Genomic DNA, 50,405 nt, shown 5'->3' on the forward strand with positions numbered 1-50,405 from the left:
CAGCCGGACGAGCACGGGCATACGGCACTGGAAAACTTCGAGCATTTTTGCTCTTACTCAGGCTGTCATCCGCAAAGCATCGGTGAGGAAGCGTTCGCGTGGGCGAAGCTGGCTTACGTAAGGGCGCAACTGCCGCCTGCGTCCGCAGTTCCGGAGGCGTTGGACGAGACGGCGGCAGACAAGCTGGATTTGATCCGTCGCAATGCGACAACGGTCCGCTGCTGACGCCGCAATTTTTGCTGACTGACGAGCGACATAGATGCACTTATTGCCGTACTTGCTCTAATATCCGTAAAAAGGACAGATAACTGAGAGCAGGGCGGTAATGGAAGCTGAGTACGAGATTCTCTATAGGGGCTGCACGCTGTCGCCCACCGCTGTCGACGATGGCGAGGTTCACACCGCAATGGTTGTAGTGACGAAGCCCAACGGCGAAAAGCATGCAAGCGGTGCGCTCGGCCAGTTCCCCTCAGCCTTATCGGCGAGGCAATTTGCAGTTGCCTATGGGATGGCGATCGTGGATGGCAGGGAGCTGCCCGTGCCTGACTGGCCGACCTCCATCAAGCAGCCAGGTCTTACCCGGCGGGGCCGGAATTAGTGCCTGAATCGCTGCAAGGCCGAAGGTGTTCTTCGAAGCAGGCGTGCGCCCGGAAACGTCCGCAGCATCGACCACGCGGTTACGGCCGCGCGTCTTGGCGCCGTACAGTGCGGGGTCGTCGAGGCTTAAGGCGGTCGCCGACCTTAGCTGATTGCCGACTACGAGACTTAGATCGTTACTGCATACGCGAATGACGACCACGCCGACGCCGCGCCACATGCCACCGCCCAACGACGAATTGTCGAGAAAGATCGCGCACCGCGAATGGACCATTGACTCGCGCCCGCAACGAACTGGCCACCATTGGCACTCGCGGTGCGAGGTCGAGCGCAAACCCACCGAGGAGTCTTCGTGACGATTGTGGCTCAGAAGCAAGAAGCGCTGGAACTCGCCGCACAGCTTTATCCTCGAGCGCGTCTTCGAGTGGTCGATGCCCCTTTCGCTTAGCACATGAAAAAGCGCGCTTCCAGCGGTGGCGGTCGATCCGCTTGCGCACTCCTGCCGGAGTCGATCGCGCCGCAATTGGCCACGCTCGCGAGCCGCCCGCCGGCGACCGGCAACTGGCTCTACGAGATCAAGTTCGACGGCTATCGCTTGATGTGTCGCGTCGACGCGGGCCGAGCTACGCTCATCACGCGCGGCGGCCACGACTGGACGGACAGGATGACGGCGCTTGCCAGCGCCATCGAGAGCTTGCCCGTCGACAATGCGTGGCTGGACGGCGAAGTGGTGGTGCTGACCGAAAGCGGGTTGCCGGACTTCAACGCGCTGCAGAATGCATTTGATCGGCGCAGCACCACACAACTGACGTTCTACGCGTTCGACATTCTTTTCCTAAATGGGCGCGACTTGCGCGAAGTGCCGCTCGCGCAGCGACGGGAGCTGCTTGGCGAGTTAATCGCCCAAACGCCGAGCGAGCGCATTCGGTTCAGCGAGTCGTTCACCGACGATCCGCAGTCGTTGCTCGTTTCGGCGTGCAAGATGCGGCTCGAGGGGATCATCGGCAAGCGGGCGGACGCGCCGTATCGTTCCGGACGCTCAACCGACTGGATCAAGCTCAAGTGCCTCATGCGGCAAGAGTTCGTTGTGGGCGGTTATACGCGGCTTGCGGGCGCCAAGTCGGGCATGCGGTCGTTAATGCTCGGCGTACACGAGCGTGACGGGAGCCTGCGCTTTGCCGGTACCGTCGAAGCCGAACTCAAGCCGCGCCCATTGGCCGACCTGGAGAAAAGGGCGAGGGCGCTCATTCGCGCCGAGGCCCCTTTCTACAATCCACCGCCGCGCGAGAAAGATCGCGACTTCGTCTGGCTGGAGCCAGAGCTCATCGTTGAAGCATCCTTTTTGGAATGGACACCCGCGGGCGAAGTGCGTCACTCCGTGTTCCAAGGCATGCGCGAGGACAAGCCCGCAGCAGCAGTAACCGAAGAGACGGTCGTTGACGTCGAGGAGCCGGAAAGCCTGCCGCAGAGCGAAGGCACGACGCGCGCAACGCCCGCGCGCGCGGGTACGCTCGTCATTGCGGGCGTCAAAGTCTCGAATGCCGAGCGCATCATCGACGACGTGACGCGCCTGCGCAAAATCGACCTCGTGCGCTACTACGACGAGATAGCCGAGTTTGCGCTGCCGTACCTGAAGGATCGCCCCGTTTCGCTAGTCCGGGCCCCGGAAGGCATCCAAGGCGAGCTTTTCTTCCAGAAGCATGAGGAGCGCTCGAAAATCCCTGGCATCACGCGGCTGCCGGTCGAACTGCACCCGGGGCACCCGCCGTTGCTTGTGGTGGACCGTCATGAGGCGCTAATCGGCCTCGCTCAGATGAACGTGGTCGAACTGCATAGCTGGAACGCCGTGCAGCCGGACCTCGATCACCCGGACCGATTCATCCTCGATCTTGACCCGGACCCTGAACTGTCGTGGCAGATGATGGCCGACGCGGCGACGCTATCAAAGGTGTTGCTTGACGAGCTCGGGCTCAAGAGCTTCATCAAGACGAGCGGCGGCAAGGGATTTCACATCGTTGTGCCGCTCACACGCCGGCAGCAGTGGGACGAGGTAAAACACTTCTCACAGGCGGTCGCGCGACATATGGCGCGGCTCATGCCCGAGCGATTCTCAGCCGTGCTCGGGCCGAAGAACCGCGTGAAGAAGATATTTATCGACTACCTTCGCAACAGTAAAGGAGCGAGCACCGTCGCGGTGTTCTCCGCGCGTGCGCGGTCCGGCATGGGCGTGTCGATGCCCATCTCTTGGGACGAGCTAAACGAAATCGGCCGGGCGGATCAGTGGACCGTCACAACCGGCGCGCAGCGTATGCATTTGCTAAAGGTCGATCCGTGGGAGGGATTCCATCGCACGCGGCAGGGCATCACGGCGGCGATGCGTCGAGCGGTTGGAATGCGCTGAACCCATGAACGTGGTCCAAGTGCATCAACGCGTTGACTGAGCCGCCGTCTATTGAGGATAAACCGGTCTTCGTCGCGGCGCGCTAGGCGATTTGCTGGCCGTCCGCCAAATCCTCGATCAGTTGTTGGCCGGCTGAGTGACCGCTCATAAGGGCGTCGGCCTCTGAAGCGAATGGGTGTTCGCCGACAGCGGAAAGCCGCAACGGTGCTGTAAGCGGAGCGCCCTCTGCGGTTGTGATGTGAACGAGTGCGACGAAGCCGTCGGGCGAACTCAAGTTTGCCGTCCCGGACCGAGGGACGACACAGTCCGTCTCCACGACGATCGTGAACTTCCTGTAAGGATAGCTCCGCTTCTCTTGCACCCCCCACCAAGGTCGCTTCCGCCAAGCAAGCTTGAAAGAAGCCGCCCGTCTTGTATTTGAGCTGATGTAAGAGCCCACTGCGTAACTGTAAATAAGCGTTTACGCACTGTATAGACCAAGCGTTGACGAGTACTATCCTCGCTCAGCAGCGCAGAGGCCACAGGATCAGAAGAGCAGGACCGCACTGCTCACAGTGCGACGCCCGCCTCTACTTGCCCGCAGCGAAAAAGCATCGATGAATGCTAGCCAAAAATTGATAACTGAGAGAACACCGATGATCGTCTATCTCGGCGGGACGGCGTTTGAGCCGATGGTCACGCGTAACGGCAATACCTTCGTATCGTCCGCGTCTATTCTTGAAGACGGCCATTCGACCTCGCTTGGCAAGTGGGGCTTTTTCGCCAATGAAGATTGCGCGATCGACTTCGCGATTCGGTCTGCGACGGCGTTCATCGAAGGTAATGAACTGCCCGTCCCGCCGGTTCGTTTGTCGGCGTAGAGAAGCTTGACCACCGCCGCGGCACCGATCGATTACTTGGTGTCTAGTAGCCCGCCGAGCGCTTAACCAGCCTTGCACGGCCAACGGCGCGGCTCGGCGGACGCAGCCACGGGATTAAGTGGCCTCGTGATGCTTGTGGTGGTGATGCTTGTGGTGGTGATGCTTCAACTGGAGCGTCGAATGTTTGCCATTCGGGCCCGCCGGCGCTCCCGTTTCGCCATTGCCGTTGGGTGTGCCAATACCGACGCCGCCGCGACCAGCGCCATTCCCGCCGGGAGCGCCTCCGGCATTGCCCTGGGCGAAGGCGGCGGTCGTTAAGCCCCATACAAGGGCGGTCGTCACGAGGCACTTCGTTGAAATGTTCATTGTTGTTCTCCTCTTTGGATTGAATGTCCGATGGCGCACCGGCTCAAAAGCGCCTGGTGTCGGCAGCAGTAGTACCGCAATCGACGGTCCTATTCTCAATCATTAGTCTTCGCGAATGCGCGCGCTATTGGAGCCGATAAACATGACGGCTTTGGGTAGGGCTCGAGCCCTGTCTGGGAGTGCCGCTTCTATCGGCAGCTTGGGCACTTTCAGCCGCCCGAAAAGACCGCAGTTTCACCGCTTTTTCAGTGGATCACTCATGCCGCGACGCGCATACACTTCTTCTCATGGCGAGCAAACGAGCGCCATAAGCAGCCAAGCGATAGTCACCGAGCATACCGGCCTACCTAACCCTTTCCGGAAGCAGCGGTTGTCGCAGTTGCGGTTGTGTAGCAGTTGCAGGACGGCTGTTCGTCTCAAGCAGGTTAAGTTCGTTGCAAGTTCAGCGCGAGGTAGCATTCGAGGGACCGTAATCGCCTGAGAGCATTGTTGTTGCTGTCCAGTACGTGTTGGAAGAGAAGCCCCGGCCATTGCATCATTGGTCGGGGCTTCGCTATTGCGGGACCGTCTGAGCAAGCGCCGGTGCGCCACTATCGACCTTACTGCGCCGGTTTCAGCTTGCGAGGCTTGGCGGGTGTCTTTACCTTGTTGTACTCGAATTCCGGCGTATTCTTCAGCGCGTCTTTCGTCGCGCCGGGCAGATAGAAGTTGCCGTCGCGCACCTCAAGCGACGCGATCGGCACTGCGACGTCGTGCGTGGCCACGCCAAGGAAGCCACCGGTCGAGATGATGGCTGCCGAGACGGTGGCGTCAGGCGAGATCACCAAGTCCTTGATTGAGCCGATCTTCGCGTTCTGGTCGTTGTAGACCGCCTTGCCAAGAATGCTCTTTTTCGTGCTCCAGCCCTGTAGCAGCGCTTGAGACTGCTCGACGGTGACACTTAAAGGCTGCGTCCCGGCGACCTGGGCATGAGCGCCAAGGCTGACAGCGCCGATAGCGGTAGCGAGTGCGAGGCTTCGCAGCAATTTCATATAGATTTTCTCCGTGTTGGTTGGCTGGACCGTCTTGCAAAGAACAGGCCCAGTCTTTACTTCCGCGAACCCTTGGCGTTCCTCAGCCAAACCAGTGGCGCGCGACTTGCGCATAGCATGCGCAGTTCAATGCAACCGTGGCGGTCAGCCGCGTTCTCAATGAGCGAAGGGGATGACATGAGCGAGATCGAACGAGACAACGATGAAGGGCAGAAACATGCCCCGCAAGACGCAGTCGAGCGACGCGCGCTGTTGCTGCATCTTGGCGATGTGGTGGAATCAATCGGGTGCGTTTTGAAATGCGCTGATCGTCACAAGACCATCGGTGAAGCTGCCGCATCTGACGACTCCCTCGCGGGCTTCCCGCTACTGAACCTGATCGCGCCGGATCTCACGCCTCACGACTTCGCTGCGCGCGCCGCGACCGCGTACTTCCTTTGGACCAAGGAGTTGCTTGAGGCCACGCTTAACCGCAAGCTTCTCGCATACACGGCTCAGCATGACCTTTTCGCCGGCAATCAGGCCGGGTGGGACGCCTACGTCGAAATGATGCGGGTTGAAGTGCCGTGGTTCGGCGAAGGTCTCGGGCCGGTAAGCGAGGTGCAAGTCGAGCGCGAGGCGACCGCGACTCGGAGCGGCCGCGTTTCCGACACGTCCGATTAGTCCCCGGTGCCCAATTCGCTATGCTTGTGCGAGTGCGTGGCCGCGTGGACCAGTTCGTAGTGCGCGCCCTTGCCGCTGCGCGTCGGCGGGAAATGTTCGCCTTCAACGCAGGTCACTTCAAAACCGGAACCGCCATCGCCTTCTTTCACGACCTTGTAGATGCCCGACGTCTGGACCTTCTCACCGGGCTTGTGCTGGTCTGCCATTGTCGCCTCCTCGTTGTTGTGCCAATCGGCGTAAAGCAAAAGCTATTCCGCAGCGCCTATGAGTTGCGTTGTAGCAGGCGGTAAGCGTTGAAGTGGCGAATGGCTTTGGTCGCCTCGCCCAGTTCTTCATGGATGCGCGCGGCGTTGAAATGGGCGTCCGCGAAGTCGGGCGCGTGTTCAATGCAGCGCTCGTAGGAAAGCAGTGCCTCGCGGAAGCGGCCCGAATCTTCAAGCGCGACGCCAATGTTGAACAGCAGCACCGGGTCGTTTGCGCGGTATCGCAGCGCTTCTTGATACACCGCTATGGCCTCGTCGAACCGCCCGCTGTCCATCAGGATGCCGCCAAGATTCAGCGACGCGTCGGTATAGTCAGGTACGCGTTCGAGCGCTTTTCGATAAGCCACCTCAGCGGCGTCGAGGTCATCGTCTTCCAGGCCGCGCGCCTGGCGGAATAGTTCGGCGGCTTCTTCTCGCGCGCGCTGCTCGCGCGGCGCCTGCATGGAAGCGACATTTCCGGACGCCTGCGCCTCCTCAAAATCCAGTAGCTGTTGGCCGGTTTCAGCATCCCATTGGCGGCTACTCTCGTCGCGGACAGCGACGCGATCGCCGAAGGCCGCGATGCGAACGCCAGTAAGCGAGCCTTCGCGTCCCCAGCTTTTCCGAAGGTGATCTAGCGCGCGGACGATCTTCATCGGCGAGACGCCCGCAACGCGAAGCGCGTGGGCAGTCCGGAGCATGACGACGTCTTGGAAGGTGAAGCGCCGCTCGCGTCGCTCGCCACTCGCCGGTGATATAAAGCCCGCCGCGATTAAACGCTCAACGACGGTGCGCGACACACCAAGCATGCGCTGCACATCGCGAAGGCTGTAACCGTCGTCTTGCATATCACCGTTTCGTGCCGGTTTTCCGCGCCGGTGCCGGTTGGTCCTCCGTGGCCGCGCGGCGCACCGCGCGGCGCTTGGGCGCCGGTGCAGCTTGAGCAGTTTCAGCCGCTTCTTCCACTGGCGCGGCGGTGCGTGCGTTCTTGCGTGCCGCGCGCGGCGCCGCTGGCTGTTCGGCCGAGGGCTTCTTTCTTAGGCTCGCCCGTAGTGCTTCCACAAGGTCGATAACCTGCGCGCCGGGCTGCTCGACGGCGGGCGCGGCGGTGATCTTGTTGCCCGCGATCTTGTTGTCGATCTCGGCGAGGATGCGCTCCTTCTCCTCGTCCTTGTAAGCGGCCGCGTCGTAGCTGTCGACGCGGTACTGCTCGATCAGTTGCTCGGCGAGCTGTAATTCCGTCGACTGGATCTCGGTTTCCTCGATGCCGATATCGGCTTGCGAGCGAACCTCATCGGCGTAGAGCAAAGTTTGGAGAATTAGCCCGTCGTTACCGGCGCGCACCTGCACCATATGCTGCTTGCCCTTCCACGTCCAATGGGCTAGCGCGCACGTGCCGCTGTCTTTCATCGCCTCCTGTAGCAGGCGGTATGGCTTGCCGCCGCGCTTGTCTGGCGCGAGGTAGTAGGGCTTGTCGAGGTAGATGGGATCGATCGCGTCGGTCGGCATGAACGACACGATGTCGATCGTGTGGCTGGCGCTCGCTTCAAGCGCCTCAAGCTCGGACTTCTCGAAAATGACGTATTTCTCTTTCTCGAACTCGTAGCCTTTGACCATATCGGCGCGCTCGACGACTTTGCCGTCGTGCGGGCAGACGTACTGCTGCTTCAGGCGCGTGCCGCACTCTTTGTGCATCAGGTTGAAGCCAACGCCTGACTTGCTTTCCGTCGCCGTATAGACCTTCACCGGCACGGAGACGAGTCCAAAGCTGAGAGTCATTGACGCGATCGAGCGAGCAGCCACAGTGGCCTCCCATTGAAGGTGATGGCCCTCTAGCGGTTACGCGCCTATGGTGCTTTGGCGACCTGGGCCTCGTCTGCGCGCACCTGCCGGTCTAGCCCGGCCGTGACACGCCACTCTTCCAGTACACGTTCCAGCAAATCGTAGGTGACCGGTTTGCTCATATAGCCGTCGAACGACGGGAAGTCATTGTCGCCCAGATCGTGCCTGCCGGTAATTGCCACCATGTAGGCCGTCTGCGATGCGCCGTCCCGCCTCAAACTCTCGCACGTGTGGCGGCCATCGCCGTCAGGGAGGTCTACGTCAGCCAGAATCACATCGAACAACTGCTGGCTCGCCAGTTGGCGTGCCGACTCACACTCATGCGCTACCGTGACTCCGTGCCCCATTTGCTCAATTAGAGCCGCAAGACCCGCAGTAAAGTCGCGGTCGTCGTCAAGCACAAGAATCTTCATTTCTGCCTCCCCCCACAGCGAGCGCTGCAACGATTGCCCGCATCCGCCTTTCCTAAACGCAATAAAAGTGCCATCGGAGGAGTGCGTCCGGGTCTGGCCGATCTGAAACCACCGGCGTTCCGTCGGAGCGTCTGCCTGTATGCTTCCCCGGAAAGGAGGACGCTAAATGTGTACGAGCTACGAATCGAATCCGAAGGACCGCTTCGACGTTTTCAGCCTGTTTCCGGTGCCCAACTTCGACTACAAGCCGGAAATCTACAAGGATTACCCGGCGCCCATCTTCCGCCGCATAGACGGTGAGTATTTGACTGACGCCGCCACCTTTGGGATGGTCCCGCGCAGGTTCATCCCGCAAGGTGTGAAGGCGTTCGATACGATGAACGCGCGCTCCGAATCCATCGGACAAAAGACGAGCTTTCGCTCAGCGTGGAACAAACTGCAGCTCGCCTTGATACCCTGCTACCGGTTCTACGAGCCGGACTACGAAACAGGGAAAGCCGTGCGCTGGCGCGTCGGAATGGCCGATGGCTCGCCGTTGGCGATCGCAGGGCTTTGGCGATCGTGGAGAGATCCGGCGGACGGATCGACCAGCATGAGCATGACGATGTTGACCGTGAACGCTGAAGAGCACCCACTGATGAAGCGGTTTCACCGGCCGGGGGCGGAGAAGCGGTCGGTGGTGATTGTCCCGCCGACCGAGTACGAAGACTGGCTGTCTTGCAAGACCACGGACGAAGCGCGGTCGTTCCTGCGGCTCTATCCGGTTGAAGCGATGCACGCCGAGCCGTTTCCGCTGCCGCCTCGCGCGCCGAAGGCCAACGCCTTGCCAAAGGCCGACCTGGCGCAGGCATCGCTTCTCGCTGATGATGGTGGTTGAAAGCAGCGCGTGAGCGCAGGCTTCGGTGCCACAAGCTCCTAACGTTTCGCGATCATTCCCAGCTAGCCGCTTCTACCATCGCTTCGTAGTCAAAGTCCGGATCCACGATGTAGCAACCAGCACCGCCGGCGACGGCGACTGGCCGCTTGCGAAGCGCGTATGCAAATGTCCGCCACGTAATTCTTCGCTGCAGCAGAAGTCGCTCAACGTTACATGCGTAGCGGGTCATCGGGCCCATTTCCATGAGGGCCGACGCGCAAGCTACGCCTCGCGTCGGCGAACAAGTACCAATTTTTAGGCGCGGCTTGCGAGCGCCCGCTCGATCTTGCGGTCGGTCTTGTACTGGCCGAGCGCAAACACCGACCAGATGGCGGCGGGAATCCAGCCGATCAGCGTGAACTGCAGCAGCAGACAGATGATCCCGGCGATCGGACGGCCGATCGTGAAGAACTGGAGCCAAGGGATGATGATGGCGAGAAAGAGGCGCATGTGTGCTTCCTTTGAGGGTTCGTTGAGACTGCTATAACGGCGGCTTAAACAGGTCCTTAATAGGGCGGAGGCTTCGGCGTTCCGCCCTTCGGGCGATCAGTTCACGACGAGAGCGCCGCCGTTGCCAAGGCCGCCCTTGACGTTCTGCGCACGGTACTGGCGAACCGAGCCAACGAGATTGTTGAGCGAATCGGTGAATGCCGCGACGACGACCTTGCCCTGCGCGGTCCGTGCGTAGGCACCGCCGCCCGCAGCGCCAGCGCCGCCGAAGCCGCCAGCGAAAACGCCCGAGAGCATGCCGAAGTCGACGTTACGCGCCGATCCCTCGGCGGCCGCCAACTGGACGCTCGACCGGTTGTCGACGAGCGTCAGCATGGTCGAGGCTTCCTGCGCCTTCATCGTTCCAGCAGCACCGGCGAGCACACCGCCAACGACGGGCACGAATGCGAGCAGACCGGCTGCGCCGCCGCCCGCGTCGCGATTGCTGAATGTCACGGTCGGGCTGATCGTGTAGTCGGCTGCGACCATCTGGCCTTTGTGCATCTTGGAGGTCTTGCGCAGTTCGCCCGATGCGTTCAGCGAGCGCTCGCCCATAGCCGTGCCGAGCGCGCGGCCGCGATCGACGATCACAAAGCAGTTGCTTTGCTGGACGAGCAGCTTCAGCACTGGCACCGTCGAACCGAGCTGGTACTGACCCGTGAGAAGGCCGTACCAGGGTGCTTCCGTATCTTCGACGATGGCGACGGTGCCGAGCGGCGCCGTGCAGTGCTGAAGGCCTGCGTTGGCGTTCTGCGACGCTTCGCCAGCAGCGGAACCGGTCGCCGCCGTCTTGGCGGACGGTGCGCCCATCTGCATTTCGGAGCAGGCGGAGAGTGCGAAAACGGACAGGGCGGCCACGCCGATCATTTTGAGCTTCATGTTTCCTCGTTGTTGTGTCGTGTGGTCCTTTGTCTTGGCTTCAATGCCAAACGGACCTTTAATCAGAATCACTTTCGTGCCTCGCAACATCGGCTCAGCGTGTCTGGCGTCGCGAGTCAGCCAGGGCAGCGGCGGAGTGCGAAGCCCGGTCGAATTCGGTACTACACCGGCTCGCTCCAGCGAACCGGGTCCTGCGCGCGTTTAGGGAGGTGTCGCCCGCCGTCTGGAGCCGGGAGTCAAGGGGCAGGGTTGCTACGTGCCGGGGAGGTCATTGGCGACGCGACGTCAACGATCCCGGGGCGATAACAAGGCTACCGGCCAAGAAACGACGGCAGGACCGAAAAGAGGCGTCTTCTTGATACTCTTTCATCGCTGACTGCCTAACGCCATCGGCGCTCAGGCGGGGTCACGCGCCACCACACTCCGTCGAGGCTTGATGCCTGCGCACGGATGCGACGCATCGCCCCCCGTTTCACCATCAGCCCGCCGTCCTTCACGAACCCCATGCCTTGCAGCGCTTCAGTGGTGTAGCGCTTTCTCAGCGTCGCGTAGATGCGCGTCATGACGACTTTCCGATCGGAGGGGCGGCCACCTTCGGAGGGCAGTCGAAGCCGGTCCGCTCCCGGCGGATCACTTCAACATCCGCGCGGTTCGCCCGCACGAGAACGTCTCGCGACCCGTTTGTTTCGTCAAAGAGCCGAACGTAGGAACTGCCGCCCACGCCATGCCACACGGCGCGGGCATCGCGCGTCCCCCACTTATCAGTGGTCGGAAGCTTGCAGAACTGCACCTTCACTCCGCTCGCCGTCGCGATCGCAGCCAACTGCGTGTGTTCAGCGTCGGAGAAGACTACGACTTGACCCGGCGCCGAGCGCACGCCGAGATTGACCATTGCCAGATTTAACAAAGCGGGGCGGGTTGCTACGAGCAAACCGAAGACCGTCATCGAGAGAAAACTCACGGTCAGGCGAATGCTGGGTCGCTGTGCCGTGGTCGTGGGGACGATGAGCAGGAGGATCCCGCCGATTAGGCCAGCAGCCGCGAAAAACAACAACGTCGCGTGCATGCGCGCATCGGGCGATTGGTCTTTCAGAAGAACCAACGTGGAGCCAAACGCGAGCGTAGCAATCAACGACATGAAGACTGTTGCCCCGTTATCGACTGCGCGATGAAGCAAAGCTGCCGGCGGCTTCCCGCGCCGCTTGAGGCGGAAGTTGTTTGCGACGACGAAAAGCTTAAGCGCCCACAATGCCGCGAAGACACCGAAGCCGATTCCAATCAGCGCAATGCAGGTGAATGAGAACGCGGCGGAGGCGAGAAAGAAGGCATCGCCGAGCGACAAGCCCTCGGGCACGATGCTTTCGAAATAGCAGTAGGCGATCAACACAGCACCGCCGAGGAGGAGGACCGCTTTCCACGCGGTCGCGAAGGATGCTTGAATGACGTCGATGAGCGACTTGATCAGTTTCATCGCGTCGACGGGCTCTTTCTTGTTGGGCTCCATGGGACCTCGCTTTGGTGACGATAGCGACGCGAGTTCGTTCGCGTCATAAACCAGCCTATCGACACCATCGCGAAGTCAAGGAACCTGCCGCCGCTTCACATCCGAGAGAAGAGAGAGGAAGCTTCCGTCGCTTGGACGCGCGTCTCCGAGGGGAATAACGCGGACCGGATACCGCTCTCGTCCGGCTTCGCCTTGGACTGGAAGCGGATTGTCCGGATGCCCGCGCTCGCGAGATGCGCGTCGCGCACGGCGTCACGCGCGGCGTCGTGCGTCCGGTCATCGAGCTCGACAACGGCGACGAGCGCAAGCTGTCTGTCGTAGACCGCGTAGTCCACCCGCTTTTGCGAGATCCGTCGAAAGTCGATGGTGCGCTGCTTTCCGTTGGAGATCGGCTGGATGAGCGCTGACATCGCGACTTGCGGGAAGATCAACGCCTCGGGAAGCGCGCGACGAAGCCGCTCGAAGAACTCCTTCTCGTTGGCGGTCAGCAGGGGAACAGCCCTATATCGGGGCTTCGCGGCGACCTTGCTGGCAATGATTGCAACGATGCCAACCAATAGGGCGATGACTACGACTGGCGCGATGTGGCTTTGCATGGTCCCTCGATGCGGTTATAGGTCGCGCACGGCAAGCAAAAGGCCGGAAGCTGTGTGCCTCGCTGAAAGCCGTTTAATTTGCCGAGACGGCTCTTATAGGACGGCGGGCGGACGAATGCCGCCACGGTTCAGCCCCTGCGCCTTCGTTGTGCTTGCAGCCTTGGTGGTGAACGACCAGGTGAGATCGAGCGGACTCGTCTGCGTTCCGGTCACGCCCATCGCGGTTAGAACGCCGACGACATGCACGTTGTACGTTGAACTCGCGTTGAGCGGCTTGAAGGGAACGCACATCGCGGCGTCCGTCAGCCCGGTATCGTTGGCTGAAGTCTGAAGCTGACACGGCACGGCATTCCCGCCGCTGTCCGTGACCGCATAGCTCACGGAACTCAACTTGGAAAACATGCTCCCCTGAATGGTGATCGGATACCCGGTGTACGTCTGGTTGTACTGCGGGGCGGAGGCGAAGGGGCTTGGGATCTCGTTGACATACCAATCAGTCGGAACGTCCGTCTCGTTCGGGTACGGATAAGCGATGACTTGCGTGCCGCTGAGGGCCGAGGTCTGATCGCCGAAGTCGATGTTAAACGCCCCCCACGTCGAGCTGGAGGCGCTACCCACCCCCATACTGGCGAAATTGTCGAGCATGATGACTCGGTGATACGGCGCGTCGAACAGGCCCCTGACGCCCACCAGAGAGTCGGTGAATGCGCGTGCATCACCGGCAGACGTTACCTCGCCCCAAGTCGAATAGCTGCCTTGCGCTGAGATGCGGACTCCCGGGGATGCACCGGTAAATCCGGCCAATCCAGCCGTCTCGTTGTGGCTCAAGATCGAGTTGTCGGCAAGATAAACAGCATGGTTTTGCGACGACGTCGTCAGCCCCTTATCGACTGAGAGCGCGATCGTGTAACCGACGTTATGCCGCATGGCGTTCAGGTACGCAACACTGTCGGCGATGGGGTCTCCCGTGGCCGCAACGCTCTGCGCCGTGGATGCGGGTGGCAGGAAGCTCGCTTTCTGCGACGCGGCTGGCGTGCCACTCTGGCTCCCTGTGTTGTTTGAGCCTCCGGTGCCGTTCGAGCTTCCAGTGCTGTTCGAATCGGAGGAACCCGAGCCGCCGCCGCATGCGGCAAGCACGGCGACGGTCAAGGCCGTCAAGGCAGAAAGGCGGATGGACGGCAATGCAGCGGACGACTGTTTCAAACCAGACCTCGTTATGTTCGTGGACGCCTGAGCAGGCGTTTTCATCGTTTTTTTCTATTCACCGACCCGCCATCGACGAGCCGGTCATTACAAACCAGTGTTGTCCGAGAAGCGTCTTGTCAAGGCAGCGGAATAGCGCACCGAACTGGCGCGTTGCGGCCCACTGCGTGGCGCGCAAGCCTGCCCGGAACAGCAGGAGCATGGTGAACAGAAAGCAGCTTCTTGCGCAGCCGAAAGCGGAGGTTTTTCGCGCGCCTTTCGCTGAGAGCTGACGATCCCCGGCGACGTATCGTTTTGCTCATTTGATGGTTACGTTGACATCAAATGGGCAAGTTGCCATAATGGGCGTATGGTCATACCCATTTGGAGACTGTGATGCCTGCAACTCGATCCTCAACCAACAAGGCCACGCCAAGCGGCGCACGGGCTTCGCGGCTGGCCGCGTTTATTCAGCTCGACCCGATAGCCCAAAGCCGCGAGATCCGGCTGGGCCTGGAGCCGAACATCATCGGTCTTGTCGCTTCTGAGGTCTTGAACACCAGCATCCAATCGTTGCTTGCAAGCCTGCGTATTCCGTCCAGCACTGTGACGCGAAAGCTTGCCGCTGGCGACCGCCTGAGTAGCGGAGAGTCTGATCGCGTGTCGAGAGTCATCCTGATCCACGCGCACGCCGCTGACGTATTTGAAAGCGGCGAGCTTGCTGCAAAATGGATGCAGACTCCCCACGCGGAATTGGGCGGCGAAAGTCCCGTCTCGATGCTAGACACGCAGGCCGGGTACGATGAAGTGCAGAGAATCCTCCAGCGGATTGAGTTCGGCGTCGGTGTATGAGGCTCTTCCGTTTGGCCAAGGATAAGCCCGGAAAATATCGCGCTGACGATCTGAGCGGCAATGGCGCTGCAATAGCTGGCGGACGCTGGAATCCGGTCGGAATGCCCGCCCTGTACACGAGTCTAAATGCGGCAACGGCGGTCCTTGAGGTGCGTGTGCACGCGTCGGGCATTCCTCCGGCGGGAAACCTCTTTCTCGTGGAGCTAGAAGTCCCCGATCATCTGGTTGACGAAGGCTACGAACCAGTTCTGCCGGCAGACTGGACTGCATTGCCAATACCTGCGTCTACCGTTGACGTCGGCCGCCATTGGCTTATGGAAGGAACGTCGGTCGCGATGAAAGTGCCTTCTGTCGTGTGTCCGGCCGACTGGAACCTTATCCTCAACCCTCTTCACAGCGACTACCGCGAACTGAAAGTCATTCGTCAAGAGGCGTTTGGACTCGATCCGCGACTGTTTTGCTGAACGCAATGGGAAACATGACGCCATGGATAACCGCGACGCTTATGCCCGTCTCGTCGAGGAGCTTGGACAGCTCTTGGTTGACCATATCGAGCGGCATCACCCCGAGGCTTCGCGGTTCGCTGCGATCAAGGCGTTAGGTGCGGCAGCGAAAGCGCTTGCGATGATATATGGCCCGTCCATCGTGCCGCCTAAGAGCCACGACGAGCAACTGGAGTTGGCCTATAGGATTTTGCAGGCCGGCTTCGCAGAAAACGTCGATGTGACAGCGAAGCGCCTCGCGAATGACGAAGGACGACAGGGCGACACCTGACGCGAACTTTGCGTCTGTCAGATAGGAACCGCTGCCTAATGCAGGTTGATAAAAGCAGTTTTACGAAAGCCCAATGGGAGGCGATCGCAGTCTACGTTGAGGCACGCAAGCGAAAGAGGCGGTTCTACATGAAGGCCGGTGCTGCAGCCGTCCTCGGATGCAGCGCAGCTTTGATGAGCCGTTCAATGATGCAAGACGGGACGCTCGACGTACCCGCCTCTCTGCAATGGCTGCAGCTCGCCTTGCCTATCGTCCTGCTAATTGTGCTCGCGGTCGGAGCCGCCGCCGTTCGTGGAGCGGTCGCGGCAAGTCGAACCGACCTTCTCCGCAGCGGCGTTCCAAAGAGCCTTGTTGCAGACTTCGAGAAGTACCCCACGAACAAGTTTTAGTAATGCCGCAATGTGCCCCTTCGGTACCGGCACCCGGCGTCGCGTGGGTTTCTTTGCGAAAGATCAGTCGCTCCTTCGCATAAGGAAGAATTGAAAATGGTCGGCCGTCTTTTACTTCTGTTGGCCGCACTTTCGGCGGTTTGCTGCTTGACGGCTTGTAACACGGTGGCCGAGTTCGCACCGAATCTGCGAACGCGGTCAAACGCGTGCTCTAAATTCCGTTCGAGGGGAAAGGGAGTGCCGATTAGAAGGTGCTTCATGTTCGAGGTCCGCGAGTTTCTCGGCTGACCGATATTGCGAGCTCCCGCAAACCCACAGAACGGAAGGGGCGAAGGCACAATAATGGCCCGCTCCCGGAAGCTGTAGGCAATCCTAGTGTCCAGTCTGCACCATTACGGAGCGTTGTCTATCCCGGTTCCGGAGGTGCGCCGCTCACGCGCGGTGGGTGTTACGTCGGTATGCTGCGTTCGTCCCAAAGAAGGGATGGCTGGCTTCAAGCCTACTCATAAGCTGGGTTGCCAGTCGGCGTCCAGTCTCCTACACTGAACTTGCTTGCAGTCCGACAACGCAAAAAGAGCGAGAGATGAGACTAAGAATCGGAACATCGATATATGCGATTGTTTTCTTGCTCACCATTTTCAGCACACCGGTACGTGCTCAACAAGACCTGTCGAACCAATGCCGAATCGCCTTCGACAAGAATGTGGCTGACATCGACTTTAGCGACAAGGAGGAGTCCCTAAACGCCGCAGGCTACAGTCTGCTTTGCGACGACAAAGGGGAAAAGAAGACATTCAATGCAAGTTTCGACTTGAAGGGTGTTGAAGATGCGATCCCTTGGTTTGCAAAGGGCGGGGGCGGGAGCACTGAGGACAAGCAAGAGCACTTTTGCAACGCCGGCTATAACAATAACCAGTTCAAATCTAAGAACATCCAGTTCCACAAGACAGTAATGACGTCGAATTTGAATGCCATGCTTTCATGTTTTGCGATGGCATCAGGCGGCATGCTTATCACGCACACCTATTCGAAACCAGACCTCATCAACATCGACCTAACATTCGGCAGCAAATTCGGAAACGGGGTGCTCGAGAACGTCGCCTACAACAAGCGCGACGTCAAGTGCAGCACTAAGGATTTTAGCGATGACGGGACGCCGCAAGACATCGGTAGCGACACGCCTCGGAAGACCTTCGACAAAGATGTCTCAATAGAATGTCATCGACTGCCCGTCAAAGAGAAAGGCAAAGAGTATTTTCGTCAGGCGTCTATCACAGTGAGCGTCTTTGCGTCTAACGTCAAGGTGCCTTACTCTATTTATCTCGAACCTGATCAGCGATGGGGAATCGAGCTGCGAAGCAACTATGACGAAGCGCTGCGACAGTTGAAAGAAGAATTGGGCGATTCGAATCAAAGCTTGCTCGTTTCCCAAAGCCAGTACAAAGATGCGCAAGCCCATCTGCAAGGCGCGCAGGTGGTTAAGGCCGAACTGTTCTATGTCGGGGAGAGCGACAATGTTAATCCTGTCGCACAGCACGTCCACTGCGGTGCGGACCACAGCTTTGCGGGAACGCTAGCACAAGCAGACAAGTGGGGGAAAGATAATTGCCCCGCTGGGACAATTTCGCTGTTGATGCGACCTTCGCAGAAGGCCGACGCCGAGGGCAACATGTGTGGATACCATTTTTTCCTCAATACATGCCTGAAGAAGTAAGGCGGGATGCGGTCGCTGACGTTCCGGTTCCATCGGCAGCATTGGAAACGGTTTGGATGTTCGCCGATTCTCGGCTGCTAGAGCGACGCGATCATGCATGTGGAGCTGACCGCTGGAATGTTAATGGAAGTTGCGGCTCGACGTGGCCAAATTGCCTAGGAGTGCCGTCATGTCGACGAGTCGATTTGCGACAAGGTGCTTCACTTCGCCTTCCTTTTGCCAGACGCCATAGACGCCGAGCAGCGAAGCTCCAAGCGCCTCTTTCCTGAACTTCTCGACCAGCGACGGCCAGACGATCACGTTTATCTGGCCGGTCTCGTCTTCGAGCGTGATGAAGAGGACGCCGTTGGCGGTGCCGGGCCGCTGACGCACCGTCACAATGCCGCATGCCTTAGCAAGCCGACCGTTCGGATAGGTGGCGAGCTTCGATGCCGCGAATATCTTTTTTTCGTTGAGCCGGTCACGCAGCAACGACAGCGGGTGCCGGTTCAATGTGAGGCCGGTCGCGCGGTAGTCGCTCACAATCTCCTGCGCTTCGTTGGGCGCGGCGAGCATCGGCAGTTCTTCTTCGCGCGCCGTCGCACGCAGCAGGTCTTTATCGGGCACGGCTGCGACCGCCTGCCAGAGCGCCTCGCGCCGGTTGCCCGAGAGTGCGACCAGCGCGTTGGCGTCCGCCAGCAACTGCAAGTCGCGGCGATCGAGCCGGGCACGGTTGGCTAGGTCATTGACCGACTCGAAAGGGCGCACCGCGCGCGCCGCTTCAATGCGCGCGGCCGACTCTTCGCGCATACCGCGAATCAGCGACATGCCGAGCCGCACGGGCGCCATCGAGCCGTCGCCCTCGAGGAACGAATCCCAGTTGCTAATCGTGACGTCGATCGGCAGCACGTGGACCTTGTGGCGCTTCGCGTCCTGAACCAGTTGCGAAGGCGAGTAGAAGCCCATCGGCTGGCTGTTGAGCATCGCGCACAGGAACGCCGCCGGCTCATGACACTTCAGCCAGCAGCTTGCGTAGACGAGCAGCGCAAAGCTCGCCGCATGGCTCTCGGGGAACCCGTACTCGCCGAAGCCCCGAATCTGCGCGAAGATCGATTCGGCGAACTCCCGGTCGTATCCGCGCTCGAGCATGCCGTTGACGATGCGGTCGTAGTAGTGCTGCAAGCCGCCTTTGCGTTTCCACGCGGCCATCGCGCGCCGGAGCTGGTCAGCTTCCCCCGCAGTGAAGCCAGCGGCGAGCATGGCGACCTGCATCACCTGCTCCTGAAAGATCGGCACGCCGAGCGTGCGGGCGAGTGCGGTCTCCATCTCAGGCGAAGGGAACGACACCGGCTCCTTGCCTTGCCGTCGGCGCAGGTACGGATGGACCATGCCGCCTTGCACCGGGCCCGGCCGCACGATCGCCACTTCGATGACGAGATCGTAGAACTGACGCGGTTGAAGGCGAGGCAACATGCTCATCTGTGCCCGCGATTCGATCTGGAAGACGCCGACGGTATCGGCGCGGCAAATCATCTCGTATGTCGTCGCGTCTTCCGCTGGAATGTCTTGCAACTCGAACGGCTCGCCGCGCTGTGTCGAGATGATGTCGAGCGTGCGCCGAATCGCCGAAAGCATGCCGAGGGCGAGCACGTCGATCTTCAGAAGCCCGAGCGCCTCGAGGTCGTCCTTGTCCCATTGGATCACGCTGCGATCGATCATCGCGGCATTCTCGATTGGCACGAGCCGCGAGAGCTTGCCGCGCGCGATCACGAAGCCGCCGGTGTGCTGCGATAGATGGCGCGGAAAGTTCAGCAACTGCGAGGCGAGGCTTGCCCACTGCTGAATCATCGGCGTCGAGGTGTCGAGGCCCGACTCAACGAAGCGATTAAGCAGATCCGCGCTGGAATCAAACCAGTGGTGCGACTTGGCCACCTTGTCGACGATGATCGGATCGACGCCGAGCGCCTTGCCCGAATCCCGCAGCGCACTCTTTGGCCGGTACGTCGTGACGGCGGCCGCGAGCGCGGCGCGAGTGCGCGTGTACTTGCGGTAGATGTACTGGATAACTTCTTCGCGCCGCTGGTGCTCAAAGTCCACGTCGATATCAGGCGGCTCGCCGCGCTCTTTCGAGATGAACCGCTCGAACAGCATGGAGCTACGCGCGGGATCAACTTCGGTCACGCCCAGGCAGTAACAGACAGCGGAGTTCGCCGCCGACCCGCGCCCCTGACACAGGATGCCTTCGTTACGTGCGAAACGGACAAGGTCGTACACCGTCAGGAAGTACGGCTCGTACCGAAGCTCGGCGATGAGCGACAGTTCGTGCTCGATCTGCGTCTGCACCTTGTGCGGGATCCCTGCCGGAAAGCGTCGATGCGCACCGATGTACGTTTCCTGCCGCAGATAGGCGGTGGGCGTGGTGCCCTCGGGGATCAACTCGTCCGGGTATTCGTAGCGCAGTTCATCCAACGAAAAGGTGCAGCGACTCGCGATCGTCAGCGTCTCGGCGAGCGCCCGCGCCGGGTACAGGTTCGAGAGCCGCAGTCGCGCGCGTAGATGCTGCTCGGCGTTCTGCGCGAGTTCGAAGCCGCACTCCGCGATGGAGCGGTTCAGGCGCACGGCGGTGAGCGTGTCCTGCAACGGCTTGCGCGAGCGCACGTGCATCGTCACCGCGCCCGTTGCAACCACCGGCACGCCATGACGGTCAGCCACGTATTCGACGATGCCCCGGTGTATGTCGTCCATCGCGCGCGCGTGCAATGTGAGCGCGACCCAGCAGCGGCCCTCGAAAGTGCGCGCGAGCCATTCGACCTGCGCGTCGAGCCGTTCCTCCTTCGCGGGGTACTCGGGCGACAGAATGACGAGACAGTCGGGCAAGCCCTTCAGGTGGTCGTATGGCGCTTCCGGCCGCGCCAAGTCATTGGGCGACAGCAGGTACGTGCCCTTCGCTGTGCGCGTTCGCGCAAGCGTGATGAGTTCCGACAGGTTCCCGTAGCCATTGCGGTTCATCGCGAGCGCGGTGAAGGCGAGGGCAGGCGTGCCGTCGGCGTTCGTCAACTGGAAGTGCGCGCCGACGATCAGGCGGATGTTCGCTTCTTTGGCGGCGACGTGCGCGCGCACGATACCGGCGAGCGAGCATTCGTCGGTAATAGCAATCGCGAGGTAGCCGAGCTGCTCTGCGCGCAGGATCAGTTCTTCGGCGTGCGAGGCGCCGCGCAGGAACGTGAAGTTGGAGAAGCAGTGCAACTCGGCATAGCCGGGCAGCATCGACGAAAACGCGTCCATCGCATCACCCGAACAGGCCGTGCAAGAACCAGCGAGGGTCCTCGTCGTCGCGGCTGCCGACGCGCTCGCGGTAGATCCAGTAGCAGGTGTGGTCGTCGGCTTCCGCGACGAAGTAGTCGCGTGTGACGAGCTCGCCGCCCCACCAACCGGCTTCGACCCGCTCGCCGGGGGAGACCGTGCGCAGCGGACTGCCGTAGAACGGACGGTGCTGGCGCGTCATCAACTGGACAGGCGTCTCAAGCAGCCAAGACGGACGCGGTTGATCGCCGGGCAGTGCGCAGCCTTTGATGTCGCTCGTGACCGGTACCCAGTTCGCGACGATCTCCGGCCGATGGTCAGCGACGGGCGCTGCGCGCAACACGTTCTCGTGGCCAAGGCGCGCGACGAGCAATTCCATCAACCGGTTATGGTCGGCGGCACTGCCGCCCGGCTCCGGAAAGAGGGTATCGGAAGGCGGTGCCGCCGCTTCAACGTCATTCACTTCGACGCGCACGGCGATGACCGCGGCCGCCAGTTCGACGCGGCCGAGCCGCTCCTTCAGCAATCGCGTCAGGTGCTCTTCGTGCCACGTCGGCTCTGCGAGCGCGACGTCAATCTTCGTTGGAGGCAACGCCGCGCGCCCGCGTTCGTGCTCGAGCTCAATCGAGAAGCGGGTGAGCGCCAACTGCTTGCTGGCAAGCCAGCCGGTCAATTGGACGATGAGCCGTCGCGCCACAAAGAGGACGGCTTCGGCGTGCTCGACGCGGTCCGGCAATTCGATGCGTGCATTGAAGGAGGGCGGCGTCTGGACCCATTCGTACAGTTCTGGCGCTTCGCCGACCGCGCGATCGAGCGTGTCGAGAAGCGCCACACCGCAGCGTTTCTTGAGGCCCGCGCGCGGCAAGCGCCGCAGGTCGGCGACGCTCGTGCATCCGAGACCTTCAAACCAGTCGGCGTAGCGCCGGGCTTCCAGCACCAGCAAGGCAGGCAAGCGAGGCAACTGGCGCATCAACGAGCGAATGGACAGGCGGTGGCCGCCGCGATAGCGCGCCATCAGCCACGCGCTCTGGCCGGTGGGCGCGACGCTCATTCGAACGGTAAAGCCGAACGCGGCGAGCGAGGCGCGGATCGCGCGGCGCAGTGCGCGCACGCCACCAAACAGGCGCAAGCTCGCCGACACATCAACGAGAACGGTTTGCTCCTCAGCGATCGATACCTGCGGGCTGAACTGCATCAAGGCCGTGGCGACATCGGCGACGGCCTGCTGCTCCTTGAATTCGTCCTTGTCGTGGATGCGCGCGTCCGGCGCGAGCGTGAGGACGCCGCCCTTGCGCATGCCCATCCGGACACCGGCCTCGTGCGCCGCATGATCGAGTGCGACCACACGCTCATGGTCGAGCACAACCAAACCGGCCTCACTCGTGGACGACCAGTTCGGCTGGAAGACTTCTCGGCTGAGGTGCGGCAGATATACGCCGATCCACACTTGCATGGCGATTCAACAGGATAGGCGAATGGGTCAATCCAACGACAAGCGGCTCATCACGCGCAGGGCCGCGGCGCTTCACGAACTCCAATGAAACGCTGTCGCGCGCAGGGCGCACAGCAATGCGAAGCGGGGCAGGTGACGTATCGCTCGCTGCAGCGAGCGGCCGGACCATGAAGAACAACGACTCGCTCGTCTGCGCGGCGAGGTGCAGGCGGCGTAGCGCTTCCGGTCGCACATGCGTTTGCCAGAAGATCAGCGCGCCGAACGTTCCCGCACGAAGAATTTGCTCGCCAGCCCACAGCGCATCGGCGGTCTTGTTGGCGCGCACGACGTTGATCGACGTTTCAGGCAAACCCCAGTAGGCCGCTGCTTCGGGCTGGAAGCGGTGCGGTGGTTGGAGGAAGGCAATGCGCCGTTGGGCGATCGTCTTCAACGCAGGCAACAGCAATCGCATTTCGCCGACGCCTGGCTGCTGTACCAGCAAATCGGTCAGTGCGCCCTTGGGCCAACCGCCGCCCGGCAATTCGCCCGCGAGGTTCTCGAAACCACACGGCACAACGTTCACGCGTGCGGAGGCCAGTTGCGAGCCGCGCCAAATCGATGGGTGAATATCTTCGAGGGCTAACGCTCCCATGTCGAACCCCGTACTGTATGTTTGTACAGTAGTCTACACCGTCGCAGCGGCCCTTTAGGTCAACCATATCTATCCGACAAAAGTAAGCGCTGGTAACACTGTCGCGCAGTAGCCGCGGTAAAAGCGTTACGCGGCAACTGTTACCTGAACGGCGTCTCGCTCTGTGACCGCATAAACGCGGCAAATCATGCGGGGACTAAGCATCGTTTTAGTTGGAAAGGCGCGATTGACGCGTCCGTCGCGCAAATCCTGATTTCATCGTCCTGTTAGGCTAACGATTGCGGCGGCGAATTTCAGCGTGGCAAAGGTTTGCGACTGTAACTTTTTGTTGCAGAGCCAAGGTTTTGAACTGACAATTCGCTCGCGCTGTTGCTCAAGGCGCTCCCGACGCTCAATGGTCACAGCCACTTCGGTACGCCAGCCATGACACACGCCAGCCACGACCTTGCTTCCATCCGCGAGTTGAACCTGTCTTATCTGACGCTCGCGCGGCGCGTGTTGGCATCGGACCGCGAGGCCGCACGGGCGCACCTCGGGCTGTCGGCCGAAATCGCCGACACGCTCCTCAAGCTCACACCGGCACAGGCGGACAAGCTCGCGTCGTCTTCGCAACTGCTGTGCTTCTTCCGCATGAGCGCGGACGAAATGCTCGGTGGTCTCGCAAGCCGCAGCGTCGATGCGACCGCAAGCGCCGTGTCCGATCAAGTCCTGCTTGCTGCCTGACCATGAGCACGATCACGTCTTCTAAGAGTCTCGCGGACGAAGCCGCCCAGGTGCTGCGCGCAATTACGCTGATCAAGCTCGGCGCGCGCATGCAAGTGCTTGAATCCGAATTTCCGAAACTCTCGCGCGACCGTCTGATTCGTCTCTATCGCGAGGTGAAGGGCGCGTCTCCGCCCAAGGGCATGCTGCCGTTCTCGGAAGACTGGTACCTGACGTGGGGCCCGAACATCCACGCCTCGATGTTTGCCAACGTCTATGCGTTCCTCGAAGCAAACAGCAAGGACCTCGATCGCGTGGATCTGCTGAGCCGGGCCTACTCTTTGTACGCCGAGCACTTCACACTCAACGGCGAGGCACTGCAGATGGATCTGACGCGCGCTTGGACGTTTGTGCGGTTCAAGGAAGCGGGGATTCTGCGTCTCGCGGGCTGCACGCGCTGCCGTGGCAAGTTCGTCGCACACGCCCACGAACCGGCGCACGGTATGGTCTGCGGGATTTGTCAGCCGCCGTCCCGAGCGGGCAAGACGAAAGCCAAAGCGGCGCGCGAGGAGGCCGCGTTGCAGCAGGCGGCTTGATGCAGTAGTCGGTCGACCGAAGCAGATTCTTGCCTCCTTAAGTTTCAACCTTCCGTGCCGTAATAGCCGAAGTACCGAAGGTCGAGAACAAGAGAGGAGAAGGATGAAACGACTGTTGGCGATTGGAGCCTTAGCTTCCCTGGCCGGATGCGCAAACGGCTTCTCCCAGTACTACCACGGGATGACTCGGGAAGAGATAGTGGCCCGAAGCGGCCCGAGGTCTGACTCGACCCCGAAGGTGCTCTATTCAAGCAACGTCCGGTCGGAGAGTGAGCGACTCGCAGAGAACAACTTCGCGCTTGTAGGAGAGTCGTCGTTTCAGGCACAGCAAACGCGGCGAGCCGAGGCCAACGCAATCGAACAAGGCAAGACCATCGGTGCGGACGTAATCGTGCTTTCTGTGCGTGACGCGGGCAGCGAGACAGTGTCCATGCCGCTGACGATGCCGACGACTTCAACATCCGTGTCGACCTTCAACGGCTCAGCCTTCGGATCCCGTGGTGTAACCAGTGTTATGGGCTCAGCGACCACCACGTCCTACGGAACGGCGACGACGTTTGTTCCGGTCACAGTCCGGCGAGCCGACTACTACGCAGGTTACTGGGTCAAAGCAAAGACGCCTGTGATGGGAATCCACATCGTCCCGCTCAGTCCTGAAGAGCACAAGAAAATCGGGACGAACGCGGGCGCGCTGATCAACACTGTTGTGATTGGATCACCTGCGTACATCGCAGACATTTTCAAGGGCGATTACCTGATGGCGATAGGTGACGTCTCAATCAGTAGTGGTGCTGACCTTCAACGCGCTATTGCAAAGTACGCTGGTGCCGCCGTTCCTGTCCAACTCGTTCGGGACGGGCAGCGTCTCACAAAGAACGTCGCAATGGCGACACCTTGAGCTTACGGGCAAGGACGTTTGCCCGATCGAAATCAAGCCCCGCCTCAGCGTCTATCGCCCTGCGTAGGCCGGCCGCGCTACTACGTTCCTACCCGACAACCGTCGAGCATCTTTTCTACTTCCTCGAGGTCCGGCAACGGCGGCCACGGCCAGGCCTTCGTCGCCCAAGCAGGAAGCTCTGCTGCGCGAACGAAGCCAAACTCCTCTGGCTCAATCCAGATCCAGTTGAATGTCTCGTCGAGGATCTGCTGCATGTAGGCGACGTGATCAAGACGCATCGACCACCATGCCCGTCCGATTCGGTCCTCGCCGGCGAGAACCGTGCGTGCATCGAGATCCAGCACGAACCGATGCTTCATATACGGCTCGCTCGCCCATAGCGATTCCCACTCGCCGACCGCATATCGCTGTATTACTCCTGCCAAATGTGTCCCCATTGATGGTTTTCCGGCGAGTACACGGCTAAGGCGACGATCTCGCTGAGACCGAATGATGGATTTCGACGCTTTGCTGCGACGAATCGGTCAACGAGTGATGGCGCAACTCTCAGCCTGCACATGGCCTTGAGTTCTTGAAAGTCGAACAGGCCGATCATGGCAGGCCGATTTGCGACGAGAGCGCTAATCTCGTGCGACAGGACCGTTTCCCGGAGGTCTGGCAGGTTGTGCTTAGCCATCGCGTCCTCGAGGACCGCCCGACGCGCGAGACGGCGTTCGCCGTCGGTAGCGAATTTTTTGGAATCCAACGCCAGCAGTGCGAGGTTGATCTCGTCACCGGCAGCGAGCAATTCGGAGAGCACTGGTTCTTGTAGCATGGCGATGAGCGTCTTAGGGGAGACCCTATTAGCGGCTGCAAACGGGCGTTCTTAAGAGGGTGCGCGCCTCTAATCAGCCGCGCAACAATTGCGTGAGCCATGGCTCCGCAGGCTGCCCTGCATCGACGTCAACGAAGAGGGCGACGCTGCCGCCGACGATGTCGCGCGACGCGAGAGCAACGACAGGCCGCTTCCACGGCTCCTCGGGCGACGGGCGTGCTGGGAACTCTGCGGCGTTGAAATTTAGTGGATATTCCCTGAACGCGCCTTCGGTCTCGACCACGAGGCGCGTTCGGTCTATGCGGACCCGACGAAGCTCGGTCTCGACGATGCGTCCGACGGCCACGTCGAACTCTCGTTCCTTCTCGAGCAGATACGGCTGGCCCCCTGCCTGGCGACGCAGATGAATCACGACGGAGACCTTGGTCTCCCGCTCGATCAGAACAAGTCAATATCGCGCGACGCGTGCTTCCCGTTGTTCGTTGGAGAAGATGATGTCTTTGAATTCGCCTCGGTAGGCCATAGTCGCTCCGCAAGCTGCCGAGACCGTATTGTCTCGACCCTTCATTGAGCCTACTGAGTGGCCGCGAAGTCAAGGGACGGTGAAGTATCGGATGTGGGAGGTGCGGACCGTCCATAATTGGGGCCCAGGATCATTCCCAACGGGCACCAGACCGCAAATGGACAGTCATTCGTCTAACCAAAACAAGCGCGATCCAGAGGGGACTCGACGCCGCATTCTCGAAGCGGCGGTGGACCCAGTTCTCAAAGTGCGGGCTCGCCGGCGCGCGAGTCGATGCCATCGCCGAGGTGGCGGGCTCCAACGAGCGGATGCTCTACTACTACTTCGGGAGCAAGGAGTTGCTCTACGTCGCGGCGTTGGAGTCCATGTATGCGGACTATGCGAAGAAGGAGGCTGCCCTAGACCTTACCGGTCAAGAGCCTCCTGAGGCAATAGCAACGCTGGCCAAGTCCATTTGGGCGCACCTGTGGGACAACCCGCAATGGCTGGGCTTGATCAATAACGAGAACTTCCATAAAGGCCGGTATCTAAAGATGTCTGGGAAGCTCGGCGCGACGATCTCGCCCCTCGTTGAAGTAGTCAGATCAACCCTCGAGCGCGGGGCCGCTGCCGGGCAGTTTCGCACCGGCGTTGACCCGCTCGACTTCTATGTCACTCTCGTCGGGATGGGCTACTACATCGCCTCCAATCGCTTTACGCTGCACGCGTTTACCGGCAGAGACTATATGGAGCCCGCGGACAGGGAGCGAATGTCTGCGATGCATCTTGAGTTGCTGCTGGCGTATCTCCGTCCACAAGCGAGCGAGCAGCAGCGTTAGTGAACCCGATCGCAGCCTTCGTGGACTCCGGGTGGCGCGTCTTGGCCTTCCGTCAGGAGCCAACCAAGTGCCGCCGGTCGCCTGACAGTCATTCGTGCGTTCCGGAGTCTACAGCCTAGGAAACGAGCGCCGAAGCTTCGACGTCCGCCATCTTCCCGAGTTCATCTCGGCGCATGTCACAAGCCCGCCTTATCATCGCGCCTTGGGTGATCCAGAGTGTCAGCGAGACAATCGCCAGGCTGCCAAGAGCGACGAACGCCGTCGGATAACCGAAACGGCTGGCAAGCCATCCGCCGAGCAGTGGACTCAGGCAACTGCCCGCTGCTTCCATGCTTCTCACTGCGCCCTGCCCAAGGTTCACTCGCCCGCTTCCGTGCAAAAGGTGGACGACGAGCGCCGGTATCGCAACGCCTTGAAGGCCTGCGCCCACCCCATCCAAGATTTGCACAGGCACGATGCCCCATGTCGTCGTAAATGCAGCCGCAGCCAATGCCCGAAGCGGAAGCGTCAGCAGCGTCACGAGTATGACCCACCAAAATCCCCAGCGCCGAATGATGCGGCTCGCATACACAGCCGTGACCAGCATCACGATTTGCGAGACGATGATGTTGGCCGCCGTAATCTGGCTGGCGTTGCCGTGATGAGCCGCTGCCTGTGCGAGACTGTAGAGCGGCAGCATCGCGGAATTACCGAGACCGAAGCCCGCCAGCACGATGGCAAGCAACAGGAGCGGACGCGACTGCAGCAACACGCGAATGCTTTCTGCGCGCGCTTGCGACGGGTTCTCGTCATCCTGATGCGCGAGCCCCCGCGCATGATGCCGATGCACCGCGCTAGCGGGAATCAGCAGCACGGACGCGATGCACGCCAGCGCAAACGCCGCACACAGCGCAAACACCCAAGCCGTGCCGAGCCACCAGCCGAGCGCGCCTGACAATGCGGCCGCTGCCATATTTCCCGCGTGATTTGCAACCTGGGTCCGGCCGTAGAGGCGGTCAAAGTTTCCTCTGCCGCCAACTCCAAGCGTGAGTCCCGTCAACGCGATGCCCATTAGCGAGCCTGCAACCGCCGTCGCGATTTGCGACAGGGTGATTGGCCAAAACCCACGCGAGAGCCAGAAGACGCACGCGGCCGCGACCGTCAGTGCGCTCGCACCGACCACCACCGAACGCCGATGAGACGTCGCATCGACCAACGCCCCCGCCGGAGCGGTTACGAGCACGCCTACGATAGCGCCTAACGTCAGCGCTGTGCCAATCAAGTCGGCACTCCATCCGTGCTCTTGCAGGTAGATGGCCAAGAATGGGCCTGCGCCTGCTTGCACATCCGCTGCAAAGAAACTAACTGCGAATAACGGGGTGCTTGCCTTGCTCTGTCTTTCTTGCATGTCGTTTGCGGATTCGAGACCGCCGGCATTTTCCAATCAATGAGCCGTGACGACCGCATGATGCATACCTGCGTTGGACTCAAGTGCGCAAATCCGTCATTGCCGAGCTCTTGGCGACTGTTATGCGACACGGCGATGTATCAAGCGAAGCGCCGGTGGGGGCTATCGGTTCAGTGAAACGGAGTCTGCAATGGCGCTTGAATAGCGGCTTAGTGCGTCAATTACCGGGGGCGCTCGACCGAGGGGTGGGTGGACAGATTTACCTTGCGCAGGCATCGATTGATGCAGATTGGTGCGACGTGGCATCAAGCATTGCAGTGGCGATGACGTTAACACGCTGTCTCCTCTAAAAAGCGAAGAAGAGCATGCCGCAGGTCAACCGATATTCGCGTCGCCACGCCAATGCCCCAGTCTTTTAATCGCAAACAGTCAATCAACGCTGCCAACGACGAGTTCTCTCGAAAGGCACCCGGTTCTGCTCAGAACCAACGATTCCTTTCTTTTTTCTTGTCTCGCTGGCCGGGTCGGGCGATGCCTTCCGCCGGAAGCCTCGCTTGGATCACCCTCGCGACGCTGGGCACCTGGGCGCTTGCGTACCTGTCGTTGGCCTCACAGACTCAGGCGACCAAGCTATGCGACAGCGCTGTTGCGGGCGCACTCGTCCTTGCAATCGGAGTCTTGCGCGAGCGCCGCTTGACTTCTCGCGTCGACGCCGCAACGGCTCTCGCTGAAGCGTTGCTTGACGCGAACAGGGAATGCTTGAAGCTGCTCGACGTCGACGGCCGCATGTTGCACATCTCCGAATACGGCGCGGAGTTGATGCAGGCGGACAGCCCCGCGCAACTGGCGGGGGCCGACTGGCTTGGCTTCTGGAGTGGTCAGGACGCGATAGCTGCGCGGGAAGCCTTTGGCAGCGCGCTAGAAGGAGACCGTACTGCGTTTACAGGAACTTGCCCAACAGCGGCGGGCGTTCACAAGACATGGCATTCGAGGCTCATACCGATTCGGGACGGCAACCGCGTGAGCACCGTCCTCTGCGCTTCCTTGGACACAACGAAGCAAACAGAGCTCGCCGCTGCGCTAGGCGCAAAGAAGACATTAATGTCCGAAATGGAAGCCCAAGTGGGGCTGTGCTTTTACTCCTGCAGCGCCGATTTCTCGACCTTTCACCACGTAAGCCTCGGATGTGCGACGGTCTTCGGCGTGGGAGCTAGATCTTTCCTCGAAGCTGGCAAAACATGGCTGGAACAGGTGTTGCCCGAAGATATGCCGGAACTTCGCGCGGCGATGCGCCGACTCTCTGACTCGAAGGTTAGTGAGAAAGCACGGTACCGAATTCGCCGCCCAGACGGCGCGGTAAGATGGATTCAAAGCACCGCCTCTCCCGTTCTGGACGATGCGGGAAACATAGTTCGCATAGTCGGCATCAGCGAGGACGTTACGGCGGAACACGACCGATTAGTCGAACTTGATCGCCTTGCATTTACTGACTCTCTAACGGGGCTCGCGAATCGGGCGGCGCTCATGCGGTCCATCGAGGACCAGTGCAAGCGAAACGCTCCATTTGCGTTGATGTTTATCGATCTTGACCGGTTCAAGGTTTTAAATGACACGCTCGGTCATACAGCAGCGGACCGTCTTCTCCGCTCACTGAGCGACGTCCTCAAGGCCGCGTTGCCTACGCAAGCCGTGGTCGCCCGGCTTGGTGGCGACGAGTTCGCCGTGCTGATCGACGGCACGCGTGACAAAGACCGTCTATCGAGGATCGCCCGAAAGGCTCTCCGAGCACTCGCTAGGGGAGAGCGAGCGTGGGTCGCGAGCACCATAACAGCGTCGATCGGTATCTCAATCTTCCCCGACAACGGCGTCGATCGTGAGACGCTCTTGGCGAGCGCCGACATCGCGATGTATGCGGCCAAGAAGGCGGGACGCAACGGCTTTCGTTTCGCGGGCAAGGATGCGGCGGAAAGAATCGACGACTTCGAGCTTGAGCGCGATCTTCCTGCCGCACTTGCTAATGGGCAATTCGAGCTCCACTATCAGGCCATCCATGAGCCACGCACGTTGGAGGTCCACAGCGTTGAAGCGCTTATCCGCTGGAGCCACCCCAAGCGTGGCCTGATTGCCCCTGGCGTTTTCATCCCGATCCTGGAAGAAAGTGGCTTTATCACTCAGGTCGGCGCGTGGGTGTTGGACGCCGCCTTGCGACAGCTCGCACACTGGCGGCAGGCAGGCGCCCGCACGCTCGGCGTGTCGGTAAATGTATCAGCGCGACAGTTGCGCGACACCGGCATCGTCGACCTAGTGGACAAGGCACTGCGCCGCCACGCCGTGCCACCTTCTACCCTTCAACTCGAACTCACTGAAAGCGCGCTGATGGAGGACCCCGCTCTCGCACAAAGCGCCGTACGCGCTTTGCGAACATTAGGGGTGCGCATAGCGATCGATGACTTCGGCACGGGCTATTCCAGCCTGCGCTATCTGTCCGATTTCTCACCGGACAGTGTGAAGATCGATCGCTCATTCGTGGCTCGGATCGAGCATGACAAAGCGACGCGCAGCATCGTAAGCGGCATCATCCAGATGTCGCATAACCTGGGGTTGCGAGTAACGGCCGAAGGCATAGAAGAACCCGCTCAGCTTGAGCTGCTCAAGCAGGCGGACTGCGACTTCGTGCAGGGCTTCTTGTTAAGTAGGCCGGTTCCGCCGGACGATGTGCACGGTTTGAGGACGATCGCCCCCGACGCGACCTTGCAGAGCCAGTAAAGCCGGCTCAGAGCGCAGCGAGACGATGAGAAGCTCTTGGTGCCGCCGCCAGGCGGACAAATGTGTCCGGTCGGTAAGCCAATGTGCCGCCCGCGGCACTAATGCGCCTGCGGGCTCGGCCCGCGTGGCCTTTAGAGTGGCGCAGGCGATTTGCTAAGGCACATCAGCCATGTCCAAGCTGAAGATCAGCACACTCGTGTGTAGTGACCGTTCCGTTCTCGACGACGCGCAAGACGAGTGCATAGTTGCAGAAAGCGACATCCCTAGGCGTTTGCTTAGACCGTCTCCTCCATTGTCCTGAAGCTCGGCAGGGAGGCGGCCGTGGAGCGGTAAATTACTTGGGACCCTCTAGCCGCTCGTGCTCGTGCCAGCGCGCCAGACGGTGGCCGAACGCCCCTATGACGAGCGTGAACAAGGTCGCCAGCACCCATTCAAACGGCTCATCAAGTGGTCTTCAACGCATGCCTCGGTTACTCCTTCGGCTGACGCGGCTTGAGCCGCAACGCAGACTGCTTGACGCAATGCCAAGAGAAGAAGGCCAGCGCCAATATTCGTCACCGAGCGGTAGCTGTCAAAGTGGTAAAACGCGAAACGGAGCGTGATCGCCACCATCCCAGTCACCGGTAGCGCATCAGGCCGAAGATTGCGATCCTGAGCAATCAAATACCAATAGAACTCGAGCGGGACGTCCGCAGCGATCCGTTGACCGCAGCGCTCGACAATGGAAAATCAACGTGCTGCTCGGCCGAGGATGGCCTCAGCCTCTCCGGGATGTTTTCGATTGTAATGATCGTACAGAAGTGAGCTACCCGCCGCAGATAGGTGGTGGTAATCGTCGTATCTGTAGATAGGCAGTCCGTCGAAGTCCAACGCGCACGTCTCCTCAGAGCACGGAACATCGTAGGTGTGCATAACGTTCACTTCTGGGAACCTTTTCACTAACCGCTTAAGCATCGCCTGAATAGGCTCGTGCTGTTCACGAGCGATCGACGCATCGAATTGACATGCGTGCCGGCGCACCGGGAACAACAGGTCGTTGTTGAAGTTGCAGTTAATCAGATTCATCGGGATCATTGGGACATCGTCCATCAAGACCACGTGCTTTCCCGAAGCGAGTAGCTTTCCAATTGTGCTGGTCAGTTCCGCCTCCAACTGCCCCGGCATGAATCCATGACCGTTCGGCGCTGCCGCTGGCGCCGTAGCCGCGTTCAGATAGTTCTGCCATGCGGCAGCCATAAAAACCGTACTAACGTCCGGGTGCGACAGGGCGTAGGCCATTACGGCCTTGTCGTGATCGACGCACTTAAGATGATCGGGTAAGAGCGATACGTCTCCGGGCTTGGGCGGTTCGTTCTCGATAGGTGGGCAAAGCGTGAAGCCGACGTCATGTACCGCCAGGTGCTTATCCTTGCCCAACCGATCGAAAAACAGTATCAAGTGATAAGCGTGCGAGTCGCCCCACAAAATAGCTTTGTCCCGAGACGTCTGATCTCCCACCGTGCACGCACGCTCGTCAGTTACTTGGATTTGGGACCAGCACCGCTTTCCGCGCGGCATGTCAAAGAGCGCGTCGCCAGACCAATGAACGTCATTGCGAATCTTTTGAGGGTACGCGAACAGGAAGCCATCGCTCAACTTGGCGGTGCCTGCGATTACGCCCGACGCCACGATGGGAAGCACCAAGAACGCGCCAAGTGTGCGTCCGATTGTTGTTCGAGACCGGCGTGCTGGACCTTCCACATATCGGTACGTAAGGACCGAAAGCATGACGGTGACTGCGATCGCCGCTAAGTAACCAGTGGTCGATGCAAGCTCGAATCGACGAAGCGCAAAAAATATGGGCCAGTGCCAGAGGTACATTGGATATGAGATTCGCCCAACGTACACCGCTGCGCCGTTCGACAGTAACTTGTCGGCTAGCGTTGAGCGCCGACCGGCAAACATGGTCGCGATCGCCCCGCCACAAGGCACCAACGCACCGAGACCCGGGAACTGTGCGGTCGCGCTGAAACCGAAGACGCCAAACAATACGATTGCCAGGCCGAGGGCGAAGACTGCATCCCAATACCATCTCCGTTTTCCGTTCCGCCCATACTCGCCGAACGCAAGCAGGCTGCCGGCGAGAAATTCGAATGCGCGGTACTGAGCGAAGTAGTAGGAGCCCGGTAAATCTTTGTGGGACGCGACAATGGCCCATGCCATTGAGCCGACTGCGAGAAGCATCACCGCAGGTACCAACCACCGTCGGGCTTTCGTATGCAAAGAGTAGAGTAGGACCGGAAGAACGACATAAAACTGCTCTTCCACGGACAACGACCACGTATGGAGCAAAGGCTGATCGGCGGCCTTCGCATCAAAGTATCCTGTTTGCTTTGACAGATAGATGTTTGAAGTCATCGTCGCCACAGCAAGCACGTTCTTCGCCAAGCGAAAGCTATCGTCGGGAAACGAGAACAGTAGGCTGAACGCCATTGTCGCGGCGAGCACTAGGTACAGAGCGGGAGCGAGCCGCCTAGCCCGTCGCGCATAGAACGTCCTGAACGAGAATTCGCGCCTCACCAGGTCGCTAAGGATGGACGTTGTGACAACGAAGCCGGAGATGGCGAAGAACACGTCAACGCCCGTGAACCCGCCCGAGAACCGAGAAAATCCTGCGTGGCAAAGCACAACGGCGATAACGGCGACGGCCCGCAAGCCATCGACATCGGGACGGTACGTTTGTGATACGTGGGATTGTTCCGGACTACGAGGCAGGAGCATAAAAAACGGCGCGACACGGAATTCACTGGGGCGAGTCTAGATCACTCGGCGAGACGCGAATGATACAGGACGGGTAGCTGCCCTTACCGCCCTCCCGTGACCGAGGCACGGATGCTTGGCTTTGACTATTAATATCCACGTCCGCAAGACAAATAGAAAGTGATGCTATGGCGCTCAGAAGCATACGTGAAACACCGATCCGCACGAGCCCGTGCCACGACTTAAACTACTGCCGGTGCGCGGCAACGATCGAGAGGCGGACGGCTCTCGGCATGCCCAAGAGACCGGTCACAGCGGAGTTGTCGACCCCGAGGCAACTCGCCGGGGCCTCCTTCGCCGCAACGGACCAGTTCGCGGGATTTGGACTTGCGGTAGCACGGTTGACGCAATCAGTGAAGTCGCCGGTCCCAACGAACGGATGCACTATCACTATTTCGGCAGCAAGGAGGCCTAGCCGCTCTCCTTCTTCGCGTAGTGAGCGTACAGAGAGGCCAGCGAGGACGGGCGGATAGCGATTCCGGCGACCTTCGTATTGGCGAGCCCGCGCCTCGGGGCGTCCGCAGCCGACCCCGAAGAGACACTCGAACTGCAGCAACTGCAACGAACGCTTCCAAAGCATTGCAGCCGCTCACGTATCAATCGTTCGATGACTGGTGATCACAGATTCGTCTCCGATATGAAAGTGAGGTCTCTATAGGCTGAAGCACCGGAGTCCATCATGAGCCCGGAATGACAGTCTTGCGATTGCTTCGGAGATACCGGTACTCGTGCCACGTGAGGACGATGACGGTGATGTCCAGCGCCGTCACCAGTAGCAACCAAACCGAATGGGTGCACGTGTAGCGGTAGGCCTGGTAGGCAATAAACAGAGCGAAGACAACGATCGAAACAGGAAAGTACCAAAGTCTCTCACGCAGCAAACCAGCCACAAGCCAGAGCTTTGCCACTCCGTGCGCAAGCAGATAGAGCCCGGCGAATCTCTGGGCATCGACCGACAGGTGCTGCGCGGTGTGAAGCAGAAAGTTCGCCACCAGATCGTGCGGATCTTCGGCAAACTCGTCCCGGGTGACCCAGAGCACAAGCGCCAGAAAGTACCGCTGCGGCACCAGGTATGTGGCAACACCGGCGGCGATTTCTGCAAGCGCAAAGATTGCCTTCAACCCGAGGGTCAACTCGAAGAGGAGGTGCAGGTTCTTCTCGTGCAGGAGCCTGCGCGTACCCGTCTCACGCATTCGCTGTCCCCGGTTCTGCGACTTCGTCGCGCGCAAAGCGCCCGTAACGCAAGGCCAGCGTGGGGAGCACGATCAGGTTTAGCGCGGTCGACGTGATGAGACCGCCAAGAATGACGATCGCCATGGGTCCCTCGATTTCGTTGCCAGGTGCGCCGCTCGTCACCGCGAGCGGTGTTAGTGCGAGCGCGGTCACCAGCGCCGTCATCAGGATCGGCACCAGCCGTTCCGACGCGCCACGCACGGCGGTGTCGATGTTCCAGCTAAGCCGGTCGGCGTGAACCAGATGCTCGTAGTGACTGATCAGCATGATCGAATTGCGCAGCGAGATGCCGAGCAGCGTGACGAAGCCAACCATGCTGCCGAGCGACAGATTCGCGCCGGTGAGCACCACGCCCAGGACGCCGCCGACGAGTGCGAAAGGCAGAATGATCATCACCAGCAGCACGGCGCGCCGGCTCTTCATCGCGAGGAACAGCAACAATGCGATGCCCACCAGCGCGATCCCGCCGTATGCGAGCAGATCGCGCTGCGACTGCGCGCGTGCTTCGCTTTCGCCGCTGAACACGGCATAGGTACCCGACGGCATCCTGATTTCGCGATTCACGCGCGCCTGCGCTTCCCTAACGAAATCACTGACCGGCCGGTTGCCGAGATTCACCGACACCGTCTGCACGCGCTGGCCGCCGTCGTGCGTGATCTGGTAGCGGCCGGCGATCTGCCCGATGGTCGCGAGCGTAGAGAGCGGCACGGCGAAGCCGTCGGCATTGCGGATCATGAGTTCGCCCACCTTGCTGACCGAACCGCGCTGAGCCGGGTCGAGCACCACCGCGACGTCATAGGTGCGACTACCTTCGTAAATCTGCGCGACGGTCACACCGGCATAGGCTGCCTGAATCGCATCGAGTACTTCGACCGGGCGAAAACCCCATCGGCTCAGGGCGTCAGGATCGAGCCTCACATCCAGTTCGGGAATGCCGGGGGGAGATTCCACCCGCACGCTAGCAACGCCGTGAACCGTACCGATCAGTTGTGCGACCTGTTGAGCCGTGCGATCGATGACGTCGAGATCGTTGCCGAAGACATTCACGACCACGGGCGCCGTGGTACCCGAAATCGTTTCGTCGATGCGCTCCTCCAGGAACGTGTTCACTGACGTGGAGAGCCCCGGAAAGCGCGCCAGCGCCCGGCGGATTCGATAGAGCGCCCAGCTTTGGCCCGATGCCCCCATCGGCTCGAGATCGACTTCGAACTCCGAGAGCTGCACGCCGGTCGGGTCGACCACGCCGTTTGCGCGACCGGCGCGCTGGGCCACCAGACGCACCCCCGGCACCTGCATCAGCGCCTTCGAGACCTGCGTGCCGATGCGCAGCGATTCGGCAAGCGAAGTGCCCGCCGCGAGCCCCATGTGAACGGTGTAATGGCCTTCGCGCAGCTGTGGGATAAAACTCCCGCTCATGAACGGCAGCGACGCAAGCGCCGCGGCGCACAGCAGCGCGACGATCGCAATGACCACCTTCACATGCTGTTCGACGTTTGTCAGCAGCGCGTTATACCGCGTCTTGAGGCGCCCGATTAGGGGTGGCTCCCGTTCGGGCAACGAGCCCTTCGCAAGCAGGGCGAGCGCCATCGCGGGCGTGAGCGTCAGCGCGACGCCCAGCGACGCAAGTACGGCGAAAATGTAGGCGATGCCGAGCGGGGCGAACAGCCGTCCGCCGATACCCGTGAGCATGAGCACGGGCAGGAAGATCAGCATCACGATGAAGGTGGCGAAAACGACCGCGCTGCGCACTTCCAGCGAAGCCCGCAGCACGACGCGAAACGCGGGAAGCGGCTCGGCCAGCATGCGGTTTTCGCGCAGGCGCCGGTAGATGTTCTCGACGTCGATGATCGCGTCGTCGACCACCTCGCCCAGCGCGATCGCGAGCCCGCCCAGGGTCATCGTGTTCAGGCTGACTCCGAACGAGGTGAGCACGATGATCGCGACCAGCAGCGACATTGGAATCGCGACCGCGGAGATCACGGCGGTGCGCACGTTCAGCAGAAACAGGAACAGCACCGCAACGACCAGCAAGGCCCCGACGACGAGCGCCAGGCGCAGATGACCGACGGAGGCCTCGATGAAATTGGCGGGCCGGAAGATGTTCGCGTTCACCTCGACGCCCTCGCGGGCGAGCACTGGCCTCAGCCCGGCGAGGGTCTTTTCGATATTGCGCGTGACCGCCATCGTGTTGGTCCCGTACTGGCTTTCCATCACGATCATCACGCCGGGCTTGCCCATGATCGATGCGGCACCGACGGCCGGCGCGTTGCCCCAGCTCACACTGGCGACATCGCGAAGCCGGACCGCTGCGCCGTTGCTCGAACGCAGCACGACGCCGGCGAGTTTTTCCGGCGTGGCGATCTGGCCGTCGGCGTTGACGGCGATACGCTGATTGCTGTTCTCGATGAACCCGGCGCCGCGCACGCCGGTGGCCTGGCGCGCCGCGGCAACCACGTCTGCGATCGACAGGCCGTCGCGCATCAGCTTCGCGGGGTCGGCCTGAATCTGCAGCTCGCGCGAATCGCCGCCGAACACGATCACATCGGCGACACCTGGGGCGCTCAGCAACTGCGGTTTGACGGTCCACCGCGCGATGTCGTAAAGGTCCGCGAGCGAGCGCGTCTTGGAGCTTAGGCCGATGGTGCGCACGACGCTGGTCGTCGTGGTAAGCGGCAGCAACTGAGGAGCCGCGACACCCGCCGGTAGCGCGCCCGTGAGCCCACTGATGCGCTCGGTGACGAGCTGCCGGATCTGCATCACGTTGGCGTGGTCGTCGAACACGAGTGTGATCGACGAAAGGCCTTGCATGGACCGCGAACGGATCGACTGCAGCCTGGTCATGCCGCCGAGGGCGTTCTCCAGCGGCTGGGTGACGAGCGTCTCGACCTGCTCGCTCGTCATGCCCGGCGCCTGGGTCTGCACGATGCTCATCGGCGGTGCGAACTCGGGAAAGACGTCGAGCTTGGCGCGCGTGATGGAAAAGAGCCCATAGCCAGCCACCATGACGGCCAGCGAGAAGATGACGCCGCGAAAGCGCAGCGAAAAGCCGATGATCGCATTAAGCATAAGACGTGGAGTCGCGTTGTTCCGGACGGGGCATGGAAGGGTCGGTGGCGAAATCAGTCATCGCACTCGGGCGGATCCTTGCAGGCGGTGCCGATACCCCGTGGTTTGAGCTCCTCGGAGAGCAGCAGTTGCGCACCCTGCGTCACTACGCGGTCGCCAGCGTGGAAGCCGGAGGTCACGATGAATCCGCGATTGCTACCTGTGCCCTGCTTGTCCGCCGGCACGTAGCGTCGCGTAAAGCGGTCGTGCGCGGTGCGCACGTATGCCCACGTCTGACCGCCGTACCACACCACGGCCTGCTCGGGGATCAATAGCCGGGAGACGGCTTCGCTCGACGTCGGCACGCGCGCGCTGGTGCGCAGGTTCGCCGGCAGCGCGGCCTGCGCGACATAAAGCCATGGCGTGCCTTGCACGGCGGGATCGGCGAGCGGCGAAGCGGAAAGCCTCTGGGCCGGCACCGTGCCGCCGCTGGGTGTATCGACCGCGATGCGCGCGGCGGGCGTCGTGCCGAAACTGCCAGGCAGCGTAACGCGCAGCACCGCCGACTGACCTGCCTGCAGACGCTGGAACAGCGTTGACGCCGGTGTCGTTGCGGCGTTCGCGAGCGTGTCGCCGAATTGCTGTCGCATCGTGCCGACGAGGCCGTCGAACGTGATCCGGGCCGACTGCAGTTTCGCCGCGTCGCCCTGCATCGTTGCCTGCGCGGCCTGTAGACTCTTCTGCGAAACATTGCGGTCGTCGGCGAACAGGGTTCGGCTGCCTTCGTACTGCGAGCGTGAACTGGCCGCCTGCGCGGTGAATGTGGCCACGTCCGCGCGCGCGCTGGCGAGCCGGTTGCGCAGATCGAACAGCGGCTGCAGATCGATGACCGTCGCATCGGCGCGGATGCTGGACTGGCTCATGACGGCCGCAAGCGGCGCGACTTCGATATGGCCGGCGCGCTGGGCGTCAGGGCTCACGACTACGACGGTCTCGCCATTGACCGTCTGCACGGTGGAAGGCGGAGCCGGTCGTGCCGCCGCGGCCGCCGATGCGCCGGAGTCGTCGAACGCCTGATGGACGAAGTACCAGCCCGCGCCTGCGCACAGAGCTAGCGAAAGCACGGCAAGAATAATCACGCGGAGTTTCATCGTGTCGTCCCGTCACTGAGGGTGCGGCTTGCGGCGTCGCCGCCAAGCGGTAACTGCATCGCGTCTTCGAGCGCGCCGGCAGCCTGCTGGACGGCGACCTCGGCGTCGAGACGGGCGGTTTCGCTGATCTGGAAGTCGGCTTTCGCTTGCGCGAAAGTCAGTCGGTCCGCGTTGCCGCTGGCGAATGCAGCCGCCTGGCTGTCGAGTTGGCGGCGGGCGCTCGCCAGATGGGTGTCGGAGATCCGCAGAGCTTCGACGCTCGCGTGGTAGCGCGCCAGCGCGTGGGTGAGGTCGCCGATGATCCTGTCCTGCAGCGCGCCGGTACGGACCGCGGCTTCCTTGCGTTTGGCCTCGGCCTCCTCGATGCCCCCCTGGTTCTGATCGAAGATCGGCAACATGATGCCGGCCAGTCCAAAGCCGATCTTGTTGGTGCCGGTGTCGTACGTGTAGCCGGGACCGAGGTGGATGTCCGGGTACTGTTTCGCGACCTCGAGCTGAAGGGCCGATTCGGCAGCGGCGTAATCGGCCAGAGAGGCGAGCAGATCGGCGCGATGAAAGATCGCCGCCCGCTGCGCGTGCGCCACCGGCGGCTCAGGCGGAACCGCGCCGAAGGCGCTCAGGTCGAGTGTTACGCCGTCGATCGCGCTGACCGGCACGCCAACGGCGGCGGCCAGTTGAGCGCGCGCGTCCTGTTCGGCACTGCGTGCCGCGGCCAGATCGCTCTGGGCCTGGGTGTCGGCAAGCACGGCGGCGTCGACCTCGGGCCGCGAATACTGGCCCACAGCCAGACGATGACTGCTCATTTCCGTGATCTGGCGCTCGGCTTTCGCTTTGGTGGACAGCAAGGCGATGCGCGTACGCGAGGCGTACAACGCGAGCATGGCGTCGCGGACCTGCGCGTTGACCGTCCACGCCGCGCTGACGATGTTCAGCCGGGCCGCTTCCGACAGGTGAGCTGCCTGATCGACGCGATAGCCGCGCTTATGCGCAGTCTCGATCGGGATGTCGAGCGACGGACCCCACGTGAAGGGCGCGCCTGGTCCCGGGTTAGGTGTGTCGTACTGGAACGGCAACTGCAGCACCGGGTTGGGCACCGCGTCGGCCACATCGATGCCGGCTTTGGCCGTGCCCCATTGCGCGCGGGCGAGATCGAGGGCGGGACTGTAGTAGAACGCCGCCAGGGTTAGTCGCTCGCGGTTCCAGACCGCAGGTGGCCACGGCGTGACATCGTGGCCGGCTTCGCGCGCGAGGTAGGCGTGCAGATCGTCGCTCGCCAGGGAGCGCTGCTCGAATTGCCGGGTTAGCTGGTCGGGGGCGATCGGCTGCGGATGATACGTCGTACAGCCGGCCACTCCGGTCAAGGCGACGACGATAGTCGATAACGCGCGGCGCATTCTGGCATCCCGTCAGACGTTTTTTGCCGTCCACCCGGGCGGCTTGCGGGGCGGATGCTACGCCACTGCTTGTGAAGTTTTCGTCAAGAAGCCATCCGGCTGCTGGCGAGTGCGGCTCGGGTCCGGCTTAGGTCCGATTCTGAGCCGGCAGACTGAGCGACACGCAGGTGCCTTTGCCCGGTTCGCTGCCGATCTGGATCGACCACCCGTAGCGCTCGCACAGTTTCCTGACGATGGAAAGGCCAAGCCCGACCCCAGGCGTCGGCGTTTCAGACGATCCCGCCTGGTAGAACCGGTCGAAGACATGCGGCAGCGCATCCGCCGGGATACCCGATCCCGTGTCCTCGATGTGCAGCCAGCCGTCGGCGTAGCGAAACCGAACGTGTCCCTGGTCGGTATGCCGTACGGCGTTGTCGATCAGGTTGGATAGCACGATCGCAAGCGCCGGCCGGTTCGCCACGACGCGCAGTTCGCGGTCCACGGCAATGTCCGTCGCGAGTCCTTTTTGCGCGAGACGTCCGGCGAAAGGCGTCAGCGCGGTTTCGATCATTGTCGCGATTGCCACCGGCTCGCCCTCGCGTGCCGAATCTTCGCGCGCGAGCATCAGCAGTGCGTTGGTGACTTCGCGCATGTTGTTCGCTGCCCGCTCGATCTGCTGCAGACGCGCGCGCGATTTGCCACGGATCGCCGGATCGCGCTCGAGCAGTTCGCAGCTCGTCGTGATGGTCGTGAGCGGTGTGCGCAGCTCGTGGCTGACATTCCCCGTGAACGCCTTCTCGCGCGCGATCATGTCGGCCATGCGGTGGTGGTAGTCATTGAAGGCCTGCACGAGCCCGGCCAGTTCGGTCTCGTCGTATTTGCCCGGATGGATCGGCGCCGACTCTCCGAGCCGCAGCGTCTTCACCTGTTTCGCGAGTCCCGCGACCTGCCGTACCAGCAGTCCCGAAAGTCCAAACGACAGCCAGATCGTCAGCAGCGCAAAGATGCCGGTGCCGCCCATCAGCCCGTCGATGACCGCCTTGAAATGCTTTTCATAGAGGTTGAAGTCATAGACCCGGTACAGGCGCGCCGTGCCCATCGGCGCGATCGCGACGTGGATCTCCCGTTCGCCTATGATGATTTCGCGGCTGCCGAAAGGCAGGTTCCTGACCGTTTCGGGCAGGACGATGGACTCACGGTCCGCGCCCGAAACATAGCCATTCATTCTTACATCGAATGGCGGCAGCAACGCCGGATTGGCCTGGTAGCCCTTCAGCACATTCGCCATGTCGTCACGGATCAGCGCGGCGATCAGTCTTTCTTCCTGCGCCTCGGCCAGGGCGCGCACGCCCAGCGCCTGGGCGACCAGCAGCGCGATGGTTAGTACGGAAAAAAACAGCGCGACCTTGAAGCGCAGGCTAGTTCGCATCGTCGGCACTCGCCACGAGCCGGTACCCGACGCCGTGCAGCGTTTCGATCACGTCGATTTCATCGGGCCCCACGAGCGCCCGACGCAGGGTATAGATGTGTGTACGCAGCGTATCACTACCGGGTAGCGCCTCGCCCCAGACTTCGGCCTCGAGCTCGGCGCGGGTGAAGGTGCGGCGGGGCGACTGCATCAGGATGCGCAGCAGGTGTAGACATTTGGGAGGAAGCTTGATCGGTCGCCCGGCGCGTTCGACGATCATCGTTGACAGGTCGAGGCGCACATCCGCGAACCGAAGATCCATGGTGGCGACCTGGCCGCGATAGCGCTTGATCATGGCGCCAAGACGGGCGCCCACTTCCATCAGGGAGAACGGTTTGACCAGGTAGTCATCGGCGCCGTGCACGAAACCTGCGAGCTTGTCGTCGAGCGCGTCCCGCGCGGTCAGCATTAGCACAGGCGTGTCCCGCGCCGCCTCTTCCCGCAGCCTGCGACAAAGCGTGAGCCCGTCCAGGCCCGGCAGTGACAGGTCGAGGAGGATGGCGTCCCATGAGTCGGCAAGCGCCATCTCCAGCCCGACGTAGCCATTGGAGGCTACATCGATTTGGTAACCACTAGCCTCAAGATAGTCGTAGAGGTTCGCGGTAATCGAAGAATCGTCTTCGACAATGAGCACCTTCATGGACATACGTGAATCACCCTCGGACAGCAGAAACGCCGATGCTACCGCAGAACTTCATGCGTCGAGGATGCGTAGGTCCGATCGATTCGGGCGTGAGTACATCCTGACAAGGACTGCACATTCGCTGCTGAGTGACCGCTTTCAAAGAGCAATTGGTCGTACGAGCGGCACACCGGCGGCCTGGGTGGATGTCCTTTCAGGCCGCTCTCTGTCATTGCTGCGTATTTCCGCCTGCGTCGGCACAATGGTCTGGCGCAGCCGCATCGCCGTCCGATGGCTGGACAACCCCATCAGGCTGCTGACCTGCTCGTTACTTTTTCCCGCGATCAAATGACGTCGGCCGAAAGTGTTTCTAAGCAGGCGGGGACTCTCGTCAGCAGCGGAAAGATTCGCCTCGTGCAAGGCGGAGCGCACGCATTTGAGCAGCGTGTCAGGCTGCATCGGTTTGCCGGCCGCCGTCGTAATAAAGAGCCACTGAGTCGGGCAAAGTATAGAGCGGCGCGCGTCGCTGTAAGTGCATAGCACGTCGAAGGCGAAGTGACCTGCTCCCCGCGATTAGTACGCTGACGGTGTAGAGTCCGTTTCGACAAGGAGCGGTCATGAAGAAGCGATTCACCGAAGAACAGATTATTGGCGTGCTCAAGGAAGGTGAGACGGGCCTGAAGCCATCGGAGCTATGCCGTAAGCACGGCATCTCGGAAGCGACCTACTACAATTGGAAGGCGAAGTTTGGCGGCATGACGGTGTCCGATGCGCAGCGCTTGAAGGAGCTCGAACACGAGAACGGAAAGCTCAAGCGTTTGCTGGCCGAGTCGATGCTCGACAACTCTGCGTTGAAGGACCTGCTGTCGCGAAAGTAGCAAGCCCGCAGGCCAAACGCGAAGCGGTCAAGATATTGATGACCGAACGCGCCATGAGTGTCACCCGCGCCTGCGGGCTGGTAGGAATTTCTCGGTCTCTGTTTCAGTATGAGTCGCGCCGCCGGGTTGAAGACGAGGCGCTGACTGGCCGGATGATGGCCATCGCGGCGCAAAAGCGTCGCTATGGTTATCGGCGCATTCATGTGCTGTTGCAGCGCGAGGGCTGGCTAGCAAACCATAAACGCATCTGGCGGCTGTATAGCAAGGCTGGACTGAGCGTGCGCAAGCGCCGTCGCAAGCGCACCGCCGCTGTCGAGCGCAAACCGCTGCCGATGCCAACGGGACCGAACCAGAGCTGGTCGATGGACTTCGTCAGCGATGGGCTGGCCTATGGTCGACGCTTTCGCTGCCTGAACGTGGTCGACGATTACACGCGTGAATGCCTGGCCATTGAGGTCGATACCTCATTGCCAGGTCAACGTGTAAAGCAGGTGCTTGAACGGTTACGCGAGATGCGCGGCTTGCCCGGGTCCATCACGGTGGACAACGGTCCGGCGTTCGCCGGTAAGGTGCTGGATGCATGGGCTTACGAAGTGGGCGTTATGCTGTCCTTCATCCGGCCTGGCAAGCCGGTGGAAAACGCTTACATCGAGAGCTTCAACGGGCGATTCCGGGACGAATGTCTGAACGAGCACTGGTTCGTTTCCATGCGTCACGCCAAGCGTTTGATTGAAGATTGGCGTATTGAGTACAACACCGAGCGGCCTCACAGCTCGCTCGGGTACCTAGCGCCGATGCAATTCGCGCAGGCGCGCGAAGCGAAGGAACTACTAACCTCGGACTCTAACAGCGCTTCGTACTAATACCGGGGGCAGGTCAGTCCAGTTAGAGCGCGATCGCGTCGAGGCAGAAGTCTGGCCCGCCAACGCAAGCATCAGATTCACGGTCAGTCCGAAATCCTCGATGAGATAACCGGCTTCGCAAATGCCTCCTGCCTTGCTCATGGACGTGGCCTTTACGCGCTCAGCGAGCGTCTTTTCCGTCGACCGATATTCCTATACGGTCTTGGCGAGCGCCACTGCCGAGCCCACCTCGAAGGCAGTCCCGCTGTCCGGCTCGCCTGGCCTCGAAAATCATCCAGGTTCGCCATAACGACGTCTGCCGAACGGATCAGTTCGACGTTCGCGCCATAGATCCATCGCGCGGCGCCTTCATCTTGAAGGAAGGAGGGCAACTGGCATCGAGCGGGTATAGCCCAACGAAGCCGCGATCGCGGCAGATACGATCACACCCGACATTTGGCGAAGAGGGCTGTTGCGAAGCTGATACGGATCACCGTTAAGCGCCCCATCCGTCTCTTCGCATCGTCCCTTCGCGGGCAGAACGGAAAATCGCTTGCATCCGAAGGTCCGGCACCGATAAAACCGCAAGCTAGATTTCGCCTTCTCAAAATAAACGGGCTTTGTCTTCGGCAAGCGGGCGAGTGCCTAGAAGCAGTGGAAAAGAACAAGGTCATAGATCTTCTAAGATATGAGCCGGCGGCGCGTGGGAGATCACTCCAAGAATTTCTCGTCGAGGCACAGCGCTTCATCGACCGGGGAGCAGAGGGCTATACAAGTGCGTCTGACAACCGGCTGATCGTCAGTTGTTGGATTGTACCCGGGCAGTCCGCAACTTCCGCTGATGAATCCATACTGGGAGTACCCCAGGGCACGCCTTTATTGATAGGGTTTTATAAACGTCCGGGCGCGGATGCGGCAAGCATGCTCCGTATGTGTCTTGCGAAATGGTTGGCCGAGAACGGGTCGCTGGATCAAGACCTTCCGTTGCACATAGGAATACCTGCGACTGACGAGACGTTGGAAAGGCTCGCCATCCGGGAAAGGTGGCTTGGCAGTGACGCCTGAAGAATCAAACGAAAAAAGCCATTTTGGCAATTCCTCCAGCAACAAGAGCCCCGCGATGCAGGGGTGGCCGCCGGTCAGCGTACTGTGGACGTTGACGGAACAGACTCGGTCCAATAATTACCTTGCCGTCGTCCTGTCGAATGAGCCAACCGGCGTTCGTCGCTCGGAACGTATCAATCAACACGGAATGGATTATCGATTATGTTTGAGCGACGAAGGAAGCATCTCGGCTGGGCGCGCACGGCAAATCGCTCATTTTGTAAACCGATGGCACGGTCGTCGCCCGCAATTCCACGGGCAACAATCGCGCGAGTCGCTCGAGTGCAGGGCGCCCGGCAGCTCGTCGCAGAGTGTTTGAAGCGCCTAGCTAGCTCGAAGGCGGCTTTGGCCTGGTTGTACGTCGGCCGCGACAAGCTAACTCGTTTCGGCACGACGAACTCACAGCATGAACAGCGCCGTCGGCTCCTGCAGATCAAGGGCAACCTCGCGCGAGCGGCCGTCGAGCGTCGTTAAGGCTCGCTTAGAGCTACACGAATTTGGGCGTCGCATACAAGAAGACTGGGGCGCCGTCACCACAGCGTGACGGTATGACCCGCGCAGCGGCGTTAGCCGGTGCGCCGCGCGCGACGAGCTCACCGTAGTAGCAGGACAGCAGAAAGACGTCATGGTAGTGGTTGGGACAAAGTCCTGCGGAAGATGACTCGTGGGCGCTACAGCTCATAATCGGTACGATTTGCCTGCGGCTAAAGTTTCAGGGCATTAGTGCCGATAACATGAAGCGTGAGTGAACCGGTTCGTCGCGCGACGCGTCTTCCCGCTCCTCATATGCACCCTAGGTAGGCCCACCCCAGTGTCTTCGACGAGCCGGTCATTATGAAGCGAGCATCCCTTAATCACGTGTATCGATTGGTCTGGAACAGACGTTACAACCGATTCGTTCCTGCCGCCGAGACTCAGCGTGCTTGCCGTAAAACCGCTTCTGGTCGTAAGGGACTGGCCGCGACCATCCTGGGCGCGAGTGCACTTGTCAGTGGGCCGGGCTGGGGCGCCTCTTTGCCAACGAATGGCCATATAACAGCGGGGACCGGGACGATCAGCCAATCGGGTGAATCCCTAACCGTCAATCAGTCGAGTGGGCGTCTGGCAATCGACTGGAACAGCTTCTCGATTGGCCAGGGGAACACGGTCAACTTCGTACAACCCTCGGCAAGTGCAGTTGTGCTTAATCGCGTAACGGGCAGCGATGTATCCGTCATTCAGGGCGCCCTGAACGCCCCTGGACATGTCTTCCTGGTGAATCCTAACGGCGTTCTTTTCATGCCGACAGCGCAGGTCAATGTCGGCGGGTTGGTCGCTTCGACGTTGCAGTTGAGCGATTCAGACTTCATGGCCGGTAAGTATCACTTCTCCGGCAGCAGCTCCAACGCGATCGTCAACCAGGCGAATATCCAAACCACAGCGGGCGGAGCGATTGCGCTGGTTGCTGCCCGGATTGTCAATACCGGCGCACTCGTCGCGCGGGGCGGCAGCGTGCTTATGGGCGCCGGCAGTGACGTGACGCTTGACTTCGGCGGCCCCGTTAAGGTTCAGGTCAACAAAGGCGTCCTCAATGCGTTGATCGACAACGGCGGCGCAATCCAGGCAGACGGGGGGCTGATCTACTTGCGCGCGAGCGCGGCCGACACCCTGCTCTCGACCGTGATCAACAACACTGGCGTGATCAGGGCACGGACGCTTGCGAACGGCGAGACAGGCCAGATCTCGCTCGTTGGCGACATGACACACGGCCGCGCGGTGGTCGGCGGCACGCTCGACGCAAGCGCACCCAGTGGCGGCAATGGCGGCGCCATCGAGACGTCGGCTGCAGATCTTGTTACTCTGCCGAATCTCCGGGTAACTGCAAGCGCTAAGGCCGGCACCTCCGGTTCTTGGCTCATCGATCCGTACGATTACACGATCGATTCGACGGCCGCGAGCAATATTGTCAGCGCGCTTAATTCGGGTACCAGCGTCACGGTAACGACCCAGTCGGGCAACGCGTCCTATGGCTCTACCGGCGCGGGCAGTGGTGACATCACTGTGTCTAGCGCCATTGGCAAGACCGCAGGATCGAATGCGACGCTGACTCTGCAGGCAGACCGTGACATTACGGTCAACGCTCCGATTACCTCGTCATCCGGCAAACTCAACGTTGTGTTGAGCGCGGCGAACGCGAGCGGCGCCACCGTCGGCGGCGTTGCAGTCAACGCAAACATCAACTCGAACGGTGGTGACGTTCTTATCGGCGGCGCAGCAGGTTCGGTGTACAACGGCATCGGCTATGCGCTAAACCGCACGTCAACGGCCAATCCGGCTGTACTGGTGGGTACGGGCGTATCGATCGCCTCTCAAGGCGGCAACATCACCATCAACGGTCAGTCTTCGGCAAGTTCGAGCTCGTACGACGGTACCAAGGCAGGGGTTTATTTCCTTTCGGGAGCCACGGTCGACAGTGGCGGCGGCAACCTGCTTGTGAGCGGAAAGAGCACGACGAGCGCCAAAGAATTTGGTATTTCTGTCGAAGCGAATTCGAACACGCTCACGACGTTCAAGACGTCTGGCGGAAGCGGCTCTATTGTCTTTGACGCCAGCAACTCGCAGGGCGTCAATGGCGCGCTTGGCCTCGTCAACGCCGGCAATCAAGCACGCGTGATCTTTACCTCTCCGTCCGTTGCCAACCTGCTCTTTTTGATCAATGGCTCGGCGCAGCTGACGACTTTCACTTATCACCCGCCTTGCGGCAATTCGTCGTTCCCCAACTGTGGCACGCTTGAGGTCCCGGGCTCGAACGGCAGTTACTTGTATGCAACGTACCAAGCCGTCAATATGGCGACGCTCCCCGTGTACGTGTTCCAAACTGGCTCGGGCTCCAAGGTCTATGACGGCACGACGGCCGCTACTGGCCTGTCGTTCTCGAGCCTCGGCGCGCCGTCAGGATTTGACGTCAGCAACCTCAGCACTTATCCGGTGTATGCGACACCGAGCAAGAACGTCGGCACCTATCAGAGTTTGATACCAAGCAGTGGCAATGCGACCTCGTACACCTCGGGGTCGAACACCTACGCTGTCGGTTATTTCAACAACGGTAGCTACACCATTACGCCTAAGAGCTTGACACCGATCGCGAGTGACAAAGTCTACGACGGCACGACGGCTGCCGCGGTCACAGCATCGGGCATCGTTTCGGGCGACAACGTCAATGTCAGTGGTACGGGGTCATTCTCCAGTGCCAACGTCGGGAGCTACAACAACGTTAGCATCTCGGGGATTGCCTTAAGCGGCCAGGATGCAGGCAACTACTCGCTCGCGTCGTCCTCCGTTAATAGTGCGTCGGCTAGCATCACGCCTCGCACGGTGACAGTTTCGGCGACCAAGACCTACGATGGGTCGACCGATATGACGGGCTACGTAACCATCGGCAACCTCGTATCGGGCGAGTCCCTGGGCTATAGCGGCGCGACGGCAAACAGCCGCACCGTCGCAGGTGCCAGCTACCTCAGCGCGTTGAGCCTGACCGACGGAACGAACGGGCTGGCCAGCAATTACCAGCTTCCGACGCTGAGCTCGGCGAGTGCAAACAATGGCGCGTCAATTACGCCAAAGTCGCTGACGGTGGCCGGCATCAGCGCGGCTGACAAGACTTATGACGGCACGACTGCGGCGACCGTCAGCACCGTTGGCGCCACGCTCGGCGGCCTCATCACCGGTGATGCGGTGACGCTTGCGAGCACGGGCGGGTTTGGCGACAAGAATGCCGCTGTCGGCAAGACGGTCAATCTCAACAACAGCTTGAGCGGCGCGGACGCGGCCAACTACACGGTTGGCGGTCAGAGCACGACGACGGCGACCATCACGCCCAAGTCTCTCACGGTGGCTGGCATCAGCGCGGCCGACAAGACCTATGACGGCACGACTGCGGCGACCATCAGCACCGTTGGCGCCACGCTCGGCGGCCTCATCACCGGTGATGCGGTGACGCTTGCGAGCACGGGCGCGTTTGGCGACAAGAATGCCGCTGTCGGCAAGACGGTCAATCTCAACAACAGCTTGAGCGGCGCGGACGCGGCCAACTACACGGTGGGCGGTCAGAGCACGACCACGGCGAGCATCACGCCCAAGTCTCTCACGGTGGCTGGCATCAGCGCGGCCGACAAGACCTATGACGGCACGACTGCGGCGACCGTCAGCACCGTTGGCGCCACGCTCGGCGGCCTCATCACCGGTGATGCGGTGACGCTTGCGAGCACGGGCGCGTTTGGCGACAAGAATGCCGCTGTCGGCAAGACGGTCAATCTCAACAACAGCTTGAG

General features: G+C 61.0%; 44 protein-coding genes and 1 pseudogene (1 of these 45 only partly in view). 17 read left to right on the top strand and 28 right to left on the bottom strand.

The features are described from left to right. The 3 genes from GV035_RS27305 to GV035_RS27315 all read left to right on the top strand — a co-directional run. Positions 1 to 225: the 3' portion of a hypothetical protein gene (locus GV035_RS27305; RefSeq protein ID WP_201304080.1), read on the top strand. It extends 57 nt beyond the left edge of the window; only the last 225 of its 282 coding nucleotides appear in the window; its start codon lies beyond the left edge, outside the window; the stop codon is at positions 223 to 225. A gap of 823 nt (positions 226 to 1,048) precedes the next feature. Then, positions 1,049 to 2,998 carry a DNA ligase D gene (ligD, locus tag GV035_RS27310; RefSeq protein ID WP_236572881.1) on the top strand — a complete coding sequence of 650 codons (1,950 nt, stop codon included), beginning with the start codon at positions 1,049 to 1,051 and terminating at the stop codon, positions 2,996 to 2,998. 635 nt (positions 2,999 to 3,633) lie between these two features. Next, positions 3,634 to 3,858, top strand: a complete 225-nt coding sequence (locus GV035_RS27315) for a hypothetical protein (protein ID WP_159838953.1) — start codon at positions 3,634 to 3,636, stop codon at positions 3,856 to 3,858. A 114-nt stretch (positions 3,859 to 3,972) separates the two neighbouring features. On the opposite strand, the gene GV035_RS27320 is transcribed toward GV035_RS27315, so the two are convergent. Together GV035_RS27320 and GV035_RS27325 are read right to left on the bottom strand one after the other, a co-directional pair. Then, positions 3,973 to 4,224 carry a hypothetical protein gene (locus GV035_RS27320; RefSeq protein ID WP_159838955.1) on the bottom strand — a complete coding sequence of 84 codons (252 nt, stop codon included), beginning with the start codon at positions 4,222 to 4,224 and terminating at the stop codon, positions 3,973 to 3,975. A gap of 599 nt (positions 4,225 to 4,823) precedes the next feature. After that, positions 4,824 to 5,255, bottom strand: a complete 432-nt coding sequence (locus tag GV035_RS27325) for a PRC-barrel domain-containing protein (protein ID WP_159838957.1) — start codon at positions 5,253 to 5,255, stop codon at positions 4,824 to 4,826. A gap of 177 nt (positions 5,256 to 5,432) precedes the next feature. Here GV035_RS27325 and GV035_RS27330 point away from each other — a divergent pair, with 177 nt between their 5' ends. Beyond that, positions 5,433 to 5,918, top strand: coding sequence for a hypothetical protein (locus tag GV035_RS27330; RefSeq protein WP_159838959.1), 486 nt, complete (start codon positions 5,433 to 5,435; stop codon positions 5,916 to 5,918). Here the strand turns inward: GV035_RS27330 and GV035_RS27335 are convergent. From GV035_RS27335 to GV035_RS27350, 4 genes are read right to left on the bottom strand one after another with little or no spacing between them, the layout of a single operon-like run. Then, positions 5,915 to 6,124 (bottom strand): hypothetical protein, encoded by a 210-nt coding sequence (locus tag GV035_RS27335; RefSeq protein ID WP_159838961.1) that lies wholly within the window; start codon positions 6,122 to 6,124, stop codon positions 5,915 to 5,917. The genes GV035_RS27330 and GV035_RS27335 overlap by 4 nt on opposite strands. Before the next feature lie 56 nt (positions 6,125 to 6,180). Next, positions 6,181 to 7,008 (bottom strand): tetratricopeptide repeat protein, encoded by an 828-nt coding sequence (locus tag GV035_RS27340; RefSeq protein ID WP_159838963.1) that lies wholly within the window; start codon positions 7,006 to 7,008, stop codon positions 6,181 to 6,183. A gap of 1 nt (position 7,009) precedes the next feature. Then, on the bottom strand, positions 7,010 to 7,963 hold the full coding sequence (ku, locus tag GV035_RS27345) for a non-homologous end joining protein Ku (RefSeq protein WP_159838965.1): 954 nt from the start codon (positions 7,961 to 7,963) through the stop codon (positions 7,010 to 7,012). A 44-nt stretch (positions 7,964 to 8,007) separates the two neighbouring features. Further along, complete coding sequence (locus GV035_RS27350; protein ID WP_159838967.1) at positions 8,008 to 8,415, bottom strand: response regulator; 408 nt, start codon at positions 8,413 to 8,415, stop codon at positions 8,008 to 8,010. 166 nt (positions 8,416 to 8,581) lie between these two features. Here GV035_RS27350 and GV035_RS27355 point away from each other — a divergent pair, with 166 nt between their 5' ends. Continuing rightward, positions 8,582 to 9,292, top strand: a complete 711-nt coding sequence (locus tag GV035_RS27355) for an SOS response-associated peptidase (protein WP_159838969.1) — start codon at positions 8,582 to 8,584, stop codon at positions 9,290 to 9,292. Between the two features lie 294 nt (positions 9,293 to 9,586). Here the strand turns inward: GV035_RS27355 and GV035_RS27360 are convergent, their stop codons facing one another. From GV035_RS27360 to GV035_RS27385, 6 genes are all read right to left on the bottom strand, one after another. Then, on the bottom strand, positions 9,587 to 9,781 hold the full coding sequence (locus GV035_RS27360; protein ID WP_159838971.1) for a YqaE/Pmp3 family membrane protein: 195 nt from the start codon (positions 9,779 to 9,781) through the stop codon (positions 9,587 to 9,589). Between the two features lie 96 nt (positions 9,782 to 9,877). Next, positions 9,878 to 10,699: a CsgG/HfaB family protein gene (locus GV035_RS27365; protein WP_159838973.1), complete on the bottom strand. Its 822-nt coding sequence runs from the start codon at positions 10,697 to 10,699 to the stop codon at positions 9,878 to 9,880. A 380-nt stretch (positions 10,700 to 11,079) separates the two neighbouring features. Then, entirely contained in the window at positions 11,080 to 11,262 is a 183-nt protein-coding gene (locus GV035_RS27370) for a hypothetical protein (protein WP_159838975.1), read from the bottom strand. Further along, entirely contained in the window at positions 11,259 to 12,203 is a 945-nt protein-coding gene (locus tag GV035_RS27375; RefSeq protein ID WP_159838977.1) for a hypothetical protein, read from the bottom strand. The genes GV035_RS27370 and GV035_RS27375 overlap by 4 nt, the downstream gene beginning before the upstream one ends. Positions 12,204 to 12,298: 95 nt before the next feature. Next, entirely contained in the window at positions 12,299 to 12,799 is a 501-nt protein-coding gene (locus tag GV035_RS27380; RefSeq protein WP_159838979.1) for a DUF2726 domain-containing protein, read from the bottom strand. Between the two features lie 93 nt (positions 12,800 to 12,892). Next, positions 12,893 to 14,002 carry a CAP domain-containing protein gene (locus GV035_RS27385; protein WP_159838981.1) on the bottom strand — a complete coding sequence of 370 codons (1,110 nt, stop codon included), beginning with the start codon at positions 14,000 to 14,002 and terminating at the stop codon, positions 12,893 to 12,895. Between the two features lie 375 nt (positions 14,003 to 14,377). Here GV035_RS27385 and parS point away from each other — a divergent pair, with 375 nt between their 5' ends. From parS to GV035_RS27410, 5 genes are all read left to right on the top strand, one after another. Further along, entirely contained in the window at positions 14,378 to 14,833 is a 456-nt protein-coding gene (gene parS, locus GV035_RS27390) for a type II RES/Xre toxin-antitoxin system antitoxin (RefSeq protein ID WP_159838983.1), read from the top strand. After that, entirely contained in the window at positions 14,830 to 15,297 is a 468-nt protein-coding gene (locus tag GV035_RS27395; RefSeq protein WP_159838985.1) for an RES family NAD+ phosphorylase, read from the top strand. The genes parS and GV035_RS27395 overlap by 4 nt, the downstream gene beginning before the upstream one ends. Positions 15,298 to 15,319: 22 nt before the next feature. After that, positions 15,320 to 15,607 carry a hypothetical protein gene (locus tag GV035_RS27400; RefSeq protein ID WP_159838987.1) on the top strand — a complete coding sequence of 96 codons (288 nt, stop codon included), beginning with the start codon at positions 15,320 to 15,322 and terminating at the stop codon, positions 15,605 to 15,607. Between the two features lie 38 nt (positions 15,608 to 15,645). Next, the gene (locus tag GV035_RS27405; RefSeq protein WP_159838989.1) at positions 15,646 to 15,996 is read left to right on the top strand and encodes a hypothetical protein; all 351 of its coding nucleotides are present in this window, start codon (positions 15,646 to 15,648) and stop codon (positions 15,994 to 15,996) included. Positions 15,997 to 16,579: 583 nt separating this feature from the next. Next, positions 16,580 to 17,710 (top strand): hypothetical protein, encoded by a 1,131-nt coding sequence (locus tag GV035_RS27410; RefSeq protein WP_159838991.1) that lies wholly within the window; start codon positions 16,580 to 16,582, stop codon positions 17,708 to 17,710. 120 nt (positions 17,711 to 17,830) lie between these two features. On the opposite strand, the gene GV035_RS27415 is transcribed toward GV035_RS27410, so the two are convergent. Genes GV035_RS27415 through imuA form a run of 3 tightly spaced genes read right to left on the bottom strand, consistent with a single transcriptional unit; the run spans position 17,831 to position 23,076 of the window. Beyond that, positions 17,831 to 20,974: an error-prone DNA polymerase gene (locus GV035_RS27415; RefSeq protein WP_159838993.1), complete on the bottom strand. Its 3,144-nt coding sequence runs from the start codon at positions 20,972 to 20,974 to the stop codon at positions 17,831 to 17,833. A 4-nt stretch (positions 20,975 to 20,978) separates the two neighbouring features. After that, positions 20,979 to 22,445 (bottom strand): Y-family DNA polymerase, encoded by a 1,467-nt coding sequence (locus tag GV035_RS27420; protein WP_159838995.1) that lies wholly within the window; start codon positions 22,443 to 22,445, stop codon positions 20,979 to 20,981. Then, positions 22,369 to 23,076: a translesion DNA synthesis-associated protein ImuA gene (imuA, locus tag GV035_RS27425; RefSeq protein WP_159838997.1), complete on the bottom strand. Its 708-nt coding sequence runs from the start codon at positions 23,074 to 23,076 to the stop codon at positions 22,369 to 22,371. Before imuA ends, GV035_RS27420 begins: the two co-directional genes overlap by 77 nt. A 423-nt stretch (positions 23,077 to 23,499) precedes the next feature. Between imuA and GV035_RS27430 the strand changes: the two genes are divergently transcribed. The 3 genes from GV035_RS27430 (at position 23,500) to GV035_RS27440 (ending at position 25,272) form a co-directional block, all read left to right on the top strand. After that, positions 23,500 to 23,799 (top strand): flagellar transcriptional regulator FlhD, encoded by a 300-nt coding sequence (locus GV035_RS27430; protein WP_159838999.1) that lies wholly within the window; start codon positions 23,500 to 23,502, stop codon positions 23,797 to 23,799. 2 nt (positions 23,800 to 23,801) lie between these two features. Beyond that, positions 23,802 to 24,374, top strand: a complete 573-nt coding sequence (gene flhC, locus GV035_RS27435) for a flagellar transcriptional regulator FlhC (protein ID WP_159839001.1) — start codon at positions 23,802 to 23,804, stop codon at positions 24,372 to 24,374. 103 nt (positions 24,375 to 24,477) lie between these two features. Further along, positions 24,478 to 25,272 (top strand): PDZ domain-containing protein, encoded by a 795-nt coding sequence (locus tag GV035_RS27440; protein ID WP_159839003.1) that lies wholly within the window; start codon positions 24,478 to 24,480, stop codon positions 25,270 to 25,272. An 80-nt stretch (positions 25,273 to 25,352) separates the two neighbouring features. Here the strand turns inward: GV035_RS27440 and GV035_RS27445 are convergent, their stop codons facing one another. The 3 genes from GV035_RS27445 to GV035_RS27455 form a co-directional block, all read right to left on the bottom strand. After that, the gene (locus GV035_RS27445) at positions 25,353 to 25,631 is read right to left on the bottom strand and encodes a hypothetical protein (RefSeq protein ID WP_159839005.1); all 279 of its coding nucleotides are present in this window, start codon (positions 25,629 to 25,631) and stop codon (positions 25,353 to 25,355) included. 53 nt (positions 25,632 to 25,684) lie between these two features. Then, positions 25,685 to 26,086, bottom strand: a complete 402-nt coding sequence (locus GV035_RS27450) for a hypothetical protein (RefSeq protein WP_159839007.1) — start codon at positions 26,084 to 26,086, stop codon at positions 25,685 to 25,687. 73 nt (positions 26,087 to 26,159) lie between these two features. Next, positions 26,160 to 26,498 carry a hypothetical protein gene (locus GV035_RS27455; protein WP_159839009.1) on the bottom strand — a complete coding sequence of 113 codons (339 nt, stop codon included), beginning with the start codon at positions 26,496 to 26,498 and terminating at the stop codon, positions 26,160 to 26,162. Positions 26,499 to 26,766: 268 nt separating this feature from the next. Here GV035_RS27455 and GV035_RS27460 point away from each other — a divergent pair. After that, a pseudogene (locus GV035_RS27460) lies at positions 26,767 to 27,427 on the top strand (TetR family transcriptional regulator). Positions 27,428 to 27,542: 115 nt separating this feature from the next. On the opposite strand, the gene GV035_RS27465 reads toward GV035_RS27460, so the two are convergent. Continuing rightward, positions 27,543 to 28,814: an MFS transporter gene (locus GV035_RS27465; RefSeq protein WP_159839039.1), complete on the bottom strand. Its 1,272-nt coding sequence runs from the start codon at positions 28,812 to 28,814 to the stop codon at positions 27,543 to 27,545. A 402-nt stretch (positions 28,815 to 29,216) separates the two neighbouring features. Here GV035_RS27465 and GV035_RS27470 point away from each other — a divergent pair, with 402 nt between their 5' ends. Beyond that, positions 29,217 to 31,580, top strand: a complete 2,364-nt coding sequence (locus GV035_RS27470; RefSeq protein WP_159839011.1) for a putative bifunctional diguanylate cyclase/phosphodiesterase — start codon at positions 29,217 to 29,219, stop codon at positions 31,578 to 31,580. 729 nt (positions 31,581 to 32,309) lie between these two features. Here the strand turns inward: GV035_RS27470 and GV035_RS27475 are convergent. The 8 genes from GV035_RS27475 to GV035_RS27510 form a co-directional block, all read right to left on the bottom strand. Next, positions 32,310 to 34,340 (bottom strand): acyltransferase family protein, encoded by a 2,031-nt coding sequence (locus GV035_RS27475; RefSeq protein ID WP_159839013.1) that lies wholly within the window; start codon positions 34,338 to 34,340, stop codon positions 32,310 to 32,312. Positions 34,341 to 35,056: 716 nt separating this feature from the next. Beyond that, positions 35,057 to 35,572, bottom strand: a complete 516-nt coding sequence (locus tag GV035_RS27480; protein ID WP_159839015.1) for a DUF2127 domain-containing protein — start codon at positions 35,570 to 35,572, stop codon at positions 35,057 to 35,059. Continuing rightward, positions 35,565 to 38,678 carry an efflux RND transporter permease subunit gene (locus GV035_RS27485; RefSeq protein ID WP_159839017.1) on the bottom strand — a complete coding sequence of 1,038 codons (3,114 nt, stop codon included), beginning with the start codon at positions 38,676 to 38,678 and terminating at the stop codon, positions 35,565 to 35,567. Before GV035_RS27485 ends, GV035_RS27480 begins: the two co-directional genes overlap by 8 nt. Positions 38,679 to 38,731: 53 nt before the next feature. Beyond that, the gene (locus GV035_RS27490; protein ID WP_159839019.1) at positions 38,732 to 39,808 is read right to left on the bottom strand and encodes an efflux RND transporter periplasmic adaptor subunit; all 1,077 of its coding nucleotides are present in this window, start codon (positions 39,806 to 39,808) and stop codon (positions 38,732 to 38,734) included. After that, positions 39,805 to 41,202, bottom strand: a complete 1,398-nt coding sequence (locus GV035_RS27495; RefSeq protein WP_159839021.1) for a TolC family protein — start codon at positions 41,200 to 41,202, stop codon at positions 39,805 to 39,807. Before GV035_RS27495 ends, GV035_RS27490 begins: the two co-directional genes overlap by 4 nt. Before the next feature lie 127 nt (positions 41,203 to 41,329). Next, on the bottom strand, positions 41,330 to 42,610 hold the full coding sequence (locus GV035_RS27500) for a sensor histidine kinase (protein WP_159839041.1): 1,281 nt from the start codon (positions 42,608 to 42,610) through the stop codon (positions 41,330 to 41,332). Beyond that, positions 42,600 to 43,289, bottom strand: a complete 690-nt coding sequence (locus tag GV035_RS27505) for a response regulator transcription factor (protein ID WP_159839023.1) — start codon at positions 43,287 to 43,289, stop codon at positions 42,600 to 42,602. The genes GV035_RS27500 and GV035_RS27505 overlap by 11 nt, the downstream gene beginning before the upstream one ends. Before the next feature lie 141 nt (positions 43,290 to 43,430). Further along, positions 43,431 to 43,730, bottom strand: coding sequence for a hypothetical protein (locus GV035_RS27510; protein WP_236572882.1), 300 nt, complete (start codon positions 43,728 to 43,730; stop codon positions 43,431 to 43,433). Between the two features lie 158 nt (positions 43,731 to 43,888). Between GV035_RS27510 and GV035_RS27515 the strand changes: the two genes are divergently transcribed. Then, a protein-coding gene (locus GV035_RS27515; RefSeq protein ID WP_442859611.1) for an IS3 family transposase occupies positions 43,889 to 45,012 on the top strand; the annotation gives its coding sequence in 2 pieces (ribosomal slippage) (positions 43,889 to 44,147 and positions 44,147 to 45,012; 1,125 coding nt in all). 152 nt (positions 45,013 to 45,164) lie between these two features. Here GV035_RS27515 and GV035_RS29880 read toward each other — a convergent pair. Beyond that, complete coding sequence (locus GV035_RS29880; RefSeq protein WP_328699819.1) at positions 45,165 to 45,383, bottom strand: hypothetical protein; 219 nt, start codon at positions 45,381 to 45,383, stop codon at positions 45,165 to 45,167. 1,546 nt (positions 45,384 to 46,929) lie between these two features. Between GV035_RS29880 and GV035_RS27525 the strand changes: the two genes are divergently transcribed. Continuing rightward, positions 46,930 to 50,405, top strand: a 3,476-nt coding sequence (locus tag GV035_RS27525; protein ID WP_159839027.1) for a YDG domain-containing protein, incomplete at its 3' end; no start/stop codon positions are given.

Source organism: Burkholderia sp. 8Y (assembly GCF_902506145.1).
Classification (GTDB): Bacteria; Pseudomonadota; Gammaproteobacteria; order Burkholderiales; family Burkholderiaceae; genus Caballeronia.

What these genes read in the sequence shown, in the direction of transcription:
- ligD (WP_236572881.1), top strand. Translation starts at nt 1,049, where the DNA reads ATGAAAAAGCGCGCTTCCAGCGGTGGCGGTCGATCCGCTTGCGCACTC.
- GV035_RS27315 (WP_159838953.1), top strand. Translation starts at nt 3,634, where the DNA reads ATGATCGTCTATCTCGGCGGGACGGCGTTTGAGCCGATGGTCACGCGT.
- GV035_RS27320 (WP_159838955.1), bottom strand. Translation starts at nt 4,224, where the DNA reads ATGAACATTTCAACGAAGTGCCTCGTGACGACCGCCCTTGTATGGGGC.
- GV035_RS27325 (WP_159838957.1), bottom strand. Translation starts at nt 5,255, where the DNA reads ATGAAATTGCTGCGAAGCCTCGCACTCGCTACCGCTATCGGCGCTGTC.
- GV035_RS27330 (WP_159838959.1), top strand. Translation starts at nt 5,433, where the DNA reads ATGAGCGAGATCGAACGAGACAACGATGAAGGGCAGAAACATGCCCCG.
- GV035_RS27335 (WP_159838961.1), bottom strand. Translation starts at nt 6,124, where the DNA reads ATGGCAGACCAGCACAAGCCCGGTGAGAAGGTCCAGACGTCGGGCATC.
- GV035_RS27340 (WP_159838963.1), bottom strand. Translation starts at nt 7,008, where the DNA reads ATGCAAGACGACGGTTACAGCCTTCGCGATGTGCAGCGCATGCTTGGT.
- GV035_RS27350 (WP_159838967.1), bottom strand. Translation starts at nt 8,415, where the DNA reads ATGAAGATTCTTGTGCTTGACGACGACCGCGACTTTACTGCGGGTCTT.
- GV035_RS27355 (WP_159838969.1), top strand. Translation starts at nt 8,582, where the DNA reads ATGTGTACGAGCTACGAATCGAATCCGAAGGACCGCTTCGACGTTTTC.
- GV035_RS27360 (WP_159838971.1), bottom strand. Translation starts at nt 9,781, where the DNA reads ATGCGCCTCTTTCTCGCCATCATCATCCCTTGGCTCCAGTTCTTCACG.
- GV035_RS27365 (WP_159838973.1), bottom strand. Translation starts at nt 10,699, where the DNA reads ATGAAGCTCAAAATGATCGGCGTGGCCGCCCTGTCCGTTTTCGCACTC.
- GV035_RS27370 (WP_159838975.1), bottom strand. Translation starts at nt 11,262, where the DNA reads ATGACGCGCATCTACGCGACGCTGAGAAAGCGCTACACCACTGAAGCG.
- GV035_RS27375 (WP_159838977.1), bottom strand. Translation starts at nt 12,203, where the DNA reads ATGGAGCCCAACAAGAAAGAGCCCGTCGACGCGATGAAACTGATCAAG.
- GV035_RS27380 (WP_159838979.1), bottom strand. Translation starts at nt 12,799, where the DNA reads ATGCAAAGCCACATCGCGCCAGTCGTAGTCATCGCCCTATTGGTTGGC.
- parS (WP_159838983.1), top strand. Translation starts at nt 14,378, where the DNA reads ATGCCTGCAACTCGATCCTCAACCAACAAGGCCACGCCAAGCGGCGCA.
- GV035_RS27395 (WP_159838985.1), top strand. Translation starts at nt 14,830, where the DNA reads ATGAGGCTCTTCCGTTTGGCCAAGGATAAGCCCGGAAAATATCGCGCT.
- GV035_RS27400 (WP_159838987.1), top strand. Translation starts at nt 15,320, where the DNA reads ATGGATAACCGCGACGCTTATGCCCGTCTCGTCGAGGAGCTTGGACAG.
- GV035_RS27405 (WP_159838989.1), top strand. Translation starts at nt 15,646, where the DNA reads ATGCAGGTTGATAAAAGCAGTTTTACGAAAGCCCAATGGGAGGCGATC.
- GV035_RS27410 (WP_159838991.1), top strand. Translation starts at nt 16,580, where the DNA reads ATGAGACTAAGAATCGGAACATCGATATATGCGATTGTTTTCTTGCTC.
- GV035_RS27415 (WP_159838993.1), bottom strand. Translation starts at nt 20,974, where the DNA reads ATGGACGCGTTTTCGTCGATGCTGCCCGGCTATGCCGAGTTGCACTGC.
- GV035_RS27420 (WP_159838995.1), bottom strand. Translation starts at nt 22,445, where the DNA reads ATGCAAGTGTGGATCGGCGTATATCTGCCGCACCTCAGCCGAGAAGTC.
- imuA (WP_159838997.1), bottom strand. Translation starts at nt 23,076, where the DNA reads ATGGGAGCGTTAGCCCTCGAAGATATTCACCCATCGATTTGGCGCGGC.
- GV035_RS27430 (WP_159838999.1), top strand. Translation starts at nt 23,500, where the DNA reads ATGACACACGCCAGCCACGACCTTGCTTCCATCCGCGAGTTGAACCTG.
- flhC (WP_159839001.1), top strand. Translation starts at nt 23,802, where the DNA reads ATGAGCACGATCACGTCTTCTAAGAGTCTCGCGGACGAAGCCGCCCAG.
- GV035_RS27440 (WP_159839003.1), top strand. Translation starts at nt 24,478, where the DNA reads ATGAAACGACTGTTGGCGATTGGAGCCTTAGCTTCCCTGGCCGGATGC.
- GV035_RS27445 (WP_159839005.1), bottom strand. Translation starts at nt 25,631, where the DNA reads ATGAAGCATCGGTTCGTGCTGGATCTCGATGCACGCACGGTTCTCGCC.
- GV035_RS27450 (WP_159839007.1), bottom strand. Translation starts at nt 26,086, where the DNA reads ATGCTACAAGAACCAGTGCTCTCCGAATTGCTCGCTGCCGGTGACGAG.
- GV035_RS27465 (WP_159839039.1), bottom strand. Translation starts at nt 28,814, where the DNA reads ATGCAAGAAAGACAGAGCAAGGCAAGCACCCCGTTATTCGCAGTTAGT.
- GV035_RS27470 (WP_159839011.1), top strand. Translation starts at nt 29,217, where the DNA reads ATGCCCCAGTCTTTTAATCGCAAACAGTCAATCAACGCTGCCAACGAC.
- GV035_RS27475 (WP_159839013.1), bottom strand. Translation starts at nt 34,340, where the DNA reads ATGCTCCTGCCTCGTAGTCCGGAACAATCCCACGTATCACAAACGTAC.
- GV035_RS27480 (WP_159839015.1), bottom strand. Translation starts at nt 35,572, where the DNA reads ATGCGTGAGACGGGTACGCGCAGGCTCCTGCACGAGAAGAACCTGCAC.
- GV035_RS27485 (WP_159839017.1), bottom strand. Translation starts at nt 38,678, where the DNA reads ATGCTTAATGCGATCATCGGCTTTTCGCTGCGCTTTCGCGGCGTCATC.
- GV035_RS27490 (WP_159839019.1), bottom strand. Translation starts at nt 39,808, where the DNA reads ATGAAACTCCGCGTGATTATTCTTGCCGTGCTTTCGCTAGCTCTGTGC.
- GV035_RS27495 (WP_159839021.1), bottom strand. Translation starts at nt 41,202, where the DNA reads ATGCGCCGCGCGTTATCGACTATCGTCGTCGCCTTGACCGGAGTGGCC.
- GV035_RS27500 (WP_159839041.1), bottom strand. Translation starts at nt 42,610, where the DNA reads ATGCGAACTAGCCTGCGCTTCAAGGTCGCGCTGTTTTTTTCCGTACTA.
- GV035_RS27505 (WP_159839023.1), bottom strand. Translation starts at nt 43,289, where the DNA reads ATGAAGGTGCTCATTGTCGAAGACGATTCTTCGATTACCGCGAACCTC.
- GV035_RS27510 (WP_236572882.1), bottom strand. Translation starts at nt 43,730, where the DNA reads ATGCAGCCTGACACGCTGCTCAAATGCGTGCGCTCCGCCTTGCACGAG.